The 57,671-nt window shown below is 74.0% G+C and carries 22 protein-coding genes, 3 rRNA genes and 1 riboswitch (2 of these 26 running past the window's edge); of the genes, 19 read left to right on the top strand and 6 right to left on the bottom strand.

Annotated features, from left to right (window positions below; genetic code table 11):
- The 19 genes from ACF9IK_RS05000 to ACF9IK_RS05090 all read left to right on the top strand — a co-directional run.
- Window positions 1–683: the 3' portion of a ketoacyl-ACP synthase III family protein gene (locus ACF9IK_RS05000; RefSeq protein ID WP_395293014.1), read on the top strand. Its footprint begins 376 nt before the window's first position; the window shows 683 of its 1,059 coding nt (coding positions 377–1,059); the start codon falls outside the window, past its left edge; it ends in the stop codon at window positions 681–683.
- Window positions 680–2,245 carry a class I adenylate-forming enzyme family protein gene (locus tag ACF9IK_RS05005; RefSeq protein ID WP_395293015.1) on the top strand — a complete coding sequence of 522 codons (1,566 nt, stop codon included), beginning with the start codon at window positions 680–682 and terminating at the stop codon, window positions 2,243–2,245. Before ACF9IK_RS05000 ends, ACF9IK_RS05005 begins: the two co-directional genes overlap by 4 nt.
- Window positions 2,235–3,644 carry a type III PLP-dependent enzyme gene (locus ACF9IK_RS05010; protein WP_395293016.1) on the top strand — a complete coding sequence of 470 codons (1,410 nt, stop codon included), beginning with the start codon at window positions 2,235–2,237 and terminating at the stop codon, window positions 3,642–3,644. Before ACF9IK_RS05005 ends, ACF9IK_RS05010 begins: the two co-directional genes overlap by 11 nt.
- Before the next feature lie 5 nt (window positions 3,645–3,649).
- A complete protein-coding gene (locus ACF9IK_RS05015; RefSeq protein WP_395293017.1) occupies window positions 3,650–3,919 on the top strand; it encodes a phosphopantetheine-binding protein in 270 nt (89 codons plus the stop codon).
- A gap of 64 nt (window positions 3,920–3,983) precedes the next feature.
- Complete coding sequence (locus ACF9IK_RS05020) at window positions 3,984–5,006, top strand: TauD/TfdA family dioxygenase (protein ID WP_395293018.1); 1,023 nt, start codon at window positions 3,984–3,986, stop codon at window positions 5,004–5,006.
- A gap of 136 nt (window positions 5,007–5,142) precedes the next feature.
- The gene (locus ACF9IK_RS05025; protein ID WP_395293019.1) at window positions 5,143–6,447 is read left to right on the top strand and encodes a hypothetical protein; all 1,305 of its coding nucleotides are present in this window, start codon (window positions 5,143–5,145) and stop codon (window positions 6,445–6,447) included.
- 313 nt (window positions 6,448–6,760) lie between these two features.
- A complete protein-coding gene (locus ACF9IK_RS05030; protein WP_395293020.1) occupies window positions 6,761–6,997 on the top strand; it encodes an MbtH family protein in 237 nt (78 codons plus the stop codon).
- A gap of 79 nt (window positions 6,998–7,076) precedes the next feature.
- Window positions 7,077–12,572: an amino acid adenylation domain-containing protein gene (locus ACF9IK_RS05035; protein WP_395293021.1), complete on the top strand. Its 5,496-nt coding sequence runs from the start codon at window positions 7,077–7,079 to the stop codon at window positions 12,570–12,572.
- Window positions 12,569–13,924, top strand: coding sequence for a cysteate synthase (locus ACF9IK_RS05040; protein ID WP_395293022.1), 1,356 nt, complete (start codon window positions 12,569–12,571; stop codon window positions 13,922–13,924). The genes ACF9IK_RS05035 and ACF9IK_RS05040 overlap by 4 nt, the downstream gene beginning before the upstream one ends.
- On the top strand, window positions 13,921–17,364 hold the full coding sequence (locus tag ACF9IK_RS05045) for a non-ribosomal peptide synthetase (RefSeq protein WP_395293023.1): 3,444 nt from the start codon (window positions 13,921–13,923) through the stop codon (window positions 17,362–17,364). The genes ACF9IK_RS05040 and ACF9IK_RS05045 overlap by 4 nt, the downstream gene beginning before the upstream one ends.
- Window positions 17,361–18,713: a serine hydroxymethyltransferase gene (glyA, locus tag ACF9IK_RS05050; protein WP_395293024.1), complete on the top strand. Its 1,353-nt coding sequence runs from the start codon at window positions 17,361–17,363 to the stop codon at window positions 18,711–18,713. The genes ACF9IK_RS05045 and glyA overlap by 4 nt, the downstream gene beginning before the upstream one ends.
- A gap of 37 nt (window positions 18,714–18,750) precedes the next feature.
- Window positions 18,751–23,388: a non-ribosomal peptide synthetase gene (locus tag ACF9IK_RS05055; RefSeq protein WP_395293025.1), complete on the top strand. Its 4,638-nt coding sequence runs from the start codon at window positions 18,751–18,753 to the stop codon at window positions 23,386–23,388.
- Window positions 23,389–23,459: 71 nt separating this feature from the next.
- Entirely contained in the window at window positions 23,460–29,900 is a 6,441-nt protein-coding gene (locus ACF9IK_RS05060; RefSeq protein WP_395293026.1) for an amino acid adenylation domain-containing protein, read from the top strand.
- Window positions 29,901–30,014: 114 nt separating this feature from the next.
- Window positions 30,015–31,121: a capreomycidine synthase gene (gene vioD / locus ACF9IK_RS05065; RefSeq protein WP_395293027.1), complete on the top strand. Its 1,107-nt coding sequence runs from the start codon at window positions 30,015–30,017 to the stop codon at window positions 31,119–31,121.
- Between the two features lie 95 nt (window positions 31,122–31,216).
- Window positions 31,217–32,248 carry a guanitoxin biosynthesis L-enduracididine beta-hydroxylase GntD gene (gntD, locus tag ACF9IK_RS05070; protein WP_395293028.1) on the top strand — a complete coding sequence of 344 codons (1,032 nt, stop codon included), beginning with the start codon at window positions 31,217–31,219 and terminating at the stop codon, window positions 32,246–32,248.
- A 111-nt stretch (window positions 32,249–32,359) separates the two neighbouring features.
- Window positions 32,360–42,919, top strand: a complete 10,560-nt coding sequence (locus ACF9IK_RS05075; RefSeq protein WP_395293029.1) for a non-ribosomal peptide synthetase — start codon at window positions 32,360–32,362, stop codon at window positions 42,917–42,919.
- A gap of 157 nt (window positions 42,920–43,076) precedes the next feature.
- Window positions 43,077–44,447: an MFS transporter gene (locus ACF9IK_RS05080; RefSeq protein WP_395293030.1), complete on the top strand. Its 1,371-nt coding sequence runs from the start codon at window positions 43,077–43,079 to the stop codon at window positions 44,445–44,447.
- On the top strand, window positions 44,444–45,403 hold the full coding sequence (locus ACF9IK_RS05085; protein WP_395293031.1) for a GNAT family N-acetyltransferase: 960 nt from the start codon (window positions 44,444–44,446) through the stop codon (window positions 45,401–45,403). The genes ACF9IK_RS05080 and ACF9IK_RS05085 overlap by 4 nt, the downstream gene beginning before the upstream one ends.
- Window positions 45,404–45,551: 148 nt before the next feature.
- On the top strand, window positions 45,552–46,463 hold the full coding sequence (locus tag ACF9IK_RS05090) for a phytoene/squalene synthase family protein (protein ID WP_395293032.1): 912 nt from the start codon (window positions 45,552–45,554) through the stop codon (window positions 46,461–46,463).
- A 63-nt stretch (window positions 46,464–46,526) separates the two neighbouring features.
- Here the strand turns inward: ACF9IK_RS05090 and ACF9IK_RS05095 are convergent, their stop codons facing one another.
- From ACF9IK_RS05095 to ACF9IK_RS05120, 6 genes are all read right to left on the bottom strand, one after another.
- A complete protein-coding gene (locus ACF9IK_RS05095) occupies window positions 46,527–49,229 on the bottom strand; it encodes a SpoIIE family protein phosphatase (RefSeq protein ID WP_395293033.1) in 2,703 nt (900 codons plus the stop codon).
- A gap of 369 nt (window positions 49,230–49,598) precedes the next feature.
- Window positions 49,599–49,715, bottom strand: a 5S ribosomal RNA gene (rrf, locus tag ACF9IK_RS05100).
- Between the two features lie 79 nt (window positions 49,716–49,794).
- Window positions 49,795–52,912, bottom strand: a 23S ribosomal RNA gene (locus tag ACF9IK_RS05105).
- A 280-nt stretch (window positions 52,913–53,192) separates the two neighbouring features.
- A 16S ribosomal RNA gene (locus tag ACF9IK_RS05110) occupies window positions 53,193–54,709 on the bottom strand.
- Together the 16S, 23S and 5S rRNA genes form the textbook arrangement of a ribosomal RNA operon.
- A gap of 629 nt (window positions 54,710–55,338) precedes the next feature.
- Window positions 55,339–56,052, bottom strand: coding sequence for an IclR family transcriptional regulator (locus tag ACF9IK_RS05115; RefSeq protein ID WP_395293034.1), 714 nt, complete (start codon window positions 56,050–56,052; stop codon window positions 55,339–55,341).
- 196 nt (window positions 56,053–56,248) lie between these two features.
- A riboswitch (SAM riboswitch) is annotated at window positions 56,249–56,391 on the bottom strand.
- Window positions 56,392–56,533: 142 nt separating this feature from the next.
- A protein-coding gene (locus tag ACF9IK_RS05120) for a GDSL-type esterase/lipase family protein (protein WP_395293035.1) crosses the window boundary here: on the bottom strand, window positions 56,534–57,671 show its 3' portion. 68 nt of this gene lie beyond the right edge of the window; 1,138 of the gene's 1,206 nt are visible here — the last part of the coding sequence; its start codon lies beyond the right edge, outside the window; it ends in the stop codon at window positions 56,534–56,536.

The raw sequence follows: 57,671 nt of genomic DNA on the forward strand, positions 1-57,671 counted from the left end.
AGCTGGCGGCCCGCCAGCTCCGGGCCGGCGAGCCCGGCCGGGACGAGGCCGTGCTGCTGACCACCGCCGACCGCTTCGCGCGGCCGGCCTTCGACCGCTGGCGGGCCGAGCGGGGCATGGTCTACGGCGACGGCGGCACCGCCGTGGTCCTCAGCTCCTCCCCCGAGAACGCGGTCGGCCGCCTGCTGGCCACGGCGACCAGGGTGGACAACTCGCTGGAGGGCCTGGCCCGGGGCACCGGGTTCCGCCCCGGCCCGGAGGCGGCGGACCGGCCCGTGGACCTGGGGGCGCGGACCGAGGAGCACTTCCGCACCCACCGCAACCTGCGGGCCGTGACGATCCGGACGGCCGAGGTGGCGGCGGAGTCGATCCGGGCCGCGCTGGCCGAATCCGGGACACCGATCGAGCGCATCGCCCGGGTCGTCCTCAACGCCACCGGGCACCAGCGGATGCTCTGGCAGCTGGAACAGCAGCTGGGCGTCGACGAGAAGCGCTCCACCTGGGAGTTCTGCCGCGAGGTGGGCCACCTGGGCGCCGGGGACCACATCGCCGGTCTGAACGAACTGCTGGAGACCGGCGACGTGGCCGCGGGCGACCGGGTCCTGCTGGTCGGCGGCGGCACCGGCTACAGCTGCACCAGCGCGGTCGTCGAGATCACCGGTCCCGCGGGCGGGTGCTCATGAACGCCCTCCCCGTGGGCGCGCCGGACGCGACCCTCGCCGCGGGCGGGCCGGGCGCGCCCGGCCGGGACGGCACCCTCGTCGTCGACCTGCTCGACGCGGCCGCCGCCGCCCGCCCCACCGCGCCGGCCGTCCGGGACGCCGGCGGCGCCTGGAGCTACGCCGAACTGGCCGGTGCCAGCCGTACGGTGGCCGCCTGGCTGCGCGGCCCCGGCGGTGTCTCGCCGGGTGACCGCGTGGTCCTGCGGCTGGGCAACCGGCGGGAGTCCGCCGCCCTGTACTACGGCGTGCTGCGCGCCGGCGCCGTCGCGGTGCCGCTGAACCCGGAGATGAAGTCCTTCGTGCTGCGCCGGGTACTGGCGGACGCCGCGCCCGCCGTCGTGGTGCTCGACCCGTCCGAGGCGGAGCCGGTCCGCGAGACGGTCGCCGCCTGCGGTGCCCGGTCGGCCGGGCCTGCCGAGCTGCTGGCCCACGGTGGTGGTGGGGAGGCGCTCGGTGCGCCGGCCGGCGTCGACGTCACCGCCGACGCGGTCGCCCAGCTGATCTACACCTCCGGCAGCACCTCCGCTCCCAAGGGCGTGGTCTGCACCCACCGCCAGGTCGTCTTCGCCGCCCGGGCGATCGCCCGCCGTCTCGCCTACGGGCCGGACGACGTGGTGCTCGCCGCGCTGCCGCTCTCCTTCGACTACGGCCTCTACCAGCTCCTGCTGGCCGCGATCGGCGGCGCCGAGGTGGTGCTGGCGGACGCGGCCGCGCCGGTGCGGGTGCTGACCGCACTGCGCGAGCACCGGGCCACCGTCGTCCCGGTGGTGCCCTCGCTGGCCGAGATGCTGTGCCGGCTCGCGGCCCGTGGCACGCCGCCGGACCACGTCCGGCTGTTCACCAACACCGGTGCCGCGCTGGCCGGTTCGACCATCGAGGCGCTGCGCACCGGCTTCCCGGGCGCGGCCGTGGTGGCGATGTACGGGATCACCGAGTGCAAGCGGGTGACGATCGCTGAACCGGATGCCGACCGCGAACGCCCCGGCTCGGTGGGACGGGCGCTGGACGGCACCACGGTCGAGGTCCTCGACGCGCGGGGCCGCGCGCTGCCGCCGGGCGAGGTCGGCGAGATCGTCGTCGGCGGCCCGCACGTGATGTCCGGCTACTGGAACGCGCCCGAACTGACCGCCCACCGCTACCGCCCCGACCCGGGCACCGGTCGGGTCCGGCTGCACACCGGCGACCACGGCCGGCTGGACGAGGACGGACACCTCTACTTCGCCGGGCGCCGCGACGACCAGTTCAAGCGGCGCGGCGTCCGGATGGGGACGCCGGAGATCGAGGCCGCCGCCCTCGACGTACCGGGCGTCCGGGCGGCCGCCGCGCTGCCGCCCCGGGACGGGAACGACCTGCGCCTGGTCGTCACCGGCGAGGACGGCCTGACCGCGCGCCGGGTCCTCGACGGACTGGAGCAGCGGCTGGAGCCGGCGAAGGTGCCCGCCGCCTGCCGGGTCCTCGCCCGGATGCCGCTCACCCCCAACGGCAAGATCGACCGGAAGGCGCTGGAGACCGATGCACACTGACCACTCCCCCGCCCCCGGAACGGCCCGCGCTCCCGGCCGGGGCGCCACCGAGGACCCGCCCTCCGCCGAGGACGCGCTGGCGGCCGAGCTGGTGCGCCGCTACGGCAGCCCGCTGTACGTCTACGACCTGGACCGGGTCGCACGGGCCGCCGCCGACCTGCGGGCGGCCCTGCCCGAAAACGCCCGGCTCTACTACTCGTTGAAGGCGAACCCGCACCCCGAGCTGGTCCGCACCCTGCGCGTGGCCGGCTGCCGCCCGGAGATCTGCTCGACCGGCGAGCTGGCCGCCGCGCTGGCGGCCGGCTTCGACGGGGCCGACTGCCTCTACGGCGGCCCGGGCAAGACCGCCCAGGAGCTGCGCGAGGCGCTTGCGGCCGGGGTGCGCACCTTCTCCGTCGAGTCTCCGGCCGACCTGCGCCGGGTCGGCTCCGAGGCCCGGGCCCTCGGGGTCACCGCGCGCTGCCTGCTGCGGATCAACGGCACCGGCGCCGGCGCGGGCGTCGGCCTGCGGATGACCGGCGGGGCCTCCCAGTTCGGCCACGACATCGCGGACGGCCTGCCGGACCTCGCCGAATTCACGGTGGACGGGACGGAGTTGTGCGGCCTGCACTTCTTCCCGCTGACCAACGCGGCCGACCCGGCGGGCCTGCTCGCCGAGGCGGTCGCCTCGATCCGCACCGCCGCCGCGCTGGAGGCCCACTGGGGCCTTCCGCTGCGGATGCTCGACCTCGGCGGCGGCTTCGCCTGCCCGTACGCGGCACCGGGCGAACGGCCGCGCTACCACGCGCTGCGCGAACCACTGACGGCCGCGCTGGACGAGCACCTGCCGGGCTGGCAGCGGAGGTTGGAGCTGGCCTTCGAGTCCGGCCGCTACCTCGTCGGCGACAGCGGGCGGCTGATCTGCACCGTCACCGAGGTCAAGGAGAGCCGGGGCACCGCGTACGGCGTGCTGGACAGCGGGATCAACCACCTCGGCGGACTCTCCGGGGTCGGCCGGCTGCCCTCGCTGCGAGCCGAACCGCTGCGCCTCGCCCGTTCGACCGGGTTCGCCGACAGGCCGGTTGAGACCAGCCGGGTGGCACTGGTCGGACCGCTCTGCACACCCGCCGACGTGATCAGCCGGGCCGCCGAGACCGTGCCGCCGCAGGCGGGCGACCTGCTGGCCGTGCCCAACGTCGGCGCGTACGGCGCCACCGCGAGCCTGCTCGGCTTCCTGAGCCGCCCCGCCCCGACCGAGGTCACGGTGCGGGACGGCCGGGTGGTCGGCGCCGACCGCCTCGCCCTCAGGCGCGAGCCGCTGCCCGGCCACCACACCACCGAGCCCGTGGATCACCCCACCGGGCACCACCCCACCGAGCACCACCCGACCGAGCACCACCCGACCGACACGAGGAGCTGAGCACCTTGACCGAGAACGCCAGTTGGGACGCCCGCTACGAGGCCGTCCTGACCGACCTGATGCCCCGGCTCGCCGAGGAGCAGCCGCTGCCCGCCGACCGCGAGCTGCGCACCGCCGGGCTCGACTCGATGGCCACCGTCGAACTGCTGGTGCGACTCGAAGAGGCCTATCAGGTGGCCATCCCCGACGAGGAGCTGGGCCCGGAGGCCTTCGAGACCGTGGGAAGCCTCTGGGCCGTGGTCGCCGGGCAGCTGGACGCGGCCGCCCCGCGCTGACCGCCCGCCGGCCGCCCCTCACCGGCCGACCGCCCCCGTAACCCTTCGAGAAAGGCTGACACCTGTGCCGGTTTCACCGGACATCGAGATCTCGGCACCGGACGTGGTGCTGACCAGGGCCGAGAGCGCCGCGACCGAACGGGTCGCCGCACTGCTCTGCGGCCCGCCGCAGGCCCTGGTCGACGAGCCCGCCTGGGTCGCCGAGGCCCGCGACCGCTGGGAGGACCTGCCCGCCCGCCTGCGGCGCGCCCTGCGCGCCTTCCGCCGCGACCCCGGACCGGGCGGCGCGCTGCTGGTGCGCGGACTCCCGGTCGCCGCACCCGCGCTCGGCCGCACGCCGCTGACCGGCGGTTCGGTCCAGCGCACGGCCACCGTGCCGGCCGCGGTGCTGATGCTCGCCGCGTGCGGTCTCGGCGACCCGGCCGCCTTCCGCCCCGAGAAGGCCGGCGCGCTGGTGCAGGACGTCGTCCCGGTCCCCGGGCAGGAGGAGTTCCAGGGCAACGCGGGCTCGGTGCTGCTCACGTTCCACAACGAGAACGCCTTCCACCCGCACCGGCCGGACTTCGTCATGCTGCTCTGCCTGCGCGCCGACCCGGACGGGCTCGCCGGGCTGCGCACCTCCTGTGTGCGCGAGGTGCTGCCGCTGCTGGACGAGCGGACCCGGAGGGACCTGCGGCGCCCGGAGTTCCGCACCGCGCCGCCTCCCTCCTTCGGTGCCGCCGACGGCCCCGCCGAGCCGCACCCGGTACTCGGCGGCGCGCCCGAGGACCCCGACCTGCGGGTGGACATGGCCGCCACCGAACCCCTGACCGAGCGGGCCGCGGCCGCGCTGGACGAGCTCCAGCGGCTCTTCGAGCGCACCGCCCGGACCGTCCGGCTGGAACCCGGCGACCTGGCCGTCGTCGACAACCGGATCGCCGTGCACGGGCGCACCGCGTTCAGCCCGCGGTTCGACGGTACCGACCGGTGGCTCCAGCGCACCTTCGTCCTCGCCGATCTGCGCCGTTCGCGCGCCCACCGGGCAGGCGACGGCTACGTGCTGGCCGACCCGGCCCACCCGGCCGACTCCGCCGAGCAGGCCGCCTGACGGCCGGTCCACCGCAGCCGTCCACCCCACCGCCGCAGCCTGGCCGGGCTGTGCCGTCCTGCCCGCAGGCAGCCGCCCGCGGGCACCGCCCCACCGGGCCGTTCCCGGCCCGGTCGACCACCGAACGGAGCGCCCCGTGACCACCGCCATCTCCCCGGCCCCTGTCAGCGGCCCGGCCGCCACGCCCACCGCCGACCCTGCCCGGACCGCCGACACAGCGCCGCCGACCCGGCCGTCCATACCGGGCGCCGCCCCCACGGCCGAGCCCACCACCGCACCCGATCCCGCCCCCACCGTCGATCCGGCCCTCGCGCCCGGCGTCGGCGGCCCGAGTCTGGCCGCCGCCCGGCCGGACCGGGCCGACGCCGACCCGCGCCGCGCGTTGGACGAGCTGGCACGCTGGCGGGCCGACGGCCGGGCCGCCGACCGGTTCCCGTACCGGGCGGTGCTCGGCCACTACCGGGCGGTCGGCAAGAACGCGGTCGGCGCGGAGCTGCTGACGGCCCTGCGCGCCGTCGAACCGCCCCGCGTCGAGACCGCCGACCCGGCGGAGCGGCTGCTCGCGGACTGGCTGCCCCAGGTGGTGGACGGCCGGGATGGCGACTACGACAGCTATCTGGGCAGCCCGGTCTACGCCTCGCCGGCGGTGACCGGGGCGGGCACGGCGCAGGTGATCACCGCCCTGCTCGCCGACGTGGTGGCCGTCGAGGCCGCCACCCTGGCCGGGGCCCCGGCCGGACTGGCCCGCACCCGGGCCGCCCTGCGCGCCCTCACCGCGGCGGCCGGCCTCCCGGCCGAGCGCGGCGCCCCGGCCGAGCCGGCCGAGCTCGTCCACGCCTGCACCGAGGCGGTCGCCGCGGCCCGGGACGCGGTGCCGGCCGACCTGCTCCGCGCCGTGGAGGTGACGCTGACACCGACCACCACGAGCCACGACGAACAGATGTTCATCCGGGTGATCCAGATCTTCGAGGCGGTCTTCGCCGCGGTCGCCGACGCCGTGCGGGCGGCCACCGAGGCCGTGGCCGCCGGCCGGTCCGGGGCGGCGCGGGAGCTGCTGGCGGGGGCCGCCGGACAGGTGGCCGGGACGTCCGCGGTGTTCCGGGTCCTGACCACGATGCCCAGGGACGCCTTCGCGGTGATCCGGGCCAACACCGACGGGCGGAGCGCCGTTCAGTCCCGGGCGTACCGGACCGTCGAGCGGTCCTGCCCGGCCCTGCACCGCACGCTGCTGGACAGCGGCCTCCCGCAGGACGAACTCCACTCCGTCATGGTCGAGTTGGACGACGCCTGGGGAGCGATGAAGCGCACCCACTGGGGCATCACGATGAAGATCATCGGGATGGTGCGCGGCACCGGCGGCACCGCCGGCGCCTCCTACCTGCGCGAGGCCGCCGAGGCCCGGCTCTTCCCCGACCTCGGCCGGGCCCACCAGGGCGGCTGAGGCCACCGCCCGGCGGCCGGGACCGCACCGGCTCGCGGTCCCTGGTCGGGGCCGAGGACTTCAGCCGACGTTCAGTGAGCCGTCAGTGAACCGCCGGTGAGCCGTCCGTACGGCGCCAGCCCGGGCCCGGTCCCGCGCCGGTGGGGCGCCGGAGCCGCATCCGCCTCCGCCCAGGCCGGGCACAGATCGCGGTCAGGGCGGAACGACAGCATCGATGACAGGTCGGCCCGCCCGTGCGGCCGCAGCGGCCGGCGGACGGGACCCCCGTCACCGGAAGCACCGGAAGACCCATCCATCGGATCGGAGCACAGCCATGAGCAACGAGGACACCACCGTCTACGAGGTCGTCGTCAACCACGAGGAGCAGTACTCGATCTGGCCGGCCGACCGGGACCTCCCGGCCGGCTGGCGGGCCGAGGGCACCCGGGGCGGGAAGGCGCACTGCCTGGCCCACATCGACGAGGTGTGGACCGACATGCGGCCGCTGAGCCTGCGCCTGGCGATGGCGCAGCAGGCCGCCGAGGCCGACGCGGTCCCGGCCGCCGGCTGAGCGGGCAGCGGCCGGCCGGAACGGCCGCCGACAACGGCAGACACAGGGCATCGGACACCGAACGGTGAGGGAAGAACGCGTGGACCCGCGACTAGAGCACCAGGACTGGATCTCGGCGATCGCCGCCACCGCGGCGGCGGATCCGGACCGCACGGCCTTCGAGTTCTCCGGGAGGGAGGACGCCCCGGCCGAGCGCCTGAGCTACGGACAGCTCGACCGGCGCGCCCGGGCCGTCGCCGCCCGGCTCCAGCGGCTCGGTCTGACCGACCGTCCGGTGTTGCTGCTCCAGCCGCCGGGCCTGGACTACGTGATCTCCTTCGTCGGCTGCCTGTACGCGCGGGCCGTCGCGGTGCCGGTGTACCCGCCCAATCGCCGGCCGCGCTCGCTGGAGCGACTGGTCGACATCGTCGCGGACTGCGGGGCGACGGTGGCGCTGACCACCGCCGCCGTCCGCGACCGGCTGCTGCCCGGCGACCCGGACGGCGCGGTGATGGACGTGCTGCGGCTGCTGGCGACCGACCGGGTGCCCGAGGAGGAGGCGGAGGCCTGGGTGCGCCCGCAGGTCGGCGCCGACACCGTGGCGTTCCTCCAGTACACCTCCGGCTCCACCTCGGCCCCGCGCGGTGTGGTGCTGACGCACGGCAACCTGTTGCACAACTCGGCGCTGATCCAGCGGGCCTTCCGCACCGACGGCGGCACCCGCGGCATGTCCTGGCTGCCGCTCTTCCACGACATGGGCCTGATCGGCGGCATGCTCCAGCCGCTGTACTACGCCGGTTCCTGCTCACTGATGGCACCCACCGCCTTCGCCCAGGACCCGCTGCGCTGGCTGCGCGAGATCAGCCGCACCCGGGCGACGGTCAGCGGCGGGCCCAACTTCGCCTACGACCTCTGCGCCGACCTGGCCACCCCCGAGGTGCTGGCCGGCCTCGACCTGAGCAGCTGGGAGGTGGCGTTCAACGGTGCCGAGCCGGTGCGTGCCGAAACCTTCCGGCGGTTCGCCGCCGCCTACGCCCCGGCGGGCTTCCGGGCCGAGGCCTTCACCCCGTGCTACGGGCTGGCCGAGGCCACGCTGATCGTCTCCTGCAAGCCGCACGGCACGGCGCCGGCCCGCTACTCTGCCCCGCACTCCCTGCTCGCCGGCACCGCGGACACCGGGACCGGTGCACCGGACTCGGCCGACGCGACCGGCGGCATCACCGGGAGCACCGAGCTGGTCAGCAGCGGGCGCCCGGACGCGTCCCAGCGGCTGGAGATCGTCGACCCGGTGACCCGCCGGCCGGTGCCGTCCGGCGCGATCGGCGAGATCTGGCTCTCCGGCCCGAGCGTGGCCCAGGGCTACTGGAACCGTCCGGAGCACAGCGCCGCCACCTTCGGTGCCCGCCTCGCCGCCGGTGATGCCGATGATCCCGATGATGCCGACGGCGCCGCCTTCCTCCGCACCGGCGACCTGGGCCTGCTGCACGAGGGCGAGCTGTACGTCACCGGGCGGCTCAAGGACCTCGTCATCGTCCGCGGCCGCAACCACTACCCGCAGGACATCGAGCAGACCGTCGCCGCCGTCCACCCCGCCCTGCGCGCCAACTGCGGCGCCGCCGTCCAGGTCGAACTGGCCGGCGCGGCCGAGCTGGTGATCGTCCAGGAGGTGGCGCGCGACCACCAGGACGGCGACCTGACGGCACTGGCCCGCACGGTGCGCGAGGCGGTCGCCGAGGCGCACGGGGTGCGGCCGGCCGCGGTGGTGCTGATCCGCGCCGCGACACTGCCCCGCACGTCCAGCGGCAAGGTGCAGCGCCACGTGTGCGCCGCCTCCTACCGGGAGGGGAGCCTCGCCGCGCTCGGCCACAGCGGCCGGCCGCAGGGCGCCGCGGACGAGCGGCCGGCGGAGCTGGACGCTCCGGCGCTGCGGGCGGCCGCCCCGGCGGAGCGCCCGGCGCTGCTGTTGGCCGCGCTGCGTGCGCTGCTCGGCGCCCGGCTCGGGCTGGCCGCCGAGGAGCTCGCGCCCGGACGGCGGCTCGCCGAGCTGGGCCTGGACTCGCTCGGCGCGGTCCGGCTGCGGCACGAGCTGCGCGCCGCCCTGGGCGTCGATCTGGGGCTGACCGAGGCGCTCGCCCTGGACCTGACCGGGCTGGCCGGGCTGCTCGCCGGGCGCCTCGCCGAGGCGCCCGCGGAGACCCCGGAGGCCGCCGCGACGGACGCGCCCGACCCGGCCACCGAGCCCGGCGACCACCCGCTCTCCCCCAACCAGGCCGCGCTGCGGCTGCTGCACCGGATCGCCCCGGAGAGCCCCGCCTACCTCGTCTCCGCCGCCTTCCGGGTGCACGGCGGACTCGACCCGGCCGCCCTGCGCACCGCCCTCGCCGGGCTGGCCCGGCGGCACGCCGTGCTGCGCAGCACCTTCCCGCGGACCGCGTCCGGTCCGGTGCAGCGGGTGCACGCCGAGCTCCCGCCCGTCTTCGAGCAGGTCGACGCCGCCGGCTGGAACGCGGCCGAGCTCGCCGAGCGCCTGACCGCCGCGGCCGAGCAGCCCTTCGACCTGGAGGCCGGACCGCTGCTGCGGGCCCGTCTGTTCACCGGCGCCGAGGACGGCGACCGGCTGGTACTGACGGCCCACCACCTGGTGGCCGACCTGTGGTCGCTGTCCCTGCTGCTGGAGGAGCTGGCCGCCGACTACCCGGCGGCGCTGCGCGGCGAGCCGGTCGGAACCGCCGCGGACACCGCCGCCGCTCCGTTCGCGGCCTTCGCCCGCCGGCAGGCCGCGCTGCCGGCCACCCCCGCCGGGCAGCGCCGGCTGGACCGCTGGCGCACCGCACTGGCCGGCGTCCGGACCGGGACGTCGCTCCCCGCCGACCTGCCGCTGCCCGAACGCCAGCGGATGCGCGGCGCGGCCGTGCCGCTGACGGTGGACGCCACCACCACCGAGGCGCTGACGGCACTGGCCAGGCGCGAGGGCAGCACGCTGTACGCCGTCCTGCTGGCCGCCTTCCAGCTGCTGCTGGCCCGCTGCACCGGCGAGTCGGACGTGGTGGTCGGCACGCCGACGCACGGCCGTACGGACGCCGAGTTCGCCGGCACGGTCGGCTGTCTGGTCAACACCGTGCCGCTGCGCGCCCGGATCGACGCCGCCGAGCCCTTCACCGCGCTGCTGGCCCGGGTGCGTGACGACGCCGGCGCCGCACTGGACGGCGCCGAGGTGCCGTTCCCCGCGCTGGTCGAGCTGGTCCGCCCGGACCGCGACCAGGGCGGCCGGCCGCTGGTGCGCAGCCTGTTCAGCCTCCAGCAGGCGCCGGGCGGGCACGCCGAGGCGCTGGTGGCGATGGCCACCGGGCGCGACGGCGTCCCGTTCACCCTGGGCGCCCTGGAGTGCTCGACGCTCGCCCTTCCGGTCGGCGGCAGCCAGTTCGACCTCCAGCTCACCCTCGGGGCGGCCGCGGGCGGCCTGGCGGGGTCGGTCCGCTACGACACCGACCGCTACCTGCCGACGAGCGCCGAGCGCTTCGCCGCCCGGTTCGCCGTCCTGCTGGCGGAGATCGCGGCCGACGCTGCCCGGCCGGTCGGTGAACTGCCCCTGCTCACACCGGCCGAGCGCCGAGCACCGCTCGCCGAGGCCGACGACACCGCGCTCGCCTACGACCCCGCCGACGGCGTGGTGCGCCGCTTCGAGGCCCGGGCCGCCCGCACCCCGCTGGCGGTGGCGGTCCGCGGCGCCGGCCCCGGGAGCGGCGAGCAGCTGGACTACGGGACCCTGGACCGGCTCGCGGACGGCGTCGCCGAGCGGCTGCGCGCCCTGGGCATCGGCCCCGGACGGACGGTCGCCGTCCTGCTGCCGCGCACCCCGCGGCTGCTCGCCGCGCTGCTCGGGGTCCTCAAGTCCGGCGCCGCCTACCTGCCGCTGGACCCCGGCCACCCGGCCGAGCGGCTGGCCCTGGTGCTGGCCGACGGCGGCGCCGCCGCGGTGCTGACCGACCTGCCCGCCGACCGGGTGCCCGCCGGCGACCGGGCGGTGCTGCAGGTCGACACCATCGGCGAGGCCCGGCGCACGGCCGACACCGCGATCGATCCGGAGGCGGCGGCCTACGTGCTGCACACCTCCGGCTCGACCGGCCGCCCCAAGGGCGTGGTGGTGCCGCACCGGGCGCTGGCGAACCTGCTGGCCTCGTTCGAGCGCGACCTGGCGCCCGCCCCCGGCGCCGGATGGCTCTCGGTGACCACGCCGGCCTTCGACATCGCCGCGCTGGAGTACTTCCTGCCGCTGGCCACCGGCGCGACCGTGCACCTGGCGGACGCGGCGACGGCCGGCGACGGCTCGCGGCTGCGGGCCTGCCTGGAGAACGGCGGGATCAGCCACCTCCAGGCCACCCCGGCGACCTGGCAGCTGCTGCTGGACGCCGGCTGGTCGGGCACCTCCGGGCTGACCGCGCTGTGCGGCGGGGAGCGGCTGCCGGCCGAGCTCGCCGCCGGGCTGCTGGCCCGCGGCGTGCGGCTGTGGCAGGTCTACGGCCCGACCGAGACCACCGTCTGGTCGGTGCGCGGCGAGCTCACCGCGGTCGGCGGGGGGCTGCCGCTCGGCACGCCGGTCGCCAACACCCGCCTCCACCTGGTCGATCCGGCCCTCCAGCCGGTCCCCGCCGGCGTGACCGGCGAGCTGCTGATCGGCGGCGACGGCCTGGCCCACGGCTACCTCGGCCGCCCCGCTCTGACCGCGGAGCGCTTCGTACCCGACCCCTTCGGCGCCGAGCCGGGGGCGCGCCTCTACCGCACCGGCGACCTGGTGCGGCGCGGGGCGGACGGCGCGCTGCTCTTCGTCGGCCGTGACGACACCCAGGTCAAGCTGCACGGGCACCGGATCGAGCTGGGCGAGGTCGAGACCGCGCTGGAACGGCTGCCCGCCGTGCGCCGGGCGGCGGTCGTGGTGGACGGCGAGGGCGTCCGGGCCCGGCTGGTCGCCTTCCTCGAACAGCACGGCGCGGAGCAACAGGACCCGGAGCGGGAGTACCCGCCGGCGCCGCCCGGCGAGCTGCGCGAGCAGCTGCGGCGGACCCTGCCCGGCTACGCCGTCCCCTCGCTGCTGGTGACGCTGGACGCGCTGCCTCTGACCGCCAACGGCAAGGTCGACCGGCGGGCGCTGCCCGTGCCGGAGGCCGGCCCCGCGGACGGGCCCTCGGGCGGCGCCGAGCCGCCGGTCGGGCCGACCGAGGAGCGGATCGCCGCGGTGCTGGCCGACCTGCTCGGGACCGGTCCGGTCGGCCGGCACGAGGACCTGTTCGACCGGGGTGCGCACTCGCTGCTGCTGGCCCGCTTCGCCGAGCGCGCCCGGGCCGAGTTCGGCGCCGAGCTGCCGCTGCACCGGCTGTTCGAGCGGCCCACCGTCGCGGCCGTGGCCGCTCTGGTCGACGCCGCGGTGGCGCGGCCGGGGCGGGCGGGCGTCGCGGGCCGGCCGGGGCTGACCCGGGTGGACCGCTCCCGGTACGCCGTCAGCCGCGGCTCCGACGGCGCGCTGCGACCGGCGTTCGCCGGCGCGTCCTCCGGAGGTCCGTCCTCCGGCGCTCCGTCCACCACCGGGGAGGGCCGATGACCTCCGCCCCCTACGTCCCCTCCGCCCGGCCGGCCGCCGGACCGGCCGCCCCGGCGGACCGCCCGTACCTGCTGCGCTGTCCGGTCTGCCGGGAGGGCTACCAGGACGACGGCCTTCGGCTGGACTGCGGCTCGGCGCACCGGCCGGGACTGCTGAGCACCGAGTACGCCACCGCGTTCGCCCCCGGCCCCGGCAGCGGCCCGTTCCGCTACGGCTGCTGGCTGCCGACCGCCGGGCGGGCCCTGCCCGAGGGCAGCGGCGGCGCCACCTACCGGGCCGAGCGGCTGGGCCGAGCCCTGGGCCTGGCCGAGCTCTGGGTCGCCTTCAGCGGCCACTGGCCCGAGCGCGGCGCTGCCCTGGCCACCGGCAGCTTCAAGGAGCTGGAGGCGCAGGCGGTGCTGGCCCGACTGCCCGAGCGGCCGCCGGCGCTGGTGGTCGCGTCCGCCGGGAACACCGCCGCGGCCTTCCTGCGGGCCTGCTCGCAGCAGGCGGTGGAATGCGTGCTGGTGGTGCCGGAGACGGCACTGCCCGTCCTCGCCGCCGCCGGTGAACGGGCGGACTGCGTCCGGCTGGTGACGGTGGCCGGCGACTACACCGACGCGATCGAGCTGGCCGACGCGATCGCCGCCCGGCCGGGCCACCGGGCCGAGGGCGGCACCCGCAACGTCGCCCGGCGCGACGGCCTCGGCACCGCGCTGCTGGCGGCCGCCGAGACGATCGGCCGGCTGCCCGACCACTACGTCCAGGCGGTGGGCAGCGGGGCCGGCGCGATCGCCGCGCACCAGGCCGCCCGGCGGCTGCTGGCGGCCGGCTTCCCGGCCGCGGACGGCCGGGGCGGCACGGACGGCCCGAACGGTGGGCTGCCCCGGCTGACCCTCTGCCAGAACACCGCGTTCGCCCCGATGGTCCGCGCCTGGCAGGACGGCCTGGCCGAGCCCGTCATCGGCTCCGGCCCGGCCGTCCGGGCGGCGATCGCCGCCTCCCACGCCCAGGAGCTGACCACCCGCAAGCCGCCCTACGCGGTGGCCGGCGGGGTGCGCGAGATCCTCACCGAGAGCGGCGGGGAGCTGCGGGCCGCGGACACCGCCGAGGCGGTCGCCGCCGGGCGGTTGTTCGCCGCGGTCGAGGGCATCGACGTCGCGCCGGCCGCGGCGGTGGCGCTGGCCGGTCTGCGGCAGGCGGTCGCCGCCGGTCGGATCCGGCCCGGGGAGACCGTGCTGCTGCACGTCACCGGCGGCGGCCGGGCCCGGCACGCGGCCGGCCACCGGCCCGTCGCCCCGGTCCGGCCCGACCTGCGGATACCGGCCGGTCTGGGGGCCGAGGCCGCCGCCTACCTGGTGACCGGCGCATGACGGCCCCCGCCGCCGGGCTCGTCCCTGCCCCGGAACCCACCCGACCCGCCCACCCCCACGCCCACGCCCACGCCCCCGGCTCCGAGCCCGCGTCCGAGCCCGCGTCCGAGCCCGCGTCCGAGCCCGAGCCGTCCGACCGGCAGAGAGCAGAGCAGACCATGCAGCAGTTCGCCTTTCCCGCCACCTCGGCGCAGCGCCGGATCTGGCTGGTGGAGCGGCTGACCCCCGGCACCAGCGCCTACCACCTGCCGTTCGCCCTGGAGCTGGACGGCCCGCTCGACGCCGCCGCGCTGACGGCGGCGCTGACCGAACTGGTCCGCCGGCACGAGTCGTTGCGCACGAGCTTCGAGCAGGCGGACGGCGACCTGCTCCAACTGGTCGGCGAGCCGGTCCCGTTCGCCCTGGAGACCCGGCAGACCCCGGCCGCCGAGCTGGACGCCGTGCTGACCGCCGACGCCGCCCGCCCCTTCGACCTGGCCAACGGCCCGCTGTTGCGCGCGGTGCTGCACCGGCTGGCGCCGGAGCGGCACGTGCTGGCCGTCACCGTGCACCACCTGGTCGCCGACATGTGGTCGGTCGGCGTCCTGCTGGCCGAGCTGGCGCAGTGCTACGCCGGTCGCGCCGCCGATCTTCCCGAACTTCCCATCCAGTACGGAGACTTCGCGGTCTGGGAGGGTGAGGTGCAGGCCGCCGGCGAGGAGGAGGACCGGGCGTACTGGCGCCGGCGGCTGGCCGGCGCGGCCGAGCTGCTGGAGCTGCCCTGCGACCGCCCGCGCCCCGCCGTGCAGTCGCTGCGCGGCGGCGCGCTCCCGGTGCAGATCCCGGCCGAACTGTCCACCGCCGTAAGGGAACTGTGCCGCCGGGCCGGGGTGACCCCGTTCATGGCACTGCTGGCCGCCTTCCAGGCGGTGCTGGCCCGGCACAGCGGCGGCGAGGACATCGTGGTCGGCACCGGCGCCGGGGTCCGCCCGGCCGAGGCCGAGGGGCTGATCGGCTGCTTCGTCAACATCCTGCCGATCCGCACCTCCCTGGCCGGCGACCCCACCTTCGCCGACCTGCTGGCCCGGGTCCGCCGGGCCGCTCTGGGCGCCTTCGAGCACCAGCAGCTGCCGTTCGAGCGGATGCTGCCGGAGCGGTCGAGCGGCCCGGCGCTCAGCCACAACCCGGTGGTCCAGTCGCTGCTGCTGGTGCAGAACGCGCCGCTGGCCGCCCCCGAGCTGCCCGGCCTGACCGTGACCGTCCGGGAGGTGCCGCGCGGCGGCGCGCAGCTCGACCTCAACCTCCAACTGCGCGAGGTGGAAGGCGTGTTCACGGGCACCGTGGAGTACGCGAGCGATCTCTTCGACCCCGCCACGGTGGAGCGGCTGCTCGGGCACTGGCGCACCCTGCTGGCCGCCGCCGTCGCGTCCCCCGACACCCGGCTGTCGGCCCTGCCGATGCTGACCGCCGGAGAGCGCCACCGCGCCCTGGTGGAGTGGAACGACACCGCCCACGCCTATCCGCAGGCCGGCGCCTGCCTGCACGGGTTGTTCGAGGAGCAGTCGGCCCGGCACCCGGAGGCGCCGGCCGTCCTGCACGCCGGCGGCGAGCTGAGCTACGCGGCGCTGGACGCGCTCGCCGAGCGGATCGCGGGCCGCCTGGCCGACCTGGGCGTCGGCCCGGACACCACCGTCGGCGTCTGCCTGGCCAAGGGCCCGGCGCTGGTGGCCGCGGTACTCGGTGTGCTCAAGGCCGGCGGCGCCTACCTGCCGCTGGACCCGGCCTACCCGGAACAGCGGTTGGCCTTCATGCTCCGCGACGCGGCGCCGCCGGTGGTGCTCACCGAGCGCGCCCTGGCGGGCCTGCTGCCGGCCGGCGGGGCGGCGCTGCTGGAGGTGGAGGACGCCGAGCAGTGGCCCGCCGCCCGGCGGCGCCCGGCCGGGCCCGCCCCGGACAACCTGGCGTACGTCATCTACACCTCGGGCTCCACCGGCGCGCCGAAGGGCATCGCCGTCCCGCACCGCGGCGCCGTCAACAACCTGCTGGACCTCAACGACACCTACGGCGTCGGGCCGGACGACCGGGTGCTCGGGCTCTCCTCCCCCAGCTTCGACATGTTCGTCTACGAGACGCTCGGCATCCTGGCGGCGGGCGGCGCGGTGGTCATGCCGCACCCGGACCGGGCCCGCGACCCGCACCACTGGGTGGACCTGGTCCGACGCCACCGGGTGACGGTGTGGAACTCCGCCCCGGCGCTGGCCGACGCCTTCGTCCGGGCCGGGGAGGAGCGCAACGTCCGGTTGCCGAAGCTCCGGGTCGCCTTCTTCGGCGGCGACTGGATCCCGGTCCCGCTGGTCGGACGGTTCCGCCGGCTGGCGCCGGAGCTGGCGTTCATCGCCCTCGGCGGCGCCACCGAGGCGTCCGTCCACTCGATCACCTACCCGGTCGGCGAGGTCGACCCGGCCTGGACGAGCATCCCGTACGGGCGCCCGATGGTGAACCAGCAGGCCGTCGTGCTGACCCCGGCGCTGGAGCCGGCCCCGGTCGGCGTCCCGGGCGAACTCTGCCTGGCCGGAACCGGGTTGACCCGCGGCTACCTCGCACGCCCGGGCCTGACCGCGGACCGCTACCGCCCGCACCCGGGCGCCGGCACCGGCCCGGTGCCGGCCGGCGCGCGGCTGTACCGCACCGGGGACCTGGCCCGCACCCGCGCCGACGGGGTGATCGAGCTGATCGGCCGGCTGGACCACCAGGTCAAGCTGCGCGGACTGCGGATCGAGCTGGGCGAGATCGAGTCGGTGCTGCGCCGCCACCCGGGGGTCGAACGGGCCGTGGTCGCGGCCCGCGGCAGCGGCGACGAGCGGCGGCTCGTCGGCTACCTGGTGCCCGCCCGGGAGGGCGGGGCGGCCCCGGCGGCCGCCGAACTGCGCGCGCTGCTCCGGGCCGAGCTGCCGGAGTACATGGTCCCGGCGGTCTTCGTGACGCTGGACGCACTGCCGCTGTCTCCCAACGGCAAGGTGGACCGTGCCGCCCTGCCGGAGCCCGACGCCGCGGCCGACCGGGCCGCCGCCGCCTACCTGGCCCCGCGCGACGACACCGAGCGGGTGCTGGCCGCCCTCTGGGCCGAGCTGCTGGAGGTCGACCGGGTCGGCGCCGGGGACGACTTCTTCGCCCTCGGCGGACACTCGCTGCTCGCCACCCGGCTCGCCTCGGCGGTGCTGGAGACCTTCGGCGTCGAGCTGCCGCTGCGCGAGCTGTTCGAGGCGCCCACCCTCGCCGAGCAGGCGCAGCGGCTGGCCGCCCGGGGCCGCGAGGCGGGCACCGACGTCGCGGCGGTGGCCCGGATCGCCGCCGCACTGCTGGAGATGACCGACGAGGAGGCCCACGGGCTGCTCGCCCGACACGACGAGCACCAGGGCCACGAGCACCACCACGAGCAGCACGAGGAGAGCCACGCATGACCACCACCACGAGCACCGGCGTCCTGGCCGCGTACGCCGGTCTCGGCGCGCACCGCCTGGTCGAGGCCGACCCCCTGCTGGCCGACCTGCTGGAGCGCGAGCACGCCCGGCAGAACGAGACCCTGGCCATGGTGGCCGCCTCCAGCAGCGCCGACCCCTCGGTCCTGGCCTGCGCCGGCGCCTCCATCTCCAACGTCACCACCGAGGGCTACCCGGGCGCCCGCTACCACGCGGGCTGCGAGCTGGTCGACGAGGTCGAGCGGCTGGCGGTGGAACGGGCCCGCGCCCTGTTCGGCGCCCGCTACGCCAACGTGCAGCCGCACTCGGGCAGCACCGCCAACCAGATCGTGCTCTGCACCCTGATGAAGCCGGGCGACACCCTGCTCGGCATGGAGCTGAGCGCGGGCGGGCACCTGACCCACGGCTCGCCGGCCTCGGTCTCGGGGCGGTTCTTCCACGCGGTCGGCTACGGCACCGACGCCGACGGTCGGCTGGACTACGCGCAGGTCGCCGAGCTGGCCCGGACGCACCGGCCCAAGGTGATCGTCTGCGGCGCCAGCGCCTACCCGCGCACGGTCGACTTCGCCCGGTTCCGGCGGATAGCCGACGAGGTCGGCGCCTTCCTGCTCGCCGACATCTCGCACATCGCGGGCCTGGTCGCGGCCGGGCTGCACCCGAGCCCGGTGGACCACGCGCACGCCACCACCACCAGCACCTACAAGCAGCTGTACGGTCCGCGCGGCGGTCTGATCCTGCTCGGCCGGGACGCCGACCTGCCGCTGCCCGGCACCCGGCGGACCCTCGCCCAGGCCATCGCGCACGGGACCTTCCCGTTCCTCCAGGGCACCCCCGACCTGGGCGCGGTGGCCGCCAAGGCGCGCGCCTTCGACCTCGCCGCGCAGCCGGAGTTCCGCGCCCTGGCGCAGCGGGTGGTCTCCGGGGCCCGGGAGCTGGCGGAGGCCTTCGCCGGCCTCGGCCACACCCTGGTCACCGGCGGCACCGACAACCACATGGTGCTGCTGGACGTCGGCCGGCGCGGGCTGACCGGGGCGATCGCCGAGTCCGCCCTGGCCGACTGCGGGATCGTGGTCAACCGCAACCGGATCCCGGGCGACCCGCACGGCCCGCGGATCACCAGCGGCGTCCGCTTCGGGACCAACACCCTGGCGCTGCGCGGCATGGGCCCGGCCGAGCTGCGCCGGTGCGCCGCCCTGGTCGACCGGGTGCTCACCGCCCTGGTGCCGCGCGACGAGGCCGGCTTCGCCCTCGATCCGGCCGTCCGGTCCGAGGTGCGCGGCGAAGTCGCCCGGCTCTGCCGGGAGTTCCCGCTCCCGCACCACACGCCCTGACCCCCCTGACCACCTCTCCGACCGCCCGGGACCACGCATGAGCCAGTCACCCCAGCGCGCCGCACTCTCCGCCGAGAAGCGCCGCCTGCTCGCCAAGCTGCTCCAGCAGCAGGGCCTCGCCCGCACCGACGCCGCCGGCCTGATCGCCCCCCGCCCCGCCGGGACCGTTCGGCTGCCGCTCTCCTTCGCCCAGCAACGGCTGTGGTTCGTCGAGCAGTTCGCCGGCCCGAGCCCGCTCTACAGCATCGCCTGCACCGTCCGGCTGACCGGACGCCTGGACGCCCCCGCGCTGGAGCGGGCGCTGGGCCGGGTGGTGGACCGGCACGAGGCACTGCGCACCACCTTCCGCGCCGAGGAGGGCCGGCCCGAGCAGGTCGTTCACGCCCGGGTCGGGGTCGAGCTGCCGCTCACCGACCTGTCCGCGCTGCCCGTCCCCGCCCGGGAGGCCGCCCTCGCCGAGCTGACCGAGCAGGAGAGCCGCCGCCCGTTCGACCTGGGCGCCGGCCCGCTGCTGCGCGGCCGGCTGGCCCGGCTGGCCGAGGAGGAGCACCTGCTGGTGCTCGCCGTGCACCACATCGTGGCGGACGGCTGGTCGCTGGACATCCTGGTCCGCGAGCTGGCACACCACTACCGGCCCGATACCGCCGGTCCGGCCGACCGGGGCGAGCCCCGCCACCTGCCCGAACCGGCCGAGCTGCCCGAACTCCCGGTGCAGTACGCCGACTTCGCGCTCTGGCAGCACCAGCGAGTGTCGGGCGAGGCACTGGAGGCCCAACTGGACCACTGGCGCGAGCGGTTGGCCGGCGCGCCCAGCACCGTGGACCTGCCCACCGACCGGCCGCGCGCCGCCCGGCAAAGCTTCGCCGGCGCCTGCTTCCCGTGGCGGCTGGAGGGTGACCTCGCCACCCGGCTCACCGCGCTGGCCCGGGAGCACGACGCCACCCTCTACATGGCGCTGCTGGCCGGCTTCACCGCCGTGGCGCAGCGCTGGAGCGGGCAGAGCGACCTGGTGGTCGGCTCGCCGGTGGCCAACCGCAACCACCCGCAGACCGAGGGCCTGATCGGCTTCTTCGTCAACATGCTGCCGTTGCGCACCGACCTGTCCGGCAACCCGACCTTCCGCGAGCTGCTGGACCGTGTCCGGGAGTCCGCACTCGCCGCGTACGCCCACCAGGACGTGCCGTTCGAGCGGATCGTCGAGGAGGTCCGGCCCGACCGCGACGCCGGCGGGCGCACCCCGTTCGCCAACCTGCTGCTGGTCCTCCAGAACACCCCGGAGACCGCCATCGAGCTGCCCGGCCTGCGGATGGACGTGGCCGCGGTGGACACCGGCACCGCCAAGTTCGACCTGCACCTCCAGGTCACCGAGACCCCACAGGGCCTGACCGGCCTGGCCGACTTCAGCACCGAGCTGTACGAGGAGCACACGGTGCGCCGGTTCGTCGACCAGTGGCTGCACCTGCTGGCGGCCGCGGCCGCCGCCCCGGACACCCGGCTGGACGCGCTGCCGCTGCTGGACGCGGGTGAGCGCGACGCCGAGCTGGCCGCCGGCGCCGCCCGGGTCGCCGCCGCTGCGCGGGCGCGCAGCCTGCCGGCCGCGTTCGCCGAGCAGGTCCGGCTGCGCCCGGCGGCGATCGCGGTCAACTGCGGTGCGGAGAACCTGAGCTACGCCGAACTGGACCGCCGTTCGGACGCCCTGGCCCGGCGGTTGCGCGAGCTGGGGGTGGGGCCGGAGAGCCGGGTGGCGATCTGCGTCGAGCCCTCGGTCCGGCTGGTCACCGGCATCCTGGGCATCCTGAAGAGCGGCGGCGCGTACGTCCCGCTCGACCCCCGTCACCCGGCCGACCGGCTCGCCTACACCCTGGCCGACTCCGGCGCGGTGGCCCTGGTCGCCGACCCCGAGCACGCCGAACTGGCCGACGGCGTAACGGTACTGACGGTCGACGGGCCGACGACCGAGCCGTCGGCGGCGGAGCGACCGTTGGAGCCGGCCCCGCTCGGGCCGGACCACCTCGCGTACGTGATCTACACCTCGGGCACCACCGGGCGCCCCAAGGGCGCGCTGCTCACCCACGCCAACGTGCTGCGGCTCTTCGAGGCGGCCGCCGCGGACGTGCCGTTCGGCCCGGACGACGTCTGGTCGCTGTACCACTCCGCCGCCTTCGACTTCTCGGTCTGGGAGATCTGGGGCGCGCTGCTGCACGGCGGCCGGATCGCCGTGGTGCCGCCGGAGGCCCGGCGCAGCCCCGCCGCGTTCCACGCGCTGGTGCGCACGGAGGGCGTCACCGTGCTCAGCCAGACGCCCACCGCCTTCCGCCAGTTCGCCGACGCCGACGCCGAGGCGGCGGAAGCCGGACCGGCGGGCCGTCCGCTCGCGCTGCGGCACGTGGTGTTCGGCGGCGAGGCCCTGGAGCCGGGCGTGCTGCGCACCTGGGCCGCCCGGCACCCCGACGGCCCGCGGCTGGTCAACATGTACGGGATCACCGAGACCACCGTGCACGTCACCGCGCACCCGCTCGACCCGGCCGCCCCGGCCGACCCCGGCAGTGTCATCGGCCGCCCGCTCGCCGATCTGGCGGTGCACCTGCTGGACCGGCGCGGCGAGCCCGTACCGCCCGGTGTGCCCGGCGAACTGTGCGTCGGCGGGCCCGGCCTGGCCCGCGGCTACCTGGGCCGACCCGGCCTGACGGCCGAGCGCTTCGTGCCCTCCCCGCTGGGCCGCGGCGAGCGGCTGTACCGCAGCGGCGACCTGGCCCGCCGGCCCGCGGGCGGCACGCTGGAGTACCTGGGCCGGATCGACCAGCAGGTCAAGGTCCGCGGACACCGGGTCGAGCTCGGCGAGATCGAGGCGGAGCTCGGCGCCCACCCGGACGTGCGGCACGCGGCCGTGCTGCCCCGTGAGGCCCCGGGCGGAGGAACCGGGCTGGTCGCCTACCTCGTCCCCGCGGACGGCGCATCACCCGAGGGACCGGCGGACCGTACCGAGGACGCCGAGCAGGTGTCGCAGTGGCAGACGGTCTTCGACACCGCCTACGAACAGTACGAGCAGGTGGGCGGCGCCGACCCGACATTCAACATCCGTGGTTGGACCAGCAGTTACACCGGCGAGCCGATCCCGGCCGAGGAGATGCGGCGCTGGGTGGAGGAGACCGTCGCGCTGGTCCGGCGCACCGGCCCGCGCCGGATCCTGGAGATCGGCAGCGGCACCGGCCTGCTGCTCTTCCGGCTGGCCGGCGACTGCGAGCAGTACACCGCCCTCGACCTGTCGGACAGCGCGGTCGCCCACGTCCGCCGCCACCTCCCGGCGCACTGGGAGCACGTCCGGCTGCTGCGCCGCGCCGGCCACGAGCTGGACGACCTGGCCACCGGCGGGTTCGACACCGTCGTCGTCAACTCGGTGGCCCAGTACCTGCCGAGCGCCGGCTACCTGGTCGAGGTCCTCACCCGGGCCGCCGCGCTGCTGGCGCCGGGCGGGCGGATGGTGATCGGCGACGTCCGGCACCTGGCCCTGCTCGACGCCTTCCAGGTGTCGGTGCTGCAGCCGGGCCTGCCGGCCGGGGCGGGTGACGCCGAGCTGGCCCGCCAGGTCCGCCAGGCCGTCCGGCAGGAGGACGAACTGCTGCTCGATCCGCGCTTCTTCGCGGCGCTGCGCCGGGAGATCCCCCGGATCGGCCGGGTGGAGGTGCTGCCGAAGCCCGGGCACGACCGCAACGAGATGACCCGCTACCGCTACGACGTCGTCCTGCACCTGGACACCGAGCCGGCCGCCCCCGCGGTGCGCACGGTGCCGTGGACCGGCGGCGAGCTGCGGGCGCTGCTGGACGGCTCCCCTCTGGTGGTCACCGGCATCCCCAACGCCCGGGTGCACGGCGACGCCCGGACCGCCGCGCGGCTCGCCGCCGGGCCGGGCGAGGCCGGCGCGGATGCCGTCGACGCCGAGGAGCCCGCCGCGCTGGACCCGCAGGAGCTGCGCGAGCTGGCCGAGCGCCACGGGCACGCCGTGGCGCTCAGCTGGGCGGCCGGCGACCCGCTGGGCCGCTTCGACGCCGCGTTCCGACCGGCCGGCACCGAGCCGGAGACCGCGCTGCCGCCCGCCGGGGACGGCGCGCAGCTGCCCTGGTCGCACTGGGCCAACGACCCGCACCGCGGCCGCGCCGCCCGCCGCCTGGTGCCCGTGCTCCGCTCCCACCTGCGGGAGCGGCTGCCGGAGTACATGGTCCCGGAGGCCTTCGTCACGCTGGACGCGTTGCCGCTGACCGCCAACGGCAAGCTCGACCGGGCCGCGCTGCCCGCCCCGGACTGGTCCACCGGCTCGACCGCGCTGCTCGCCCCCCGTGACGACACCGAGCGGGCGCTCGCCGAGATCTGGAGCGCCGCCCTGGGCGTGGTCCGGATCGGGCTGGCCGACGACTTCTTCGACCTCGGCGGCCACTCCCTGCTGGCGGTCCAGGTGACCGCCGGCGTCCGCGAGTCGCTGGGCCGCGCCCTGCCCGTGCGGGCCCTGTTCGAGGCTCCCGTCCTGGGCGAGTACGCCGAGGCCGTGCGCCGCGCCCCGGCCGCCGAGGCCCCGGAGGCGGCGGCCGCCCCGGTACGCGAGGCCGTACCGGCCGACGACGCCCGCTTCGACGACCTGTCCGCCGAGGAGCTGGCGGAGCTGATGGGCGGGGGCCTGTGACCGCCACCGCGCGCACCCCGGGTGCCACCGTCAGCCCGACCCCCGACCCCGCCCCCGTGAAGGAGCACCCCGTGGCCACCGCCCCCCGCACCGCCGAGGTGCTGCCGGCCTCCGCCGCCCAGCGCCGGTTCTGGCTGATCGACCGGCTGGAGGGCCCCAGCGGCGTCTACAACACCGCCGCCGCCCTGCGGCTGCGCGGACCACTGGCCACCGACCACCTCCGGCAGGCCTTCCAGCTGCTGGTCGACCGGCACGAGGCGCTGCGCACCGTCTTCCCGGCCCGGGACGGCGTCCCGGTCCAGCTGGTGCTGCCGCGCCGCGTCTTCGAGCTGGGCGTGACCGAGGTCGCCGGCGCCGGCGAGGCGGAGGTCCGGGAGCTGGCCGGCCGGCTCGCCGAGCAGCCCTTCGACCTGGCGAAGGGGCCGCTGCTGCGGGCCGAGCTGATCGCCCTCGGACCGCAGGAACACCTCCTGGTCGTGGTGCTGCACCACATCGTGGTGGACCGCTGGTCCTTCGGCCTGCTGATGTCCGAACTCTCCGAGTGCTACGCCGCCCTGGCCGAGCAGCGGCCGGCGCGACTGCCCGCCCTGCCGCTGCGCTACGCCGACCACGTGGCCGGCCGGCAGGCCCTGCTGGACGGCGGCCTCGGCGAGCGGCTGCTCGACCACTGGCGCGAGCGGCTGGCCGGCGCGCCGCAGGCGCTGGAGCTGCCCGGCGACCGCCCGCGCCCGGCGGTGCGCAGCTTCCGCGGCGCGACCGTGCCGGTGCGGCTGGACGCGGCCGCCTCGCAGGCGGTGCGCGACCTCGCCCGGGCTGCCGGGGCCACCCCCTACATCGTTCTGCTCGCCGCCTTCCAGGCGGTGCTGGCCCGGCACGCGGGCACCGAGGAGGTGGTGGTGGCGACCGGGCCCGCCACCCGCCCGCCGGGGACGGAACTGCTGGTCGGCGCGCTGGTCAACACGGTGCTGCTGCGCACCTCGCTGGCCGGCGACCCGAGCTTCGCCGAGCTGGTGGAGCGGGTGCGGGGCACCGCGCTGGACGCCTTCGAGCACCAGGAGCTTCCCTTCGACCGGCTGGTCGAGGAGCTGGCGCCCAGCCGCGACCTGTCGCGCAACCCGCTGGCCCAGATCGGCTTCGTGCTCCAGAACGCGCCGGCCGTCACGCCCGCGCTGGCCGGCCTCGACACCGAGCCGGTGGCGGTGGCGCGGGACAGCGCCCACTTGGACCTCGACCTCCAACTGTCCGAGGAGGAGGGCTGCTTCACCGGCTTCGCCGAGTTCGCCCGGGACCTCTTCGACGCGTCGACGGTGGCCCGGCTGATCGGCCACTGGACCACCCTGCTGACCGCCGGCGTCCGGGCGCCGGGCACCCGGCTGTCCGCTCTGCCGGTGCTCACCCCGGAGGAACTGGAACAGGAGCTGCACGGCTGGAACGACACCGACGGCGAGCTCCCGGCCGGCCTGCGGGTGGACCAGCTGTTCGCCCGCCGGGCGGACCTGACCCCGGGGGCGGTCGCGGTGGTCGACGCGGCCGGCTCCCTCGACTACCGGGCGCTGGACGCCTGGGCGGGCCGGATCGCCCACCGGCTGCGGGCCGGCGGCGTCGGACCGGACGTGCCGGTGGCCCTCTGCCTGGAACGCGGGGCGGGGCTCAGCGCCGCCATGCTCGGCACGCTGCGGGCCGGCGGTGCCTTCCTCGGGCTGGACCCGTCCTACCCGGCCGACCGGCTGGCGTTCATGCTCGCCGACGCCCGGCCGGCCGTGGTGCTCGCCGACCGGTCCACCGCGGACGCGCTGCCGGCCGGTACCGAGGTGCTGCTGCTGGAGGAGATCGCCGCCGACGGGCCGGAGTTCGGCCGTGGGGACGACGGCTCCGCCGACGGACCCGCCGACCGCACCACCGCCGGCGAGGCCAACCTGGCCTACCTGGTGTACACCTCGGGCTCCACCGGGCGCCCCAAGGGCGTCGCCGTCTCCCACCGTGCCATCGTCAACACCTTCGCCGGGCTGGCCCGTTCGCACGGCTTCGGCCCCGGCGACCGGATGGTGGCGCTGCACTCGCCGAGCTTCGACCCTGCCGTGCACGACTGCCTGGCACCGCTGCTGGTCGGCGCCGCCGCCGTCTTCCCCGCGCCGGAGGCGGCCCGCGACCCGCGGCACTGGGCCGAGCTGGTGGCCCGCCACCGGGCGACCGTCTGGTCGATGGGGCCGGCCGGCACCGAGGCGATGCTGGCCGCCGCCGAGGAGCACGGCCTGGCGCTGAACAGCCTGCGCGCCGCGCTGATCGGCGGGGACGTGCTGCCGCCCGCACTGCCGCCCCGGCTGCGGGCCGCCGCGCCGGGCTGCCGGGTGGTCAACTCGGCCGGGGTGGCCGAGGCCGCCTTCTGCAACAACGAGTACCCGGTGCCCGAGGACGCCGACCCGACCGCCCCGGTCCCGTACGGGCGCCCGCTGCCCAACCAGCGGCTGCTGGTGCTGGACGGGCTGCTGCGGGCGGTGCCGGCCGGCGTGCCCGGCGAGCTGTGCGTGGCGGGTGAGGGGCTGGCCCGCGGCTACCTGGGCCGCCCCGGCCTGACGGCCGAGCGCTTCGTGCCCAACCCCTACGGCCGGGTATCGGGCGAGCGCCTCTACCGCACCGGCGACCTCGCCCGCCGCCGGGCCGACGGCGAGCTGGAACTGCTCGGCCGGGCCGACCACCAGGTCAAGATCCGCGGCTTCCGGGTCGAGCCGGGCGAGGTGACCGGCGTGCTGCAGGGCCACCCGGCGGTGGCCGACGCGATCGTCGTGGCCCGCGAGGTGGCCCCGGGCGACCGGCGGCTCGCCGCGTACTGGGTGCCCTCCGCGACCGGCGCCCCGGCGTCCGGCGCCGAGCTGGCCGCCTGGCTGCGCGAGCGGCTGCCCGGCCACCTGGTGCCCGCGCTGTGGACGGAGCTGGCGGCCCTGCCGCTCTCCCCCAACGGCAAGGTGGACCGGGCCGCGCTGCCCGCGCCGGCTGCCGCGGCCGGCGCGGCCGACCGGCTCGCCCCGCGCACCGCCGCCGAGGCCACGATCGCCGCGATCTGGCAGCGGCTGCTGGAACTGCCCGAGGTCGGCGTGCTGGACGACTTCTTCGCCCTCGGTGGGCACTCGCTGCTGGCCAACCGGCTGGTCGGAGCGCTGCGCGCGGAGTTCGGCGTCGAGCTGCGGCTGCGCGAGGTGTTCGCCGCCGTCACGGTGGCCGCCCAGGCCGAGCTGGTCGAGCGGCTGCGCTCCGCGGCCGGCACCGACGGCGGCCCGGCGGAGGGAGACTCACCTGCGCTGCCGCCGGTCGTCCCGGCGGACCGCAGCCGTCCGCTGCCGCTCTCCTTCGCCCAGCAGCGGATGTGGCTCTTCGACCGCTTCGCTCCGGGCAACCCGGCCTACCACGTGCCCACCGCGGTGCGGATCGGCGGCGCGCTCGACCCGGTGGCGCTGGCCGCCGCCCTGCGCGCGCTGACGGCCCGGCACGAGGTGCTGCGCACCGTGCTGCCGGAGGTGGACGGCGTGCCGGCGCAGCGGGTGCTGCCGGTCGGCGAGGCGCCGCTGACCGTGCGCGATCTCGCCGGGGGCGAGCAGGCCCGGGAGGTGGTCGACGCCTTCGTCGCCCGTCCGTTCGACCTGGCGGCCGAGGTGCCGCTGCGCGCCCTGCTGCTGCGGCTGGCACCGGCCGAGCACGTGCTGGTGCTGGTGATCCACCACATCGCGCTGGACGGCTGGTCGATGGGCGTGCTGGTCGAGGACCTGGGCGCGCTCTACGACGGGCGCGAGCTGCCGCCGCTGCCGGTGCAGTACGCCGACTACGCCCGCTGGCAGGCCGACCGCGCCGCCGAGGGCCGCTGGACGGGGCAGCTGGCACACTGGCGCGAGCGGCTGGCCGCGCCGCTGCCGGTGCTGGAGCTGCCCACCGACCGGCCGCGCCCGGCCGTCCCGAGCCTGGCCGGGGCTGTGCACGACTTCGAGCTCTCCGCCGAGCTGACGGAGCGGCTGCGCGCGCTCGGCGCCCGGCACGGCGCCACCCTGTTCATGGTGCTGCTGGCCGGCTACCAGGCGCTGCTGGGCCGGCTCTCCGGCGCCGAGGACGTCCTGGTCGGCACCCCGGTCGCCGGCCGGGGGCAACAGGAACTGGACGGCCTGGTGGGCTGCTTCGTCAACAGCCTGGCGCTGCGCGGCGACCTCTCCGGCGACCCGGCGTTCGCCGAACTGCTGGAGCGCACCCGGGACCGGACGCTGGCCGACTTCGACTGCCAGGAGCTGCCGTTCGAGCAGGTGCTGGACGCCGTCGGCGCCGAGCGCGACCCCGCCCGGCACCCGGTGTTCCAGACCATGCTGACGCTGCAGAGCGCCCGCCCGCCCCGGGCCGGCTTCGCGGGGCTGCGCGTGGAACCGCTGGACGCACGGACCGGCTCCTGCCTGATGGACCTGATGTTCACCGCCGTCGAGCAGGACGGGCGGCTGGCCTTCACGGTGGAGTACGCGACGGACCTGTTCGACGCGGCGGGCATCGCCCGCCTGGCGCACCGCTTCGGCGTGCTGCTGTCGGCCGCCGCCGAGGAGCCGCGGACCGCGCTGTCCGCGCTGCCGCTGCTCGACGCCGAGGAACGCCGCACGGTGCTCACCCGGTGGAACGACACCGCCCGCCCCATCCCGGCCGGCGGCCTGCACGACCTGGTCGCGGCGGCCGCGGCCCGCACTCCCGACGCCCCGGCACTGGAGCACGAGGGCCGCACGACCCGCTACGCCGAGCTGGAGGCCGCCGCCGGGCGCTGCGCGGCGCGGCTGCGCAGTCTGGGGATCGGCGCGGGGAGCGTGGTCGCGGTGCACGCGTCGCCGACGCCGCAGCTGGTCATCGCCCTGCTCGGGGTGCTGAAGGCGGGCGCGGCGTTCACCACGCTGGACCCGGAACTGCCCGAGGCGCGACTGCGCCGGTTGCTGGAGCTCTCCGGCGCCGAGCTGGTGCTCACCGACGGGAGTCCGGCCGGACCGCTCTTCGGCGGGCTGCGGGTGGAGCCGGTCGAGGAGCCGGTCGAGGACCCGGACGGCACCGGACCGGCGGTCCCGGCCTGCCCCGCCGCGGCGACCGAACCGGACTCGCTGGCCTGCGTCTTCTTCACCTCCGGCACCACCGGGCTGCCCAAGGGATCGATGTTCACCCACCGGGGCCTGGTGAACTTCACCCTGGCGATGGCCGAGGAGTTCCGCCTCGCCCCCGGTGACCGCTTCCTCCAGCTGGCCTCCACCGGCTTCGACGTGCTGGTCGAGGAGCTGTTCCCGGCCCTGGCGTCCGGCGCCACCGTGGTGCTGCCCGGCACCCGGCTGTTGGCCCGCGGCGTCGACCTGACCCGTTACCTCGCGGAGCACCGGATCACCGGCCTGGAGCTGACCACCGCCTACTGGCACGACTGGACCGCCGACCTGGAGCGCACCGGTGCCGCGCTCCCGCCGGACCTGCGGTTCGTCGCGATGGGCGGCGAGCGGGTACGGCGGGACCGGCTGGCCGTCTGGCAGCGTCTCGGGGTGCCGCTGGTGCACGTGTACGGACTCACCGAGGTCACGTGCACCTCGGCCACCCGGCGGGTGACCGACGAGCCGGTGGGCGGCGACGGCCTGCCGATCGGCCGCCCGCTGCCCAACACCACCGTCTACCTGCTGGACGCGGCCGGGCAGCCGGTGCCGATCGGCTCCCCCGGCGAGCTGTTCCTCGGCGGCGCCGGCCTGGCCCGCGGCTACCTGGGCCGCCCCGGCCTGACCGCCGAGCGCTTCGTCCCGGACCCGTTCGGTCCGCCCGGCGCCCGGCTCTACCGCACCGGCGACCTGGCACGCCACCGGGCCGACGGCGAGGTGGAGTTCATCGGCCGGGCGGACCAGCAGGTGAAGATCCGCGGCCACCGGATCGAGCCCGCCGAGGTGGAGGCCCAGCTCGCCGAGCTGCCCGGGGTCGGTGCCGCGGCGGTGGTGGTCCGCGAGGACGAGCCGGGCGAGAAGCGCCTGGTCGGCTACGCGGTCGCCGCCCCCGGTACCGCGCCGGACGGCTTCGAGCTGCGCGCCGCGCTGCGCGAGCGGCTGCCCGAGTACCTGGTGCCGTCGGCGATCGTGCTGCTGCCCGCGCTGCCGCTGAACGGCAACGGCAAGCTCGACCGCGGCGCGCTGCCCCGGCCCGGCCGGGCCGAACTGGCCGGTGGCGCGGCGGTCGCCCCGCGCACCCCGGCCGAGCGCGAGATCGCGGAGCTGGCGGGCGAGTTGCTCGCACTGCCGGCGGTCGGCGTCCACGACGACCTGTTCGATCTGGGCCTGCACTCGCTGCTGGCCGCCCGGTTCGCCGCCCGGGTGCGCGAGGTCTGTCAGGTCGACGTGCCCCTGCGGGTCTTCTACGAGGCTCCCACCGTCGCCGAGTTGGCCCTGCGGGTGGTGCAGCTCCAGGCCGAGGGGACCGACCCGGACGACCTGGCGCAGCTGCTCGCCGAACTGGAGGCCGAGGACGGCCTCGCCTCCGCCTGAACCCGGCCCGACCGCCCCGCACCGGCGACCGCCCACCCGCCCCGGCACGACCTGCCCGGCGGCCACCCACCCGACCCGCCGGGCCGCATCCGGCCCGGCACCTGGAGGAACCCCGTGACCATCGCCCCCGCCCTGCTCGAGGACTGGCTCCGCGAGCGCTACTTCACCACCACCTACGACATCAGCAGCAGCGGTGTCGAGAATTACACCGTCGACCAGGTCCTCGCCCTGGCCGGCACCGACGCCGCCTCGCTCGGCGGCATCGTGTTCCGCGACAGCCACTCGCTGGGCGGCGAGCCGCTGCGCGCCGCCCTCGCCGAGCGGCACGGCACCGACCCCGGCGCGGTCATCGCCACCCAGGGGTCCAGCGAGGCCGTCTACCTGGTCATGCAGGCCCTGCTGAAGCCCGGCGACGAGGTGGTGGTGCAGGCTCCCGCCTACCACGCGCTGGTCGAGGTGGCCGCCTCGCTGGGCTGCCGGATCGTCCCCTGGGCGATGCGCACCGCGCAGGGCGTGGTCACCAACGAGGACGAGCTGCTGGCGCTGATCGGCCCGGCCACCGCCATGGTGGTGCTCAACTTCCCGCACAACCCGACCGGCGCCACGGTCACCGCGGACCAGCAGGCCGCCGTCGTCGACGCCTGTGCCCGGTACGGCACCTGGCTCGCCTGGGACAACGCCTTCCAGCGCCTGGTCTACGACCGCGAGCCGCTGCCCGACCCGGCCCCCGGCTACCCCCGGGCGATCTCCTTCGGCACCCTCTCCAAGGCGTACGGCCTGCCGGGCCTGCGGGTCGGCTGGGCACTGGCCGCGCCCGAGGTGCTGGCCGGCTGCGTGCGCCGTCGCGACTACACCAGCCTGGCGCTCTCCCCGCTGGTCGAGGCGGTGGCCACGCACGCCGTCCGGCACGCCGACGAGCTGCTCCGTCCCCGGCTGGCCCAGGCCACGGCCAACCGCGCGGTGCTGGCCGACTGGCTGGCGGAGCACCGCGACCGGGTGCGCGCCGACCTGCCGGCCGGCGGGGTCACCGCCTTCCCCGAGCTGACCACGGTGGCCGACGTGACCGCGTTCGCCGACCGGCTCGACCGCGAGCACGGCGTCCTGGTCGTGCCCGGCGTCTGCTTCGGCGCCCCGCGGCACATCCGGCTCGGCTTCGGCGGTTCCTCCACGGAGCTGGCCGCCGGCCTCGACCGACTCTCCACGCTGCTGCCCGCGGCCTGAGGCCCGCCACGGGCCCGTCCGCCGGCCTTCCCCGCCGCCCTTCCGTCCGGGCTCCGCCGAGCCCTCCCGCACCACCGACCACCGAGGTGACACCCATGCACACCCTCGCTCTCGACCCCGCCGACGCCGACGCGGTCGCCGCACTGCTCGACGAACTGGCCGACCGGCACGGCAGCGTCGAGGACCAGGCCCTCCAGGACGAACTGACCGTCCAGTCCCACCGGTTGCCGCTCGCCCTGCGTCGCTTCCTGACCGACTTCCGGCTGCACGAGCCGGCCGGCGCCTGCGTGGTCTCCGGCTACCGGGTCGACCAGGACCGGATCGGCGCCACCCCCGCGCACTGGCAGCACCGCACCGGGGTCTCCCCGGCGCTGCGCGAGGAGATCTTCCTGCTGCTCTGCGGGGCCCTGCTCGGCGAGCCGGTCGCCTGGGCCACCCAGCAGGACGGCTACCTGGTGCACGACGTCCTGCCGGTGAAGGGCCACGAGGACGAGCAGATCGGGACCGGCAGCAACCAGACCATCTTCTGGCACGTCGAGGACGCCTTCCACCCCTACCGGGGCGACTACGTGGGCCTGCTCTGCCTGCGCAACCCGGACCGGGTGCCGACCACCTTCGTCGGCGTGCAGGACCTGGAGATCTCCGCCGAGGACCGGCGGGTGCTCGCAGAGCCGCGGTTCTACATGCTGCCGGACAACTCGCACCTCCAGATGCTCGACAGCGGGCCGGGGCGGGCGCTCGCGGGCGGTGCGGAACTGCTCGACCAGGCGTACGACCGGCTGAAGCGGATGCGCGACGACGCCGCACCCGTGCCGGTGCTGTTCGGCTCGCCCGCCGACCCGTACCTCTGCCTGGACCCGTACTTCATGGACCTGGACCGGCTGGACGACGAGGCCCGGGGCGCGCTCCAGCGGCTGTCGGCGGAGATCGACCGCCGGCTCGGCGGCGCCGCGCTGGCCCCCGGAGAGATCGTCTTCGTCGACAACTACCGTGCGGTGCACGGCCGCAGCTCCTTCTCCGCGCGCTTCGACGGCACCGACCGCTGGCTCAAGCGGGTCAGCGTGGCCCGCGACCTGCGCAAGTCCCGCGACACCCGGGCCGCCGCCGGCTCCCGCGTCCTGTTCTGACCGCTCCGAGCGCGCTCCGCCGGCCCCGCCCGCCACCGCGCGCCTACTGCCCCAACTCAGCCTTCCGCCAAGCGCCTTCGGGCCAGCACGACCTTCTCCGGGGAGAGCACCGTGAGCACCACCCAGTCCGCCACCACCGCGTCGTCGACCGGCCGGGCCGCCGAGGCCGGCGCCACCGTCGCCGGGGCCGCCGACACCGCCCGCCGGATCGCCGAGCTGTCGCCCGACCAGCGGGCCCGGCTGGAGGCGCGGCTGCGCGAGCGGCTGGCCCGGCGCCCGGCCGCCGCGGCCGGCGTTCCGCGCCGCACCCCGGGGGCACCGGTGCCGCTCTCCTTCGCCCAGGAGCAGATCTGGCTGGCCCAGCAGCTCGCCCCGGAGTCGGCGGCGTACAACGTGCCGATGGCGCTCACCTGCAGCGGACCGCTGGACGCCGAGCGGCTGGCCCGGGCGTTCCGCACGGTGATCTCCCGGCACGAGGTGCTGCGCACCACCTTCGCCGCCGGACCGGACGGTTCGCCGGTCCAACTGGTGCACGAGCAGGCCGGGTTCGAGCTGCCGGTGACCGACCTCCGGTCGACGGCGGACGCCTCGGCGTACGTGCACGAGCGGCTGGCCGCCGAGGCGCACACCCCCTTCGACCTGGCCTCCGGACCGCTGCTGCGGGCCGCGCTGCTGCGCACCGGCGAACAGGAGCACGTACTCGCACTGACCGTTCATCACATCGCCGTCGACGCATGGTCGGTGAACGTGCTGCTCGGCGAGGTCGCGGCCGCCTACCGGTCGGCGGACGGGCCGACCGCCGGCGCGGAGCTGCCCCCGCTGCCGGTGCAGTACGGCGACTTCGCCGCCTGGCAGCGCGGCCGCCTCGACGGCGCCGCGTACCAGGAGAGCCTGGACTACTGGCAGCAGCGGCTGTCCGGCCTGACCGACACCCCGCCGCCGGCCACCGCGACCGGCCGCCCCGCGGACGGCCCGGGCGCCGGCTCGCACAGCCTGGAGCTGCCCGCCGACGTGACCGCGGGTCTGCGGGCCCTGGCCGCGCGGCACCGGACCACGCTCTTCACGGTGGCGCTGGCCGCCCTCCAGACGCTGCTGCACCGCTACGGCTGCGGGGAGGACCCGGTGGTCGCCACCCCGGTCGGCGGCCGCGACCGCACCGAACTCGAAGGCCTGGTCGGCTGCTTCGTCAACACCCTGCTGCTGCGCGGCGACCTTTCCGGCGAGCCGACCTTCGCCGAGCTGCTGGACCGGGCCGGTGAGGCGACCCGGCGCGACCTCCGGCACCAGGAGGTGCCCTTCGAACAGCTCGCCGCGCGGCTGCGGGCCGGCTCCCCGGACGGGCTGGCGCGCACCATGCTGGTGCTCGACCAGGCCTCCCCGGGCGGCGCTCCCGCCGCCGGGTCCGCCGCCGCGCCCGGCGAGCTGGTGCTGCGCCCACTGGACGGCACCGGCCCGGCCGACGCGAAGCGGGACCTGACCTTCACCGTCTCGGAGACCGGCGACACCCTGGTACTGACCCTGGTGCACCGCACCGACCGCTACGAGGAGCGGTCCGCCGAGCGTCTGCTCGCCCACTACGCCACCCTGCTGCGCGAGGCCGGCGCCGACCCGCACCGCCCCGTCGGCCGCCTGCCGCTGCTCACCGTCGCCGAGCGCGCGCTGGTGCTCGACAGCTGGAACGCCACCGCTCTGGAGGTGCCGGCCGGCACCTTCCACGGCCGGTTCGCCGAGCAGGCGGCGCGGACTCCGCAGGCCGTCGCGGTGGTCGGCGCCGACGGCGCCCACCGCTACGCGGAACTGGACCGGCTGGCCAACCGGCTGGCCCACCACCTGCGCGGGCTCGGCGTCGGCGCCGAGACCCCGGTCGGCATCTGCCTGGAGCGCGGCACCTGGACCGTGGTGGCGCTGCTGGCCGTGCTCAAGGCCGGCGGCTGCTACGTGCCGATCGACCCGGCCCAGCCGCAGGAGCGGATGGCGATGATGCTCGCCGACACCGCCGCGCCCGTGGTGATCACCCGCGCCGACTCGGCCGACCGGCTGCCGGCCGCCGTGCAGGCGGTCGTGGTGGAGGAGCTGGCCCTGGACGCGCTGCCCGGCACCGCCCCCGAGGTTGCGGTCGACCCGGGCCAGGCCGCCTACGTCCTGTTCACCTCCGGCTCCACCGGACGGCCCAAGGGCGTGGTGGTCGAGCACCGCCAGGTGCTCAACTACCGGACCGCCGTGGTGTCGGCGCTGGCCCTGGCGCCGGAGGCCGGGTACGCGATGGTCCAGCCGTTCACCTTCGACTCCTGCGTCACGGTGCTGTCGGCCGCACTGCTCGGCGGCGGCACGCTGCACATGGTGGACGCCGACACCGCTTCGGACGGGCGACGGCTGGCGGCCTACTTCGCCGAGCACACGATCGACTACCTGAAGATCAGCCCCTCGCACCTGGCCGCGCTGGAGGGCCCGGGCGGCGAGCACCGGGTGCTCCCCCGCCGCGGTCTGATCCTCGGCGGCGAGGGCTCCACCAGCACCTTCGTCCGCGAGGTGCTGGGCCGGGCCGGGTGCGAGGTCTTCAATCACTACGGCCCCACCGAGACCACGGTCGGGGTGACCACCCACCACCCGCGGGCCGGAGAGCTCGCCGCCACCCCGACCGTGCCGATCGGCCGACCGCTCGGCAACGTCCGGGCGTACGTGCTGGACGGCCGGGGCGAGCCGGTGCCGGTCGGGGTGCCGGGCGAGCTGTTCATCGGCGGTGCCCAGGTGACCCGCGGCTACCTGGGTCGTCCGGGGCTCACCGCCGAGCGCTTCGTCCCGGACCCGTTCGGAGCGCCCGGCTCCCGGCTCTACCGCACCGGCGACCTGACCCGCCGGCTGGCGGACGGCGCGATCGAGTTCCTCGGACGGCTGGACGACCAGGTGAAGATCCGCGGCTTCCGGATCGAACTGGGCGAGGTGGAGGCCGCGTTGGCCGCACTGGAACCGGTGGCGGCGGCAGCGGCGGTGGTCCGCGAGGACCGGCCGGGTGACCGGCAGCTGGTCGGCTACCTGGTCCCGGCACCCGGCGCCGAGGTGGAACCGGCAGCCCTGCGCTCCGAGTTGGCGAAGACGCTGCCCGGCTACATGGTCCCGTCCGCGCTGGTGGTGCTCGACGCGCTGCCGCTGACCGCGCACAACAAGCTGGACCGGCGGGCGTTGCCGGCTCCGCCCCGCCAGGAGGCCGCCCCCGGCCGGGCCGCGCGCGACGAGCGGGAGGCCGCGCTGTGCCGGATCTTCGCCGAGGTGCTGGGCACAGCGCGCGAGCCGGGCATCGACGAGGACTTCTTCGACCTCGGCGGCCACTCCCTGCTGGCGATGCGCCTGGTCGCGGCCGTCCGCACCGAACTCGACGCCGAGCTGGGCATCCGTGACCTCTTCGAGGCGCCGACCGTAGCGGAGCTGGCCGCACGCGTGGCGGGGGCCGCGCCCGCCGCCGTGCTACCGCCGCTGGTCAGGGCCGAGCGCCCCGACGTCCTGCCGCTCTCCTTCGCCCAGCGGCGGCTCTGGTTCCTCAACCGGATGGAGCGCGGGACCAGCGCCTACGCGATGCCGGTGGTGCTGCGGTTGACGGAGGCCGTCGACACCACCGCCCTGCAGGCCGCCCTGGACGACGTCGTCGAACGCCACGAGACCCTGCGCACCCTCTTCCCCGAGACCCACGGCGAACCCCACCAGCACATCCGCCCCGCCACCCCCCACCTCATCCCCCTCCACACCCGGACCGTCGACACCGAAACCGACGCCCACACCCACATCACCGCACTCGCCACAACCCCCTTCGACCTCACCACCCAACTCCCCCTCCGCGCCACCCTCCTCACCCTCGCCCCCGACCACCACCTCCTCACCCTCGTCCTCCACCACATCGCCGGCGACGGCTGGTCCATGCAACCCCTCACCCACGACCTCACCACCGCCTACCACGCCCACACCACCGGCCACACCCCCAACTGGCCCGAACTCCCCGTCCAGTACGCCGACTACACCCTCTGGCAACACCACCACCTCGGAAACCCCGACACCCCCGACACCCCCCTCCACACCCAACTCACCCACTGGACCAACCACCTCACCAACCTCCCCGACACCATCCCCCTCCCCACCGACCACCCCCGACCCACCAACCCCACCCACCAAGCCCGCACCCACACCACCCACACCCACCCCACCACCCACCACCGACTCACCACCCACGCCCACACCCACCACGCCACCCTCTTCCACACCCTCCACGCCGCCCTCGCCACCCTCCTCACCCGCAACGGCGCCGGCACCGACCTCCCCATCGGCACCCCCACCGCCGGCCGCACCCACCCCCACCTCGACCACCTCATCGGCTTCTTCGTCAACACCCTCGTCCTCCGCACCGACACCACCGGCAACCCCACCCACACCCAACTCCTCCACCACACCCGCGACCTCAACCTCACCGCCCTCACCCACCAGGACCTCCCCTTCGACCGCCTCGTCGAAGCCCTCAACCCCAACCGCACCCCCCACCACCACCCCCTCTTCCAAACCATCCTCACCCTCAACAACACCACCACGGCCAGCAGCGAATTCGACTCCCAGGAAGTCGAGTTCGAGAGCGCAGCCAAGTTCGACCTGTCGTTCTCGGTCACCGAGCAGCACACCGCCGACGGCACCCCCGACGGCCTCACCGTCACCATCGAGTACGCCGCCGACCTCTTCGAACCCGCCACCGTCGAACGCCTCGCCGACCAGTTCCAGCGCATCCTGCGCAGCGCCGCCGAACACCCCGACACCCCCATCCACGACATCGACCTGCTGGGCGACGCCGGACGGACCGAACTCACCGCGCTGGCCACCGGCGACGTCCACCCGCTGCCCGCCGCCGCCCTGCCCGAGCTGTTCACCGCCCAGGTCGCCCGCACCCCCGACGCCACCGCCGTCACCTGCGGCACCGACACCCTCAGCTACACCGAACTCGACACCGCCACCGACCGCCTCGCCCGTCACCTCACCGTGCTGGGCGCGGGTGCGGAGAGCCGGGTCGCGGTGCTCCAGCAGCGCTCGACGGCGCTGGTGGTCAGCACGCTGGCCGTGGCGCGGGCGGGCAGCGCGTACGTGCCGCTGTCCGAGAGCTGGCCGGCCGAGCGGATGGAGCTGGTGCTCGCCGACACCGGTGCCGAGCTGCTGCTGGTCGACGCGGCCACCCGCGACCTGCCGTTCGTCCGGGCCCGGGCGGCGGCCGGCGTCCGGGTGGTGGACGTCTCGGCCCCGCTGCCGGACGCCCCCGCCCGCACCGGGACGGCGCGCCCCTTCCCGCCCGTCCAGCCGGAGCGGCTCGCCTACGTGATGTACACCTCCGGCTCCACCGGCACTCCCAAGGGCGTCGCCGTCACCCACGCGGACGTGGCCGCGCTGGCCGCCGACCACTGGTGGCAGCAGGACGGCCACCACTCGCGGGTGCTGTTCCACTCCCCGCACGCCTTCGACGCGGCCACCTACGAGCTGTGGGTACCGCTGCTGAGCGGCGGCCAGGTGGTGGTGGCTCCGGCCGGCGACCTGGACGCCGGGCGGATCGGGCGGCTGGTCGCCGAACACCGGATCACTGCGCTCTGGCTGACCGCCGGCCTGTTCCGGCTGCTCGCCGAAGAGGCGCCGGAGAGCCTGGCCGGGGTGCGCGAGGTGCTCACCGGCGGCGACGTCGTCCCGGCGTCCGCGGTGCGCCGGGTGCTCGACGTCCACCCCGAGCTACGGGTGGTCGACGGCTACGGCCCGACCGAGACCACCGTCTTCGCCACCCGGCACCCGATGGCCGCCGGGGACGAGCTCGGCAGCACCGTGCCGATCGGCCGTCCCCTGGACAACATGCGGGTCCGGTTGCTGGATGCCGGGCTGCGGCAGGTGCCGGTCGGGGTGCCGGGCGAGCTGTTCATCGCCGGCGCCGGCCTGGCCCGCGGCTACCTGGGCCGTCCGGGAGCGACGGCCGAGCGCTTCCTGCCCGACCCGTTCGGCGAGCCCGGCGCGCGGATGTACCGCACCGGCGACCTCGGCCGCTGGAACCCTCGCGGCACCCTCGACTTCCTGGGCCGCACCGACGACCAGATCAAGCTCCGCGGCTTCCGCATCGAACCCGCCGAGATCGAGGCCCACTTCACCGGCCGACCCGACATCGCCCAGGCCGCCGTCCTGCTCCGCGAGGACAACCCGGGGGATCAGCGACTGGTGGCCTACCTGGTGCGGGCCGGCGGCGCCCTCCCGGACCCGGCCGAACTCCGCGCCACCGCCGCGGCCCGGCTGCCGGCCTACCTGGTGCCCTCCGCCGTCGTCCTGCTCGACACCCTCCCGCTCACCCCCAACGGCAAGCTCGACCGCCGCGCCCTCCCCGCACCCGCCACCACGACCGGCCGGACCGGCCGCGCACCCCGCTCCCCCCGCGAGGAAGTCCTCTGCGGCCTCTTCGCCACCACCCTCAACACCGAAACCGTCGGCATCGACGACAACTTCTTCGACCTCGGCGGCCACTCCCTGCTGGCGATGCGCCTGGTCGCGGCCGTCCGCACCGAACTCGACGCCGAGCTGGGGGTGCGCGACCTCTTCGAGGCACCGACCGTCGCCGCCCTCGCCGAGCGCCTGGAGCAGGCCCGGCCCGCGACCGCGCTGCCGCCGCTGGTGCGGGCGGAGCGACCTGAGCGCATCCCGCTCTCGTCGGCGCAGTCCCGGCTCTGGTTCCTCAACCGGATGGAGGAGACCGAGCGCGCCTCCTACAACATCCCGGTGGTGCTGCGGTTGACGGAGGCCGTCGACACCACCGCCCTGCAGGCCGCCCTGGACGACGTCGTCGAACGCCACGAGACCCTGCGCACCCTCTTCCCCGAGACCCACGGCGAACCCCACCAGCACATCCGCCCCGCCACCCCCCACCTCATCCCCCTCCACACCCGGACCGTCGACACCGAAACCGACGCCCACACCCACATCACCGCACTCGCCACAACCCCCTTCGACCTCACCACCCAACTCCCCCTCCGCGCCACCCTCCTCACCCTCGCCCCCGACCACCACCTCCTCACCCTCGTCCTCCACCACATCGCCGGCGACGGCTGGTCCATGCAACCCCTCACCCACGACCTCACCACCGCCTACCACGCCCACACCACCGGCCACACCCCCAACTGGCCCGAACTCCCCGTCCAGTACGCCGACTACACCCTCTGGCAACACCACCACCTCGGAAACCCCGACACCCCCGACACCCCCCTCCACACCCAACTCACCCACTGGACCAACCACCTCACCAACCTCCCCGACACCATCCCCCTCCCCACCGACCACCCCCGACCCACCAACCCCACCCACCAAGCCCGCACCCACACCACCCACACCCACCCCACCACCCACCACCGACTCACCACCCACGCCCACACCCACCACGCCACCCTCTTCCACACCCTCCACGCCGCCCTCGCCACCCTCCTCACCCGCAACGGCGCCGGCACCGACCTCCCCATCGGCACCCCCACCGCCGGCCGCACCCACCCCCACCTCGACCACCTCATCGGCTTCTTCGTCAACACCCTCGTCCTCCGCACCGACACCACCGGCAACCCCACCCACACCCAACTCCTCCACCACACCCGCGACCTCAACCTCACCGCCCTCACCCACCAGGACCTCCCCTTCGACCGCCTCGTCGAAGCCCTCAACCCCAACCGCACCCCCCACCACCACCCCCTCTTCCAAACCATCCTCACCCTCAACAACACCACCACGGCCAGCAGCGAATTCGACTCCCAGGAAGTCGAGTTCGAGAGCGCAGCCAAGTTCGACCTCTCCTTCACCGTCACGGAGCAGCACACCGCCGACGGCACCCCCGACGGCCTCACCGTCACCATCGAGTACGCCGCCGACCTCTTCGAACCCGCCACCGTCGAACGCCTCGCCGACCAGTTCCAGCGCATCCTGCGCAGCGCCGCCGAACACCCCGACACCCCCATCCACGACATCGACCTGTTCACCGAGCACGAGCGCCGGGCCCTGTTCACCGACTGGAACGGCCCGACCCGCGAGCTCCCCGGCCGGACGCTGCCGGAGCTGTTCGCCGCCCAGGTCGCCCGCACCCCCGACGCCACCGCCGTCACCTGCGGCACCGACACCCTCAGCTACACCGAACTCGACACCGCCGCCAACCGCCTCGCCCGTCACCTGGTGGCCTGCGGCGCCGGTCCCGAGCGGCTTGTCGCACTGGCCGTACCGCGCTCGGTGGAGACCCTGGTGGCCGTGCTCGCGGTGCTCAAGTCCGGTGCGGCGTACCTGCCGATCGACCTCACCCACCCGGCCGAACGGATCGCCTACACCCTCGCCGACGCCGGACCGCTCTGTGTGCTCACCACCACCGAGGCTGCGGCCCAGCTGCCCACCACCGGGCACCCGCACCTGCTGCTCGACGGCCCGGACACGGTGGCCGAACTGGCCGCCCTGCCCGCGCACGACCTCACCGACGCCGACCGTTCGGCGCCGCTGGCGCTGCGCAACCCGGCCTACGTGATCTACACCTCCGGCTCCACCGGGCGCCCCAAGGGCGTGGTGGTCGAGCACCACTCGCTGGACGCCTACCTGGCCTGGGCCCGCGAGGCCTACGGCGGTGTGGCCGGCCGGGCCCTGGTCCACTCGCCGGTCTCCTTCGACCTCACCGTCACCGGCCTGTTCGCCCCGCTCACCAGCGGCGGCGCCGTCCAACTGATCGAACTGGACGACCGGGCGCCCACAGCAGGGGAGTTCGAGCGCCCGACCTTCGTCAAGGCCACCCCGAGCCACCTGGCGCTGCTGACCGCGCTGCCCGAGCGCTTCTCACCCGCCGAACAGCTGGTGCTCGGAGGCGAGTCGCTGATGGGCGAGGTGCTGGACGAATGGCGCCGCCGGCACCCGGGCACGACGGTGATCAACGAGTACGGCCCGACCGAGACCACCGTCGGCTGCACCGAGTTCCGGATCGAGCCCGGCGACACCGCGCCCTCCGGCGTGATCACCATCGGACGGCCGATCTGGAACACCCGGATGTACGTGCTGGACCAGGCACTGCGGGCGCTGCCGATCGGCGTCGGCGGCGAACTGTACATCGCCGGCGACCTGGTGACCCGCGGCTACCTCGGCCGCCCGGCCCTGACCGCCGAGCGCTTCCTGCCCGACCCGTTCGGCGAGCCCGGATCCCGGATGTACCGCACCGGCGACCTCGGCCGCTGGCACCACGAAGGCCGGCTGGAGTTCCTCGGCCGCACCGACGACCAGGTCAAGCTCCGCGGCTTCCGCATCGAACCCGCCGAGATCGAGGCCCACTTCACCGGCCGACCCGACATCGCCCAGGCCGCCGTCCTGCTCCGCGAGGACAACCCGGGGGACCCGAGGCTCGTCGCCTACCTCGTCCCCACCGGCGACGCCCTCCCGGACCCGGCCGAACTCCGCGCCACCGCCGCGGCCCGACTCCCCGCGCACCTCGTCCCGTCCGCCGTCGTCCTGCTCGACGCCCTCCCGCTCACCCCCAACGGCAAGCTCGACCGCCGCGCCCTCCCCGCACCCGCCACCACGACCGGCCGGACCGGCCGCGCACCCCGCTCCCCCCGCGAGGAAGTCCTCTGCGGCCTCTTCGCCACCACCCTCAACACCGAAACCGTCGGCATCGACGACAACTTCTTCGACCTCGGCGGCCACTCCCTGCTGGCCGCCCGGCTGACTGCCCGGATCCGCGACGAGCTGGGTGTCCGGATCGGTCTGCGGGCCTTGTTCGAAACCCCGACCGTGGCCCTGCTGGCCGAACGGATCGGCGGTGAGGGCGACACCGGATCCTCCGACGGGCTGGGGCGGTTGCTGCCGCTGCGGACCGGCGGAACCCGTCCGCCGCTGTTCGCCGTGCACCCCGGCGGGGGCCTCGGCTGGTGCTACTCCGGCCTGGTCCGCCATCTCGACCGCGACCGACCGCTGTTCGCGCTGCAGGCCCGCGGGCTGGACGGGGACGGCGAACTGCCGGGCAGCGTGGCCGAGATGGCGGCCGACTACCTGCTCCTGATCCGTACGGTGCAGCCGAGCGGCCCGTACCACCTGCTCGGCTGGTCGTTCGGCGGCACGGTGGCCCACGAGATGGCCCGCCAACTGCAGGCCGCGGGCGAGGAGGTGGCGCTGCTGGCGATGCTCGACTCGCACCCCACCGGCCGGTTCCGGCACGCCGGCCGGCCCAGCGACGCGGAGATCCTCTCGCTGGCGCTGGACGGCCTCGACCTCGACGAGCTGGACGCAGAAGCCACGGAGGCCGCGGCTGCCAGGGCCGGCGGCAGCGACGCCCTGGGTGAGGGACTCCCCACCGCCGAGGCCGTGTCGGAGCTGCTGCGGGTGCGCGGCAGCGTGCTGGCCGGGCTGGACCCGGCGGCGCTGCACCGACTGGTGAAGGTGACCGCCAACAACATCACGCTGGCCCGGGGCGAACAGCCCGGGCGCTACCGGGGCCGGGTGCTCTTCTTCGAGGCCCTGCCCGGCCGGGGCTCCGAGGGCACCCCGCTGACCGAGCTGTGGACGCAGCACGTGGACGGCCCCATCGAGAACCACCCGCTGGACATCCCGCACAGCCGCTTCACCACGCCGGAGGCACTGGACGTGATCGGCCCGGTCCTGGCCGCCCACCTGCGCTGACCCGGCCGGACCGGGGGTGGTGCGACCGACCTCGGCCGCACCACCCCGCCCCGACTTCCGTCCCGTCCGTCCCTCACCGCCCGTCGCTCGCCACCTCGTAGCGGAGCCCTGCCATGCCTCTTTCCCTCGCCCCTCCCCCACCCCCTCCGGAGGTGCCGTGACCACGTTCCTCCTCATCTGGGCCGGCCGGCTGCTCACCGCCCTCGGCTCCAGCATCTCCGGCTTCGCCCTCGGCCTGTGGATCTACCGACAGACCGGCTCCGTCACCCAGTTCGCCACCGGTCTGCTGCTCGGATTCGCGCCGGGCATGCTGGCCGCCCCGGCCGCCGGCATCCTCGTGGACCGCCACCGCCGCCGGACCGTCCTGCTCTGCGCGGACGCTGCGGCCATGCTCGCCGCCGCGGCCATGGCCGCCGCCGAGGCGACCGGGCACCTGGCCGTCTGGCAGGTGTACGCGACCACCGTCGTGGAGTCCTGCTGCGCCGCCTTCCAGTGGCCCGCGCTCGCCGCCGCCGTCACCGGTATGGTCCGGCCCGACCAGCGCGGCCGCGCCGGGGCGATGACCCAGACCGCCCTGGCCGGGGCCCAGCTGCTCGGCCCGATGCTCGCCGCCGTCCTGCTCGGCGCAGGCGGGCTGCGCGCCGTCCTGCTGACCGACGTCGTCTCGTTCGCGCTGGGGCTGCTCACCCTGCTGGTCGCCCGCTTCCCCGAGCCGACCGGCCACCGGGACCGCCCCCACCCGCCCGGGCACGCCACCGACCCGGCGCGACGCCGCGGCTGGCAAGCCGAGTTGGCCGAGGGCCGGCGGCTGCTCACCGGCCAACCGGGTCTGCGGCACCTGCTCCGCGTGGTGACCGTGCTCAATGCAGTCGAGGCCGCCGCCACCGCTCTGCTGCTGCCCCTGGTGCTGGCCGGCACCCCGGCCGACGGCCAGAACGCCGCGGTCGCCATGGTCAGCACCGCCGGAGGCCTCGGCCTGGCCGCCGGAAGTGTCGCCATGTCGATCTGGTCCGGGCCGCGCCGGCCGCTCGCCTGGGTCACCTCGGCCACCGTCCTCAGCGGCGGCGCCGTCCTGGCGGCGGGCCTCCACCCGCGCCCCGCCGCACTGGCGGTGGCCGCCTTCACGTTCTTCCTCGGCCTGCCCGTGGTGACCAGTTGCGCCCAGGTGCTCTGGCAGTCCGCCGTGGCCGCCGAGGCGCAGGGCCGGGTCTTCGCGCTGCGCCGGATGTTCACCCAGGCCGGCACCCTGCTCGGCTACCTGCTGGCCGGACCGCTCGCCTCGCAGGTCTGCGAGCCGCTGGTGGCCCCCGGCGGCCCGCTCGGCTCCACCCTCGGCCGCCTCCTCGGCACCGACCGGGACCGCGGCAGCGCCCTGCTGCTCTGCTGCACCGGTCTGTTCCTGGCCGTGACCGGCCTGGCCGGGCGCCGCCACACCGTCGAGGCGCTTCCGCCCCCGGAACCGATCGGGTGCGATAGAACCGCCCTGACCAGGATTCCCGCCAACTCCACCGATGCGGAGCAACTGTGATCATCCGACCCACCACCCCCTCCGACCTCGACCGAGTCCTCCCGCTGATCGTGCCCGACCCGGCCACCGGCCTGACGGCCGACACCTACCGGACCCGCCTCGCGGAGGGCGAGTACCGCCCCGGGTGGACGTGGGTCGCCGAGGACGCCCCCGGCGGCTCCCCGCTCGCGCTGGCCGTCTGGTGGGGCGATCCGGACGGGGACCTGCCCGACGCCCTCGACGCCGTGTTCGTCCACGACTCGGTACAGTCCGGCACCGACCGCACCGACCTGGCCGCGCAGCTGCTCACCGCCGCCCACGCGGCCTACGCCGGGGCCGGCGCCTCCGCCGCCCCGGACTACCACCTCGTCCTCCCCGGCGACTGGCACGACCGTCCCGGGACGGCCGCCGCCGTGGCCTGGCGCCGGGAGGCGGCCCGGAGGGCCGGCCTCCCGGCGGGCCTGGAGCGCCTGCGCTACGAGTGGACGCCCCCGGCCGGCCTCCCGGCGCCGTCCGGCCGCCTCGTCCTCCGGCCCGAGCCCGACGACGAGGTCTTCGTCGACCTGTTCCGCCGGGTCCTGGTGGGCACCCTCGACACCGACTCCCGCAGGGAGGCCGAGCGCCTCGGCGCCGAGGCCCAGGCCCGCGCGGACGTCGCCTTCTACCGCGACACCATGCTCGGCGACCGCTCCTGGTGGCGCACCGCCCGCACGCCCGACGGCGAGCCGGTCGGCTTCGGCATCCCCTCCCGCAACCACGCCTTCCCCGTCGTCGGCTACCTGGGCGTCGTCCCGGAGCACCGCGGCCGCCGGTACGGCGACGACATCCTCGCCGAGATCACCCGGATTCTCGCCGCCGAGACCGCACCCGAACGCGTCCGCGCGGACACCGACCTCGTCAACACCCCGATGGCCGCGGCCTTCGACCGCCTCGGCTACCGCAACGACACCCGCCGCCTGGTCCTCTCCCCCCGCTGAGCCCGACCGCCGATCCGTCTCCAGAGCCCCACCGGGCCCGCCGCGCGGTGGGGCTCGCGCCCGGTCCCCGAACTGCACACCTCCCCTCGGCCGGTGATCACCCGCCGTCTAGGCTCGGCATACACCGAACAGGGAGAGGCGGACGCGAGTGGGCAGCTGGGAGAGCGCTCTGGACGCGGCCGGGATCAACGACCCCGGACTGCGCGAGGACTACGGCCGGCAGCGCCGACAGGTCACGCGGTACAAGCGGGAGGCCGTGCTCGCCGCACGGCTCCTCCTGCCGGCGCCGCTCGTGCCGCACGTGATCGCGGCCACCGCCTTCATGCACCGCACCGACGGCCTGCTCGACAGCGGCCCGCTCGACGGGCGGAAGGCGGCGTACGCGCGCTGGGAGCAGGAGGTCGCCGACGGCCTCGCCACCGGTGGCACCGACAACCCCGAACTGCGTCCGCTGCTGAACACCGTCGCCGCCCACCCTGCCCTGCACGGCCGTGCGCTGGAGCACCTGGCCGGGGCCCTCGCCGACCTCGACTTCGCCGGATTCGCCACCGAGGCCGACTACCAGCGCTACGTGGACGCCTACTCGCTGCCCGCGTTCATGGTCGTCGCCACCCTGCTGGGCCCGGACGGCGACCAGACCGCCTACCGGGCCTCCTGCCGAACCTTCATCGACGCCGGCCAGCGGCTCGACTTCGTCAGCGACCTCGCCGAGGACCTGGCCGACGGCCGCCTGACGATCCCCGAGCAGAGCCTCGAACGGCACGGGGTCAGCCGCGCCGACCTGGAGCAGGCCCGCGACCTCCCGGCCGTCCGGGCGATGATCACCGAGCAGCTCGATCTGGTCGACCACACCCTCACGGAGGGCCGCGCCGTAGTCGCTCTCGTGCCGCCCGCCCACCGGCCGATGGTCCGCTGCATGATCGGCCTGGACGAACTGACCAGCGCAGCTGCCCGCGCGGACGTCCCCGCCCTGCTGCACCGCTCGGCGGGCCCCTCCAGGCCCGCCGCCCTCCGCCTGCTCGGCCGCGAGTACCTCCGGGCCCGCCGCGCGCACCGCTGAGCCCCCGGCCGGGCGGCGCACACCGCCGTGGCCCGTGGCCCTGCCGGCCGCCCGGCTCGCGCCCTACTCGTCCTCGGGCCAGGCCGCCTCGTCGACGGACCAGGCCATCGCGTCCAGCGGCCAGGCCGTCCCGGCGCCCGGTTCCAGGAACTGCTCCGCCCAAATGATCTTCCCCTGCGGGGTGTAGCGGACGCCCCAGCGTTCGGCGAGCCGCGCGACGAGGAACAGACCGCGGCCGCCCTCGTCGTCGGCGACCGCGTAGCGCAGGTGCGGGGCGGTGCTGCTGGTGTCCGAGACCTCACAGATCAGCGTGCGGTCGTAGAGCAGCCGCATCGTGATCGGACCGGTCGCGTAGCGGATGGCATTGGTCACCAGCTCGCTGAGCACCAACTCGGTGACGAACACGGCCTCGTCCAGGCCCCACTCGGTGAGCTGCCGGGTGGCGTCGGCACGGGCCCGGGCCACGGCCGAGGGAGTCTTGGCCACCTCCCACTCGGCGGTCCGGCCGGGCTCCAGCACCCGGGTGCGGGCGACGAGGAGCGCGATGTCGTCGGTCTGGCGGGCGGGCAGCAGGGCGTCGAGCACCGCGTCGCAGGCCTCCTGGGGCGACCGGTCGGGCTGGGCCAGGGAGGCGGTGAGCACGTCCAGGCCGACCCCGAGGTCCCGGGTGCGGTCCTCGATCAGGCCGTCGGTGTAGAGGACCAGACTGCTGCCCGGGTCGAGCCGCACCTCCATCGCCTCGAAGGGCATCCCGCCCAGGCCGAGCGGCGGACCGGCGGGAAGGTCCAGCACCTCCGCCACGCCGTCCGGGCGGACGAGGGCGGGCGGGGGGTGACCCGCCCGGGCCAGGACGCAGGTGGCGGTGGTGGGGTCGTAGATGGCGTAGAGGCAGGTGGCGCCGGTGATCGCGAGCGACCCCTCGACCGCGGCCGCCTCCTGGTCGATGTGGCTGACCAGGTCGTCCAGGTGGCCCAGGAGCTCGTCCGGTGGCAGGTCGAGGGTGGAGAAGTTCTGGACCGCGGTACGCAGCCGGCCCATGGTCGCGGCCGCGTGGAGGCCGTGGCCGACGACGTCGCCCACGACGAGCGCCACCCGGGTGCCCGAGAGCGGGATGACGTCGAACCAGTCACCGCCGACCCCCGCCTGGGCCGGCAGGTATCGGTAGGCGACGTCGAGCGCGCTCTGCTCGGGCAGCCCGCGCGGCAGCAGGCTGTGCTGCAGGGTGACGGCCATCGTGTGCTCGCGCGTGAAGCGACGGGCGTTGTCGATGGACACGGCGGCCCGGGCGGCCAGTTCCTCGCCCAGGGAGAGGTCGTCCTCGTCGAACGGCTCCTTGTCCCGGCCACGCCAGTAGCACGCGACGCCCATCAGCACGCCCCGTGCCGTCAGCGGGACGGCGATCAGCGACACCAGACCGAAGTCCATGACCGCCCGCGTGCGCTCGGCGTCCTGTTTGCGCCACCCGGCGTCGGCCGCCACCTCGGGGACCAGTGCCGAACGCCCGCTGACGAACCCCGCCGCGTGCGGGGTGCTCCCGGCCCACCTGACCAGTTCCCCCTGGGAGTACAGCGGCGAGTCGTCGCGGACGCCCGTGACCGCCACCCGCTCCAGCTCCACCGGGGCACCGACCGCCAGGATCGGCGGCTCCTCGCCCCGCAGGACCTCCTCGGCGAGGTCGACGGTGGCGTAGTCGCAGAACTCCCGGGTGGCCACCTGCGCGAGCTCCTCGGCGGTGCGCCGGACGTCCAGGGTGGTACCGATCGACATGCTCGCGTCGTACAGCAGTCTGAGCCGGCCACGCGCGACCTCCGCCTTCCCCGCGAGAGCGAGCAGTTCGGTCGAGTCGCGCAGGGTGGTGACACTGCCGGGCGGGCCGCCGCCGCTGTCGGTGGGGCGGGTGTTGACCGCCAGCAGACGCTCACCGACGGGAAGCACCTCGTCGCTGACCGCGCGGCCGGAGACCAGTAGTTCGGCCGTACGGGGAGCGAGGCCGAGACCGTCGACGGCACGCCCCTCCACGTCGGGCGGCAGGTCGAGCAGCCGCCGGGCCTCGTCGTTGGCGAGCCGGACCCGTCCGTCGCCGCCGACGATGGCCACGCCCTCGCGCACCGCGTGCAGCACCGCGTCGTGGTGCTCGTACATCCTGGTCATCTCCTCCGGCCCCAGACCGTGGGTCTGCCGCAGGAGACGTCTGCCCACCAGCGCCGTACCGGCCGTGGCCAGGCCGAGTGCGACGGTGCCGGCACCCAGGACGACCGGCAGCTGCCGGTTCACCGCGCTGCTCACGTTGGCGACCTTCATCCCGGACGACACGATGCCCACGACCGAACCGTTGGCGTCCTCGACCGGGACCACCACCTGGTACTCCAGCCCCAGCGGACCGTGCACCTGCTCGACGGTGACCGCGCCGTTCAGCGACGGCCCGATGGTGCCGACGAACTGCTTGCCGATCTGTTCGGGCTGGGGGTGGGTGTAGCGGGTGCCGTTCCTGTCGGTCACCACGATGAAGTCGACATGGGCGTCCTTGCGGGCCGCCTCGGTCAGCGGCTGGAGCACGGCGCTCGGATCGGGGCCCTGCATCGCGTCCACCAGCCCGGGACTGTGGGCGAACGCCTGAGCGGCGGCGAGCGAGCGGTCCCGCGCCGCGTCGTACCGATCACTGCGGGACTGGATCAGCAGCGCGACGACGGCTGCCACCACGAGCAACAGCACGATCAACACCTGCAGGACGAACATCTGCCCGGCGACGCTGCGGATGTTCATCATCGACCGCAGCCGGTACGCCGAAGGCCCTTTCGTAACTGCGCGTGAATCTCGCCGCCCACGACGGCCACCCGGCCGGCGCAGAGGCGGCCGGGTGACGGGGCCCGTGTCTCTGGCCATACACCCATGGTCCCCTCCCGGAGGTGAGAGGGGCATATCGCCCGCCGTGACCACGCACGGCGACCACCTGCGCGACATGCCCGTGCACACTCCGGAGCGGCCGCCCGTGGTCTCCCCCGCCCGCCTCGTCGCGTGCCCGTCCGACCCGGCGGATCACCCGGCCTCGCCGTGCGGGGACCGACGAGTGACAAGGCTCCCGAAATGCGAAGAACCCCCGATCCGTTCCCGGACCGGGGGTTCTTCAGAAGAATTGTTCGGCGGCGTCCTACTCTCCCACAGGGTCCCCCCTGCAGTACCACCGGCGCTGTGAGGCTTAGCTTCCGGGTTCGGAATGTAACCGGGCGTTTCCCTCACGCTATGACCACCGAAACACTATGAAACTATCTACCGCCCACCCATCGATGGCGGGGGTCGTTGTTTCAGAACAACACAGTGGACGCGAGCAACTGAGGACAAGCCCTCGGCCTATTAGTACCGGTCAACTCCACCCCTCACAGGGCTTCCATATCCGGCCTATCAACCCAGTCGTCTACTGGGAGCCTTACCCTCTCAAGGAGGTGGGAGTGCTCATCTCGAAGCAGGCTTCCCGCTTAGATGCTTTCAGCGGTTATCCCTCCCGAACGTAGCCAACCAGCCATGCCCTTGGCAGAACAACTGGCACACCAGAGGTTCGTCCGTCCCGGTCCTCTCGTACTAGGGACAGCCCTTCTCAACACTCCTACGCGCACAGCGGATAGGGACCGAACTGTCTCACGACGTTCTAAACCCAGCTCGCGTACCGCTTTAATGGGCGAACAGCCCAACCCTTGGGACCTACTCCAGCCCCAGGATGCGACGAGCCGACATCGAGGTGCCAAACCATCCCGTCGATATGGACTCTTGGGGAAGATCAGCCTGTTATCCCCGGGGTACCTTTTATCCGTTGAGCGACGGCGCTTCCACAAGCCACCGCCGGATCACTAGTCCCTACTTTCGTACCTGCTCGACCCGTCAGTCTCACAGTCAAGCTCCCTTGTGCACTTACACTCAACACCTGATTGCCAACCAGGCTGAGGGAACCTTTGGGCGCCTCCGTTACCCTTTAGGAGGCAACCGCCCCAGTTAAACTACCCACCAGACACTGTCCCTGATCCGGATCACGGACCCAGGTTAGACATCCAGCACGACCAGAGTGGTATTTCAACGACGACTCCACAACAACTGGCGTTGCCGCTTCAAAGTCTCCCACCTATCCTACACAAGCCGAACCGAACACCAATATCAAGCTATAGTAAAGGTCCCGGGGTCTTTCCGTCCTGCTGCGCGAAACGAGCATCTTTACTCGTAATGCAATTTCACCGGGCCTATGGTTGAGACAGTCGAGAAGTCGTTACGCCATTCGTGCAGGTCGGAACTTACCCGACAAGGAATTTCGCTACCTTAGGATGGTTATAGTTACCACCGCCGTTTACTGGCGCTTAAGTTCTCAGCTTCGCCAGAGCGAACTCTAGCTAACCGGTCCCCTTAACGTTCCAGCACCGGGCAGGCGTCAGTCCGTATACATCGCCTTACGGCTTCGCACGGACCTGTGTTTTTAGTAAACAGTCGCTTCTCGCTGGTCTCTGCGGCCACCCCCAGCTCAGACAGCACGTGTCATCACCAGGAATGGCCCCCCTTCTCCCGAAGTTACGGGGGCATTTTGCCGAGTTCCTTAACCATAGTTCACCCGAACGCCTCGGTATTCTCTACCTGACCACCTGAGTCGGTTTGGGGTACGGGCCGCCATGAAACTCGCTAGAGGCTTTTCTCGACAGCATAGGATCATCCACTTCACCACAATCGGCTCGGCATCAGGTCTCAGACTACGTGAACGGCGGATTTGCCTACCGTTCGTCCTACACCCTTACCCCGGGACAACCACCGCCCGGGCTGGACTACCTTCCTGCGTCACCCCATCGCTCACCTACTACAGGCTTGGTTCAGCGGCTCCACCACGTCCCATCATCCGAAGACTCCGGGCCGGCTTCACGGCTTTAGCATCACCTGGTTCAGCGTTGGCGCTTCAAAGCGGGTACGGGAATATCAACCCGTTGTCCATCGACTACGCCTGTCGGCCTCGCCTTAGGTCCCGACTTACCCTGGGCAGATCAGCTTGACCCAGGAACCCTTGGTCAATCGGCGCAAGAGTTTCCCACTCTTGTATCGCTACTCATGCCTGCATTCTCACTCGTATACCGTCCACGACTCGATTCCTCGGCCGCTTCACCCGGCACACGACGCTCCCCTACCCATCCACACAGCCGTTGGGCCTATTATGTGAATGACACGACTTCGGTGGTGTGCTTGAGCCCCGCTACATTGTCGGCGCGGAATCACTTGACCAGTGAGCTATTACGCACTCTTTCAAGGGTGGCTGCTTCTAAGCCAACCTCCTGGTTGTCTCTGCGACTCCACATCCTTTCCCACTTAGCACACGCTTAGGGACCTTAGTCGGTGTTCTGGGCTGTTTCCCTCTCGACCATGGAGCTTATCCCCCACAGTCTCACTGCCACGCTCTCACTTACCGGCATTCGGAGTTTGGCTAAGGTCAGTAACCCGGTGAGGCCCATCGCCTATCCAGTGCTCTACCTCCGGCAAGAAACACGTGACGCTGCACCTAAATGCATTTCGGGGAGAACCAGCTATCACGGAGTTTGATTGGCCTTTCACCCCTAACCACAGGTCATCCCCCAGGTTTTCAACCCTGGTGGGTTCGGTCCTCCACACGGTCTTACCCGCGCTTCAACCTGCCCATGGCTAGATCACTCCGCTTCGGGTCTTGGGCATGCAACTGGGTCGCCCTATTCGGACTCGCTTTCGCTACGGCTACCCCACACGGGTTAACCTCGCTACACACCGCAAACTCGCAGGCTCATTCTTCAAAAGGCACGCAGTCACGGCCACCAGCAAGCTGATGACGACGCTCCCACGGCTTGTAGGCACACGGTTTCAGGTACTATTTCACTCCGCTCCCGCGGTACTTTTCACCATTCCCTCACGGTACTATCCGCTATCGGTCACCAGGGAATATTTAGGCTTAGCGGGTGGTCCCGCCAGATTCACACGGGATTTCTCGGGCCCCGTGCTACTTGGGAGATGAGCAAGCAAGCCGTACAGATTTCGCCTACGGGGGTCTTACCCTCTACGCCGGACCTTTCGCATGTCCTTCGACTATCCATACGGTTTCTGACTCGCCCAGCCGCCGGCAGACGACTGAAGCTCATTCCCACAACCCCCAAGCGGCAACCCCTGCCGGGTCTCACACCACCTAGGTTTAGCCTCATCCGGTTTCGCTCGCCACTACTCCCGGAATCACGGTTGTTTTCTCTTCCTGCGGGTACTGAGATGTTTCACTTCCCCGCGTTCCCTCCACACTGCCTATGTGTTCAGCAGCGGGTGACAGCCCATGACGACTGCCGGGTTTCCCCATTCGGACACCCCCGGATCAAAGCTCGGTTGACAGCTCCCCGGGGCCTATCGCGGCCTCCCACGTCCTTCATCGGTTCCTGGTGCCAAGGCATCCACCGTGCGCCCTTAAAAACTTGGCCACAGATGCTCGCGTCCACTGTGCAGTTCTCAAACAACGACCAGTCACCCACCTCCAAGAACCCGAAGGCACCTCTTCAGTGAGACCGGCAACTCTGAAGCAACGACCATACAGCCGTTCCCTCAGGACCCAACAACGTGCCCGACACACCCACACCATGACCTCTCTTCCACGCCGAAGCAGTACTAGGAGACATCGTCTGAACTGTGCCGAATAGTCAACGTTCCACCCATGAGCGAGCACTCCGGGACATTCGCCCGAAGCTGCTATGTGCTCCTTAGAAAGGAGGTGATCCAGCCGCACCTTCCGGTACGGCTACCTTGTTACGACTTCGTCCCAATCGCTGGTCCCACCTTCGACGGCTCCTCCCCTTACGGGTTAGGCCACCGGCTTCGGGTGTTACCGACTTTCGTGACGTGACGGGCGGTGTGTACAAGGCCCGGGAACGTATTCACCGCAGCATGCTGATCTGCGATTACTAGCAACTCCAACTTCATGGGGTCGAGTTGCAGACCCCAATCCGAACTGAGGCCGGCTTTTTGGGATTCGCTCCGCCTCGCGGCATCGCAGCCCTTTGTACCGACCATTGTAGCACGTGTGCAGCCCAAGACATAAGGGGCATGATGATTTGACGTCGTCCCCACCTTCCTCCGAGTTGACCCCGGCAGTCTCCTGTGAGTCCCCGACATTACTCGCTGGCAACACAGAACAAGGGTTGCGCTCGTTGCGGGACTTAACCCAACATCTCACGACACGAGCTGACGACAACCATGCACCACCTGTATACCGACCACAAGGGGGCGCCTATCTCTAGACGTTTCCGGCATATGTCAAGCCTTGGTAAGGTTCTTCGCGTTGCGTCGAATTAAGCCACATGCTCCGCTGCTTGTGCGGGCCCCCGTCAATTCCTTTGAGTTTTAGCCTTGCGGCCGTACTCCCCAGGCGGGGAACTTAATGCGTTAGCTGCGGCACCGACGACGTGGAATGTCGCCAACACCTAGTTCCCAACGTTTACGGCGTGGACTACCAGGGTATCTAATCCTGTTCGCTCCCCACGCTTTCGCTCCTCAGCGTCAGTAATGGCCCAGAGATCCGCCTTCGCCACCGGTGTTCCTCCTGATATCTGCGCATTTCACCGCTACACCAGGAATTCCGATCTCCCCTACCACACTCTAGCCTGCCCGTATCGAATGCAGACCCGGGGTTAAGCCCCGGGCTTTCACATCCGACGCGACAGGCCGCCTACGAGCTCTTTACGCCCAATAATTCCGGACAACGCTCGCACCCTACGTATTACCGCGGCTGCTGGCACGTAGTTAGCCGGTGCTTCTTCTGCAGGTACCGTCACTTGCGCTTCTTCCCTGCTGAAAGAGGTTTACAACCCGAAGGCCGTCATCCCTCACGCGGCGTCGCTGCATCAGGCTTTCGCCCATTGTGCAATATTCCCCACTGCTGCCTCCCGTAGGAGTCTGGGCCGTGTCTCAGTCCCAGTGTGGCCGGTCGCCCTCTCAGGCCGGCTACCCGTCGTCGCCTTGGTAGGCCATTACCCCACCAACAAGCTGATAGGCCGCGGGCTCATCCTGCACCGCCGGAGCTTTCCACCAACCCCCATGCGGAGGAAGGTCATATCCGGTATTAGACCCCGTTTCCAGGGCTTGTCCCAGAGTGCAGGGCAGATTGCCCACGTGTTACTCACCCGTTCGCCACTGATCCACCCCGAAGGGCTTCACCGTTCGACTTGCATGTGTTAAGCACGCCGCCAGCGTTCGTCCTGAGCCAGGATCAAACTCTCCGTGAATGCTTGCCCGTAATCGGGCGAAACACCCGCGTTGAGCGGCACGGCAACCACCGGAATAGGGCGGCCCCGCGCACTGCGTCCTCGCTAGTGTTATTTCAAAAGGAATCTCCAACCCCGGATGATCCGAGGCCGGGGATGTCAACATATCTGGCGTTGACTTTTGGCACGCTGTTGAGTTCTCAAGGAACGGACACTTCCTTCAGGCGGCTCTCACACCGGCCCTCCGGGCGCTTCGTTCTTTCGTGTTTCCAGCTTATCAGACGATTTCCGCTCCGTTTTCCGGGGCTTCGTTCATCCAACTCACCGCGTCTTCTGCGGCTGTTCGCCCCGTCCGACGTTCCAAACTCTAGCCGACCCCCGCCCCGAAAGGCGAATCCGGCCGCAATCCCCATAAACGCACACACCGAATAGACCCCGACCCGAACAGGAGCGCGACAAGACGCGACCCGGCCCCGGAAGGGAAGGAATGGTGTTTCAAGGGATCGGCCGCCCCGGGACCGTCCGCGCCATTGCGTGTCCGGTGCTCCCTGCCGAGCGACTGGGCGAGATTACTCCTACTCGGCGCAGGAGACAAACCGCCCGTCCCACCGCTCGGCAAGGAGCTGCGTCGCGACGAGGATGCCGGCCGATCAGGAGTGGCTCAGGGCTTCGGTGAGGCGGGCGGCCGCCTCGACGACGGCCTGGGAGAGGTGAGCGCCGGGGTGGCGGGTGAGCCGTTCGATCGGGCCGGAGACCGAGACGGCGGCCACGACCCGGTTGGACGGGCCGCGGACGGGTGCGGAGACGGAGGCGACCCCGAGCTCGCGCTCACCGATGGACTGGGCCCAGCCGCGGCGCCGTACACCGCTGAGGGCGGTCGCGGTGAAACGGGCGCCCTGCAGGCCGCGGTGCAGGCGCTCGGGCTCCTCCCAGGCGAGCAGGATCTGGGCCGCGGATCCGACCTTCATGGGGAGGGTGACTCCAACGGGGACGGTGTCGCGCAGCCCTGAGAGGCGCTCGACGGCGGCCACGCAGATCCGGATCTCGCCCTGTCGGCGGTAGAGCTGGGCGCTCTCGCCGGTGACGTCGCGCAGGTGGGTGAGGACCGGTCCGGCGGCCGCCAGCAGGCGGTCCTCGCCGGCGGCCGCCGAGAGCTCGGTGAGTCGCGGGCCGAGCATGAACCGGCCCTGCATGTCCCGCGCGACCAGTCGGTGCTGTTCGAGTGCGACGGCGAGCCGGTGGGCGGTGGGACGTGCCAGGCCGGTGGCGGTGACGAGTCCGGCCAGGGTGGCGGGACCGGCCTCCAGGGTGCCGAGGATCGAGGTGACCTTGTCGAGCACGCCGACGCCGCTCGTGTTCTCCATGGATGGGTACTCCGTCTCAGATCCCGCGAGCAGCAGCAGGGCTTCACTCGCGGACGCCCCCCGTGGGGAGCGGGGGTGGTCAGCGAGGGCAGGCCGGAGAAGTCGGCCGATTGCCTGCGCCGGGCACGAGACGGGTACGCGGAAGGGCCGGGGCGGGAAGCGCCCGGGCGAAGGACAGCACAGAGAGCACCGTGTCTCCTCATCTTTCCCGCGCCACATTGGCGACAGGCCGGAGTTGGCACTGATCCCGGACGGCGCGGCGCGTACTTCGGACGCCGAGTCGACCGGGGAGTTGCCGGGGCTTCGTAGGGCCGGTCCCTCCACCCCTCTGGATGATTCGCCAAGCACCATACAAGATTTCCCGGGCGACCCGCCAAGGGGGCCTGTCGCCTCTCACCGGCGACGGGCCGCTCCTCCCGGCCGGGGCAGGCAGGAGCGGCCCGTCGCGGTGCCGGCGCCACCGAGCCGGCTGCCGGGCCGGCTACCGGGCGGTGAGGTACATGCCGGTGGAGTCGCGGCCGGCCGTGTTGCGGCAGGACCAGTTGCCGCTCCCCTTGGCGTCCAGCAGGGTCAGGCAGCGCCCGAGGGCCTGCTGGCCGTAGTAGTTGGGGTGGAACGACTCCTCGATGGTGCCCTGGACGGTGACGCCGAAGTCGAGGAAGCGGGCCCACTCGCTCCCGGTCGCGGTGGGCGGGCTGCTGGGCGTGGCCAGGCGGGTCGCGGTGGAGCAGACCTCACGACCCTGGAGCATGTCCCGGAGGTCGAGGAACTGCACGCCCTTCGCGGCGGCGACGCGCGCGAGCCGGTCGGAGATCTGCGGGACCAGACGGTCCCGGGCCCAGTCGGCGTCCTGGTTCCAGAACGGGCAGCCGCCGGTGCTGGTCCGGCTCCAGCCGCTCTCGGGGTAGCGGTTCTCGGAGCTGCGCGGAATCGGGGACGGGTACGACTGGAGGACGATCCGGTAGCTGTCGGGGGCCTGGCCGGCCTGGGTCATGACGGCACGGATCTCGTCGATCGACTTGGCGACGCCGGCCATGGCCCCGGCCATCCGGGAGTCGACGGCCTCCTGCTGGTCGTCGTGGCAGTAGGAGTTCCAGATCTCGTAGTCCTCGACGCAGGAGACGATGACGTCGGCGAAGCCGAGGTCGTTGCCGCCTATCGAGAGTGAGATGAGCTTGACGTTGTAGTCGCGGGCGACCTGGGCGAGCTGGTCGGCCTGCGGGGCCTCGCCCTTGTAGGACTGCCCGCCGCTGGCCGCACGGGGGATGTTCACGGAGGTGGCGCCCGAGCAGGCCAGGTTGATCTGGTACTGCGCGGTGGTGGGGGCGCGGCGGATCTCGGCGACGTCCGAGCGGTCGCAGCCGTTGCCGGCGCTGGCCCCGTAGACCCGGGACGGGTCGTAGGCGCTGCCTGTCCAGGCCCGGTCGGTTCCGGCGCGGCTCGTGGAGGTGGTGAGGCTGTTGCCCTTCCAGCGACCGGCTTCGCCGGAGATGTAGCTGTCGCCCATGGCGACGGCGGCCGTGGGGTTGGCGGCCGTACTGCTCACGGCGGCGGGACTCGGGGCGGCGGGACTGCCCGCCGTGGGACCGTCGGCCCGTGCCGGGGTGGCGGCGAGGGCC

This window comes from Kitasatospora hibisci (assembly GCF_043950205.1).
Lineage (GTDB): Bacteria > Actinomycetota > Actinomycetes > Streptomycetales > Streptomycetaceae > Kitasatospora > Kitasatospora hibisci.

Coding starts and splice junctions, on each gene's coding strand:
- ACF9IK_RS05005 (WP_395293015.1), top strand. CDS start 680: ATGAACGCCCTCCCCGTGGGCGCGCCGGACGCGACCCTCGCCGCGGGC.
- ACF9IK_RS05010 (WP_395293016.1), top strand. CDS start 2,235: ATGCACACTGACCACTCCCCCGCCCCCGGAACGGCCCGCGCTCCCGGC.
- ACF9IK_RS05030 (WP_395293020.1), top strand. CDS start 6,761: ATGAGCAACGAGGACACCACCGTCTACGAGGTCGTCGTCAACCACGAG.
- ACF9IK_RS05040 (WP_395293022.1), top strand. CDS start 12,569: ATGACCTCCGCCCCCTACGTCCCCTCCGCCCGGCCGGCCGCCGGACCG.
- ACF9IK_RS05045 (WP_395293023.1), top strand. CDS start 13,921: ATGACGGCCCCCGCCGCCGGGCTCGTCCCTGCCCCGGAACCCACCCGA.
- glyA (WP_395293024.1), top strand. CDS start 17,361: ATGACCACCACCACGAGCACCGGCGTCCTGGCCGCGTACGCCGGTCTC.
- ACF9IK_RS05055 (WP_395293025.1), top strand. CDS start 18,751: ATGAGCCAGTCACCCCAGCGCGCCGCACTCTCCGCCGAGAAGCGCCGC.
- gntD (WP_395293028.1), top strand. CDS start 31,217: ATGCACACCCTCGCTCTCGACCCCGCCGACGCCGACGCGGTCGCCGCA.
- ACF9IK_RS05095 (WP_395293033.1), bottom strand. CDS start 49,229: ATGATGAACATCCGCAGCGTCGCCGGGCAGATGTTCGTCCTGCAGGTG.
- ACF9IK_RS05115 (WP_395293034.1), bottom strand. CDS start 56,052: ATGGAGAACACGAGCGGCGTCGGCGTGCTCGACAAGGTCACCTCGATC.